This is a genomic window from Streptomyces sp. NPDC111507, from assembly GCF_055638955.1.
Genome location: NZ_JBVKBU010000001.1, coordinates 1046749 through 1104419, shown reverse-complemented (window position 1 = coordinate 1104419; position 57671 = coordinate 1046749). Strand labels below are relative to the sequence as shown.

Annotated in this window: 46 protein-coding genes, 2 tRNA genes and 1 pseudogene (1 of these 49 running past the window's edge); 35 read left to right on the top strand and 14 right to left on the bottom strand. The window is 68.5% G+C overall.

Annotated elements, in window-relative coordinates:
- From ACZ7M2_RS04945 to ACZ7M2_RS04925, 5 genes are all read left to right on the top strand, one after another.
- Positions 1 to 507, top strand: partial view of an alkaline phosphatase D family protein gene (locus ACZ7M2_RS04945; RefSeq protein ID WP_471594144.1) — the end only. 1044 nt of this gene lie to the left of the window's left edge; only the last 507 of its 1551 coding nucleotides appear in the window; its start codon lies off the left edge, out of view; the stop codon is at positions 505 to 507.
- Between the two features lie 143 nt (positions 508 to 650).
- Positions 651 to 1886: a hypothetical protein gene (locus ACZ7M2_RS04940; RefSeq protein ID WP_471594143.1), complete on the top strand. Its 1236-nt coding sequence runs from the start codon at positions 651 to 653 to the stop codon at positions 1884 to 1886.
- A gap of 193 nt (positions 1887 to 2079) precedes the next feature.
- Positions 2080 to 3579, top strand: coding sequence for a D-ribitol-5-phosphate cytidylyltransferase (locus tag ACZ7M2_RS04935; RefSeq protein ID WP_403688303.1), 1500 nt, complete (start codon positions 2080 to 2082; stop codon positions 3577 to 3579).
- A 174-nt stretch (positions 3580 to 3753) separates the two neighbouring features.
- Positions 3754 to 5856, top strand: coding sequence for a hypothetical protein (locus tag ACZ7M2_RS04930; RefSeq protein ID WP_471594142.1), 2103 nt, complete (start codon positions 3754 to 3756; stop codon positions 5854 to 5856).
- A gap of 229 nt (positions 5857 to 6085) precedes the next feature.
- Complete coding sequence (locus ACZ7M2_RS04925) at positions 6086 to 7291, top strand: glycosyltransferase family 2 protein (RefSeq protein ID WP_471594141.1); 1206 nt, start codon at positions 6086 to 6088, stop codon at positions 7289 to 7291.
- A 188-nt stretch (positions 7292 to 7479) separates the two neighbouring features.
- On the opposite strand, the gene ACZ7M2_RS04920 is transcribed toward ACZ7M2_RS04925, so the two are convergent.
- Positions 7480 to 8877, bottom strand: coding sequence for a polysaccharide pyruvyl transferase family protein (locus ACZ7M2_RS04920; RefSeq protein ID WP_471594140.1), 1398 nt, complete (start codon positions 8875 to 8877; stop codon positions 7480 to 7482).
- 281 nt (positions 8878 to 9158) lie between these two features.
- On the opposite strand from ACZ7M2_RS04920, the gene proB reads away from it, so the two are divergent.
- The 5 genes from proB to ACZ7M2_RS04895 all read left to right on the top strand — a co-directional run bounded on the left by proB (position 9159) and on the right by ACZ7M2_RS04895 (position 14222).
- Positions 9159 to 10265 carry a glutamate 5-kinase gene (proB, locus tag ACZ7M2_RS04915; protein WP_403688639.1) on the top strand — a complete coding sequence of 369 codons (1107 nt, stop codon included), beginning with the start codon at positions 9159 to 9161 and terminating at the stop codon, positions 10263 to 10265.
- Positions 10266 to 10460: 195 nt separating this feature from the next.
- The gene (locus ACZ7M2_RS04910) at positions 10461 to 10949 is read left to right on the top strand and encodes a hypothetical protein (protein WP_471594139.1); all 489 of its coding nucleotides are present in this window, start codon (positions 10461 to 10463) and stop codon (positions 10947 to 10949) included.
- Between the two features lie 61 nt (positions 10950 to 11010).
- A complete protein-coding gene (locus tag ACZ7M2_RS04905; RefSeq protein WP_471594138.1) occupies positions 11011 to 12297 on the top strand; it encodes a glutamate-5-semialdehyde dehydrogenase in 1287 nt (428 codons plus the stop codon).
- Between the two features lie 89 nt (positions 12298 to 12386).
- Positions 12387 to 13010 carry an SCO2584 family spore wall biosynthesis protein gene (locus ACZ7M2_RS04900; protein ID WP_471594137.1) on the top strand — a complete coding sequence of 208 codons (624 nt, stop codon included), beginning with the start codon at positions 12387 to 12389 and terminating at the stop codon, positions 13008 to 13010.
- 144 nt (positions 13011 to 13154) lie between these two features.
- The gene (locus ACZ7M2_RS04895) at positions 13155 to 14222 is read left to right on the top strand and encodes an SCO2583 family membrane protein (RefSeq protein WP_471594136.1); all 1068 of its coding nucleotides are present in this window, start codon (positions 13155 to 13157) and stop codon (positions 14220 to 14222) included.
- A 127-nt stretch (positions 14223 to 14349) separates the two neighbouring features.
- On the opposite strand, the gene ACZ7M2_RS04890 is transcribed toward ACZ7M2_RS04895, so the two are convergent.
- Complete coding sequence (locus ACZ7M2_RS04890) at positions 14350 to 15528, bottom strand: M48 family metallopeptidase (RefSeq protein ID WP_471594135.1); 1179 nt, start codon at positions 15526 to 15528, stop codon at positions 14350 to 14352.
- 103 nt (positions 15529 to 15631) lie between these two features.
- On the opposite strand from ACZ7M2_RS04890, the gene ACZ7M2_RS04885 reads away from it, so the two are divergent.
- From ACZ7M2_RS04885 to ACZ7M2_RS04855, 7 genes are all read left to right on the top strand, one after another.
- Complete coding sequence (locus tag ACZ7M2_RS04885) at positions 15632 to 15790, top strand: hypothetical protein (protein WP_095854716.1); 159 nt, start codon at positions 15632 to 15634, stop codon at positions 15788 to 15790.
- 192 nt (positions 15791 to 15982) lie between these two features.
- Positions 15983 to 16144, top strand: a complete 162-nt coding sequence (locus tag ACZ7M2_RS04880) for a hypothetical protein (protein ID WP_095854717.1) — start codon at positions 15983 to 15985, stop codon at positions 16142 to 16144.
- A gap of 247 nt (positions 16145 to 16391) precedes the next feature.
- Positions 16392 to 16958 carry a nicotinate-nucleotide adenylyltransferase gene (gene nadD / locus ACZ7M2_RS04875; protein ID WP_248297702.1) on the top strand — a complete coding sequence of 189 codons (567 nt, stop codon included), beginning with the start codon at positions 16392 to 16394 and terminating at the stop codon, positions 16956 to 16958.
- Positions 16959 to 16983: 25 nt separating this feature from the next.
- Positions 16984 to 18783, top strand: a complete 1800-nt coding sequence (locus ACZ7M2_RS04870; RefSeq protein ID WP_471594134.1) for an LCP family protein — start codon at positions 16984 to 16986, stop codon at positions 18781 to 18783.
- 172 nt (positions 18784 to 18955) lie between these two features.
- Positions 18956 to 19399: a ribosome silencing factor gene (gene rsfS / locus ACZ7M2_RS04865; protein ID WP_075032719.1), complete on the top strand. Its 444-nt coding sequence runs from the start codon at positions 18956 to 18958 to the stop codon at positions 19397 to 19399.
- A 116-nt stretch (positions 19400 to 19515) separates the two neighbouring features.
- On the top strand, positions 19516 to 20133 hold the full coding sequence (locus ACZ7M2_RS04860) for a histidine phosphatase family protein (RefSeq protein WP_352046253.1): 618 nt from the start codon (positions 19516 to 19518) through the stop codon (positions 20131 to 20133).
- Between the two features lie 107 nt (positions 20134 to 20240).
- A tRNA-Ala gene (locus ACZ7M2_RS04855) sits at positions 20241 to 20313 on the top strand.
- Positions 20314 to 20394: 81 nt separating this feature from the next.
- Here ACZ7M2_RS04855 and ACZ7M2_RS04850 read toward each other — a convergent pair.
- Positions 20395 to 21312 carry a helix-turn-helix transcriptional regulator gene (locus tag ACZ7M2_RS04850; RefSeq protein WP_471594133.1) on the bottom strand — a complete coding sequence of 306 codons (918 nt, stop codon included), beginning with the start codon at positions 21310 to 21312 and terminating at the stop codon, positions 20395 to 20397.
- A gap of 224 nt (positions 21313 to 21536) precedes the next feature.
- On the opposite strand from ACZ7M2_RS04850, the gene ACZ7M2_RS04845 reads away from it, so the two are divergent.
- From ACZ7M2_RS04845 to ACZ7M2_RS04835, 3 genes are all read left to right on the top strand, one after another.
- The gene (locus ACZ7M2_RS04845) at positions 21537 to 22901 is read left to right on the top strand and encodes an MFS transporter (protein ID WP_471594132.1); all 1365 of its coding nucleotides are present in this window, start codon (positions 21537 to 21539) and stop codon (positions 22899 to 22901) included.
- A gap of 69 nt (positions 22902 to 22970) precedes the next feature.
- Entirely contained in the window at positions 22971 to 23144 is a 174-nt protein-coding gene (locus tag ACZ7M2_RS04840) for a hypothetical protein (protein WP_101405208.1), read from the top strand.
- A gap of 3 nt (positions 23145 to 23147) precedes the next feature.
- Positions 23148 to 23381, top strand: coding sequence for a hypothetical protein (locus ACZ7M2_RS04835; protein ID WP_010986886.1), 234 nt, complete (start codon positions 23148 to 23150; stop codon positions 23379 to 23381).
- On the opposite strand, the gene ACZ7M2_RS04830 is transcribed toward ACZ7M2_RS04835, so the two are convergent.
- Positions 23350 to 24582, bottom strand: coding sequence for a glycosyltransferase 87 family protein (locus ACZ7M2_RS04830; protein WP_471594131.1), 1233 nt, complete (start codon positions 24580 to 24582; stop codon positions 23350 to 23352). The genes ACZ7M2_RS04835 and ACZ7M2_RS04830 overlap by 32 nt on opposite strands.
- 147 nt (positions 24583 to 24729) lie before the next feature.
- Here ACZ7M2_RS04830 and ACZ7M2_RS04825 point away from each other — a divergent pair.
- Positions 24730 to 24802, top strand: a tRNA-Ala gene (locus ACZ7M2_RS04825).
- A 50-nt stretch (positions 24803 to 24852) separates the two neighbouring features.
- Here the strand turns inward: ACZ7M2_RS04825 and ACZ7M2_RS04820 are convergent.
- Both ACZ7M2_RS04820 and ACZ7M2_RS04815 read right to left on the bottom strand, forming a co-directional pair.
- Positions 24853 to 26472 (bottom strand): NADH-ubiquinone oxidoreductase-F iron-sulfur binding region domain-containing protein, encoded by a 1620-nt coding sequence (locus ACZ7M2_RS04820; RefSeq protein ID WP_471594130.1) that lies wholly within the window; start codon positions 26470 to 26472, stop codon positions 24853 to 24855.
- Positions 26469 to 27788 carry a cytochrome b/b6 domain-containing protein gene (locus ACZ7M2_RS04815; RefSeq protein WP_471594129.1) on the bottom strand — a complete coding sequence of 440 codons (1320 nt, stop codon included), beginning with the start codon at positions 27786 to 27788 and terminating at the stop codon, positions 26469 to 26471. Before ACZ7M2_RS04815 ends, ACZ7M2_RS04820 begins: the two co-directional genes overlap by 4 nt.
- 416 nt (positions 27789 to 28204) lie before the next feature.
- Between ACZ7M2_RS04815 and leuS the strand changes: the two genes are divergently transcribed.
- The 6 genes from leuS (at position 28205) to ACZ7M2_RS04785 (ending at position 37392) form a co-directional block, all read left to right on the top strand.
- Positions 28205 to 31093 carry a leucine--tRNA ligase gene (gene leuS / locus ACZ7M2_RS04810; RefSeq protein WP_471594128.1) on the top strand — a complete coding sequence of 963 codons (2889 nt, stop codon included), beginning with the start codon at positions 28205 to 28207 and terminating at the stop codon, positions 31091 to 31093.
- 154 nt (positions 31094 to 31247) lie between these two features.
- The gene (locus tag ACZ7M2_RS04805) at positions 31248 to 31979 is read left to right on the top strand and encodes a hypothetical protein (protein WP_471594127.1); all 732 of its coding nucleotides are present in this window, start codon (positions 31248 to 31250) and stop codon (positions 31977 to 31979) included.
- Between the two features lie 69 nt (positions 31980 to 32048).
- Positions 32049 to 32894 (top strand): DegV family protein, encoded by an 846-nt coding sequence (locus ACZ7M2_RS04800; protein ID WP_352046187.1) that lies wholly within the window; start codon positions 32049 to 32051, stop codon positions 32892 to 32894.
- 473 nt (positions 32895 to 33367) lie between these two features.
- Positions 33368 to 34309: a ComEA family DNA-binding protein gene (locus tag ACZ7M2_RS04795; RefSeq protein ID WP_471594126.1), complete on the top strand. Its 942-nt coding sequence runs from the start codon at positions 33368 to 33370 to the stop codon at positions 34307 to 34309.
- Between the two features lie 161 nt (positions 34310 to 34470).
- The gene (locus ACZ7M2_RS04790) at positions 34471 to 36870 is read left to right on the top strand and encodes a ComEC/Rec2 family competence protein (RefSeq protein WP_471594125.1); all 2400 of its coding nucleotides are present in this window, start codon (positions 34471 to 34473) and stop codon (positions 36868 to 36870) included.
- A gap of 276 nt (positions 36871 to 37146) precedes the next feature.
- On the top strand, positions 37147 to 37392 hold the full coding sequence (locus ACZ7M2_RS04785) for a hypothetical protein (protein WP_471594124.1): 246 nt from the start codon (positions 37147 to 37149) through the stop codon (positions 37390 to 37392).
- 63 nt (positions 37393 to 37455) lie between these two features.
- On the opposite strand, the gene ACZ7M2_RS04780 is transcribed toward ACZ7M2_RS04785, so the two are convergent.
- Positions 37456 to 37677, bottom strand: coding sequence for a hypothetical protein (locus ACZ7M2_RS04780; protein WP_471594123.1), 222 nt, complete (start codon positions 37675 to 37677; stop codon positions 37456 to 37458).
- A gap of 430 nt (positions 37678 to 38107) precedes the next feature.
- On the opposite strand from ACZ7M2_RS04780, the gene ACZ7M2_RS04775 reads away from it, so the two are divergent.
- Both ACZ7M2_RS04775 and ACZ7M2_RS04770 read left to right on the top strand, forming a co-directional pair.
- Positions 38108 to 38848: an XRE family transcriptional regulator gene (locus tag ACZ7M2_RS04775; protein ID WP_471594122.1), complete on the top strand. Its 741-nt coding sequence runs from the start codon at positions 38108 to 38110 to the stop codon at positions 38846 to 38848.
- A 1028-nt stretch (positions 38849 to 39876) separates the two neighbouring features.
- Positions 39877 to 40452: a hypothetical protein gene (locus ACZ7M2_RS04770; protein WP_471594121.1), complete on the top strand. Its 576-nt coding sequence runs from the start codon at positions 39877 to 39879 to the stop codon at positions 40450 to 40452.
- 179 nt (positions 40453 to 40631) lie between these two features.
- Here ACZ7M2_RS04770 and ACZ7M2_RS04765 read toward each other — a convergent pair whose 3' ends face one another.
- The 4 genes from ACZ7M2_RS04765 to ACZ7M2_RS04750 all read right to left on the bottom strand — a co-directional run bounded on the left by ACZ7M2_RS04765 (position 40632) and on the right by ACZ7M2_RS04750 (position 46314).
- Entirely contained in the window at positions 40632 to 40799 is a 168-nt protein-coding gene (locus ACZ7M2_RS04765) for a hypothetical protein (RefSeq protein ID WP_471594120.1), read from the bottom strand.
- Between the two features lie 101 nt (positions 40800 to 40900).
- On the bottom strand, positions 40901 to 42307 hold the full coding sequence (locus ACZ7M2_RS04760) for a phage major capsid protein (RefSeq protein WP_471594119.1): 1407 nt from the start codon (positions 42305 to 42307) through the stop codon (positions 40901 to 40903).
- Between the two features lie 97 nt (positions 42308 to 42404).
- Positions 42405 to 42614, bottom strand: coding sequence for a hypothetical protein (locus ACZ7M2_RS04755; protein WP_471594118.1), 210 nt, complete (start codon positions 42612 to 42614; stop codon positions 42405 to 42407).
- 2005 nt (positions 42615 to 44619) lie between these two features.
- On the bottom strand, positions 44620 to 46314 hold the full coding sequence (locus ACZ7M2_RS04750) for a recombinase family protein (RefSeq protein ID WP_471594117.1): 1695 nt from the start codon (positions 46312 to 46314) through the stop codon (positions 44620 to 44622).
- 40 nt (positions 46315 to 46354) lie between these two features.
- Here ACZ7M2_RS04750 and ACZ7M2_RS04745 point away from each other — a divergent pair.
- The 4 genes and pseudogenes from ACZ7M2_RS04745 to holA all read left to right on the top strand — a co-directional run.
- A pseudogene (locus tag ACZ7M2_RS04745) lies at positions 46355 to 46489 on the top strand (ComEC/Rec2 family competence protein); the annotation flags it as partial.
- 4 nt (positions 46490 to 46493) lie between these two features.
- Positions 46494 to 47321, top strand: coding sequence for an arylamine N-acetyltransferase family protein (locus tag ACZ7M2_RS04740; RefSeq protein ID WP_471594116.1), 828 nt, complete (start codon positions 46494 to 46496; stop codon positions 47319 to 47321).
- Between the two features lie 242 nt (positions 47322 to 47563).
- Entirely contained in the window at positions 47564 to 47809 is a 246-nt protein-coding gene (locus ACZ7M2_RS04735; protein WP_060901959.1) for a hypothetical protein, read from the top strand.
- Between the two features lie 73 nt (positions 47810 to 47882).
- Positions 47883 to 48869, top strand: a complete 987-nt coding sequence (gene holA, locus ACZ7M2_RS04730; RefSeq protein WP_266624663.1) for a DNA polymerase III subunit delta — start codon at positions 47883 to 47885, stop codon at positions 48867 to 48869.
- 469 nt (positions 48870 to 49338) lie between these two features.
- On the opposite strand, the gene rpsT is transcribed toward holA, so the two are convergent.
- Complete coding sequence (gene rpsT / locus ACZ7M2_RS04725) at positions 49339 to 49605, bottom strand: 30S ribosomal protein S20 (RefSeq protein ID WP_054231951.1); 267 nt, start codon at positions 49603 to 49605, stop codon at positions 49339 to 49341.
- A 224-nt stretch (positions 49606 to 49829) separates the two neighbouring features.
- On the opposite strand from rpsT, the gene lepA reads away from it, so the two are divergent.
- Together lepA and ACZ7M2_RS04715 are read left to right on the top strand one after the other, a co-directional pair.
- The gene (gene lepA, locus ACZ7M2_RS04720) at positions 49830 to 51698 is read left to right on the top strand and encodes a translation elongation factor 4 (protein WP_352046183.1); all 1869 of its coding nucleotides are present in this window, start codon (positions 49830 to 49832) and stop codon (positions 51696 to 51698) included.
- A 261-nt stretch (positions 51699 to 51959) separates the two neighbouring features.
- Complete coding sequence (locus ACZ7M2_RS04715) at positions 51960 to 53834, top strand: AMP-dependent synthetase/ligase (RefSeq protein WP_471594115.1); 1875 nt, start codon at positions 51960 to 51962, stop codon at positions 53832 to 53834.
- Between the two features lie 79 nt (positions 53835 to 53913).
- Here the strand turns inward: ACZ7M2_RS04715 and ACZ7M2_RS04710 are convergent, their stop codons facing one another.
- Both ACZ7M2_RS04710 and ACZ7M2_RS04705 read right to left on the bottom strand, forming a co-directional pair.
- Positions 53914 to 54498: a response regulator gene (locus ACZ7M2_RS04710; protein WP_471594114.1), complete on the bottom strand. Its 585-nt coding sequence runs from the start codon at positions 54496 to 54498 to the stop codon at positions 53914 to 53916.
- An 11-nt stretch (positions 54499 to 54509) separates the two neighbouring features.
- On the bottom strand, positions 54510 to 57671 hold a 3162-nt coding region (locus tag ACZ7M2_RS04705), incomplete at its 5' end, for a HAMP domain-containing protein (RefSeq protein WP_471594113.1).

Sequence of the window (57671 nt, the reverse complement as noted above, 5' to 3'; positions counted from 1 at the left end):
CACTCACCGACGCGCTGGAACCTGATCGCCTCGCAGATCATGATGGCCGAGACCGATCTGCAGATCGGCCCCGGCAAGCTCTGGTTCTACGACGCCTGGGACGGCTACCAGGCCGAACGCAACGCGCTCATGGGGGAGTTGTCCACCGTGCGCAACCCCGTCGTGCTGACCGGGGACCGACACCTCACCATGATCAGCGACCTCAGGAAGGACTTCGCCGACCCGGAGTCCGCCGTCGTCGGCGCCGAGTTCGTCGGGACCTCCATCTCCAGCGGCGGTGACCAGGACCAGGTGGCCTTCCACACCGAGTGGGACCCGCGGATGCCGGACAACCCGCACTGGAAGTTCATCGACGCCCACCGCGGCTACCACCTCTTCGACATCCGGCGCGACGGCATCGACGCCACCGTCCGCGCCCCGGAGACCGTGCTGCGGCCGGACGCCGCGTCCAGCACGCTGGCCCGGCTGCGGGTCGAGGCGGGGAAGCCGGGCGTGCGTCTGGTCTGAGCAGCGTTGTTCCGGGGCTCACAGATCTCATGGAACTCTCAGCACTCATGGAACTCTCAGAACTCATGGGATTCCTGGGACTCATGTGAGTCCCAGGACATTCTCAGGTAAGGCTCAGGTAAGAGATTTAACCTCCGTTGACCATGGAGACCGACTGTACGCATCACGACTCGGCGGCCCCGGAGGCGGAGACCGGCGAAACCGTCCCGAAGAGCGCCCCCACACCGCTGCCCCCCGGCACCCGGCTGCTGCACATCGGCCCGCACAAGACCGGGACCACGTCGATCCAGAGCGCCCTGTTCGCCGCGAAGGACGCGATGGCCGGGCACGGCGTCGACTTCCCGGCCCACAGCAGGCACCCGATGGAAGCCGCCCTCGCGGTCTGCGCCCGGCCCGGGATGATGGGCGACGCCAAGCCCACCGAGAGGCACTGGCAGCGGCTCGTCGACGCGGTGCACGCCACCGGCAGGCGCACCTCGGTGGTCAGCAGCGAGTTCTTCGCCGATGCGCCCGACGACGAGGCCATCGCCCGGATCGTCGACGACCTCGGCCGGGGCCAGGGCCGGGATCAGGGCCGGGTTCATGTTTTGGTCACCCTGCGGCCGCTGGCGAAGATCATGCCCTCGCAGTGGCAGCAGTACGTGCAGAACGGTCTGCGCATGGGCTACGAGGACTGGCTCGAACACATGCTGCGCAAGGCCCCGTACGAGAAGCCCAATCCGAGCTTCTGGCGCCGTCACCGCCACGACCGGCTCGTCGAACGCTGGGTGCGGGTCGTCGGTGCCGAGAACGTCACCGTCGTGGTGGTCGACGACCGCGACCGCGACGGTCTGATGCGCACCTTCGAATCCCTCCTCGGCCTGCCCGACGGTCTCCTGGTGCCGGTGCCGGACACGGCCAATCGCTCACTCACGTTCGCCGAGACCGAAATGCTGCGGAAACTCAATAGGGAGTTCCGCGGTAATGGGCTGCCCGACGAGGTGTATTCCAGGATGGTGCGTGGCGGCGCCGTCATGCATATGAAGAACGCCTGCCTCCCGGCCCCGGACGACGCGCGGATCACCACGCCCCGCTGGGCGCTGGAGGCGGCCGCCGGTATCGGCGCGGAGATGGCCGGGCGGATCGCCGCCATGGGCGTACGGGTGCTCGGTGACCCGGCGTTGCTGTCCGTCGTACCCAGCGTCGCGAGCGCCGAGGAGACGGGGCCGCCGCGGATCGATCCGGAGGTGGCGGCCCATGCGCTGTACGGGGCGCTCGCCGTGGCGGCCGCGACTCCCGCGTATCCCCCCGAGTCCGTGCGCTCGGTTCACCAGACCCCGTCCAGGGAACTCGTCCGGGTTCTCGGTCACCGGGTCCTCAAGCGTCTGAAGCGGGCGTGAAGAGCGCACGTAAAACGTGTGCAGTTACTCACAGCAAATCCGGACAATACGGTTCGGAATCTCGGAAGATACCTGCCTGCAAGGTGAATAGCCGGTTGCGTGCACATAAGCAGCAGAGGGCGCTCACCTTGCATGGCAGTAACGGAAAGTGGGAGCATCCCAAAGTTCCCTGTCGCCCCAAGGTAGGTCACCTGTGTCTGAGCACTTTGCCAAGCCCCGTACCACCGCAGTGATCCTGGCCGGCGGCACCGGTCAGCGCGTGGGTCTGTCGATTCCGAAGCAACTGCTGAAGATCGCAGGCAAGGCGGTCATCGAACACACGCTGACCACCTTCGAACAGGCCGAGTCGATCGACGACATCATCGTGCTGATGGCTCCCGGCTATGTGCCGGACGTCGAGAAGATCGTCGCGAAGGCGGGGCTGAAGAAGGTCACTCAGGTGATCGAGGGGGGCTCGACGCGGAACGAGACCACCGAGCGCGCGATCGCCGCGCTCGGCGAGGGTCTGGCCGAGGGCGAGGACGCCAACGTCCTCTTCCACGACGCCGTGCGCCCGCTGCTGTCCGAGCGCGTCATAGACGACTGCGTCACGGCCCTGGAGCGTTACCAGGCCGTCGACGTCGCCATCCCCTCCGCGGACACGATCATCGTGACCCGCACCCACGGCGAGGACGGCGAGTTCATCACCGAGATCCCGGACCGCTCCCGGCTGCGCCGCGGCCAGACGCCCCAGGCGTTCAAGCTGTCCACGATCCGCCGCGCCTACGAGGTCGCGGCGGGCGACCCCAACTTCCAGGCCACCGACGACTGCTCGGTCGTGCTCAAGTACCTGCCGGACGTGCCGATCCACGTCGTCGCGGGCGACGAGTACAACATGAAGGTCACTCAGCCCGTCGACGTCTTCATCGCCGACAAGCTCTTCCAGCTGGCCTCCACCGCCGCCCCCGAGCAGGCCGACGAGGCCGCCTACCGCGAGCTGCTCAGCGGCAAGACCGTGGTGGTCTTCGGCGGTTCGTACGGCATCGGCAAGGACATAGCCGAACTCGCCGAGGGCTACGGCGCGAAGACCTACGCGCTCGGCCGCTCGACCACCGGCACCCACGTCGAGAACCCGGAGGAGGTCGACGACGCGCTGTCCACGGCGTACGCCGAGACCGGGCGCATCGACTACGTCATCAACACCGCCGGGGTGCTGCGCATAGGCAAGCTCGCGGAGACGGACAACGCGACGATCGAGGAAGCGCTGAAGGTCAACTATCTGGCCCCGGTGCAGATCGCCCGCTCCGCCTACAAGTACCTCGCCGAGAGCAACGGCCAGCTGCTGCTCTACACCTCCAGCAGCTACACCCGTGGTCGCGCCGAGTACAGCCTCTACTCCTCCACCAAGGCCGCCATGGTGAACCTCACCCAGGCGCTGTCCGACGAGTGGGCGGGCGACGGCATCCGCGTCAACTGCATCAACCCCGAGCGCACCGCGACTCCGATGCGCACCAAGGCCTTCGGCCAGGAGCCCGCGGGCTCGCTGCTCTCCTCCGAGGCGGTCGCGCGTACCTCGCTGGACGTCCTCCTGTCCGAAATGACCGGTCACGTCATCGACGTACGCCAGCAGGACCCGACCGCCGGCGCCGGACGGGCCTCCGGATTCGAAGCGGCGCTGGCCAGCGTGCTGGACCGGCAGGACGGCGTGGCATAATTAACATCCATTAGTTTTCTTGGAATTCAGGCCTCTGAGTCTGCGCGTTTGCCGCGTATTCACAGAGGCCTGAGTCAGTAAAATTCCCGGATTGTCCGCGATCGCCCGCAAGGCCCTTTTCGTTAATCAAGCAGTAACAAAACCGGCATACACCCCCCAAGAGCAGGTTTATCCGTGATATCCACCGCTATACGCGTTGCCCGGGTGGGCAGTGCGGCCGAGTTGGCCGCGGCGGCCCTCATGATGCTGGGCTTCCCCTGCCTGATGCTGGCCGCGCTTCTCCCGAGCGTCGGTGCCTTCGCCGCCGCGGCCGCTGTGACGTACCTGGCGGACCACTATCTGCACCGGCGCGGCAGTTATCTGATCAACCGCCTCAGCAAGGTGCGCGCCGGTCTGTCCATCAGGTTCCTGATCCGACAGCTGCTCCTGGTCCTGCTGCTCGCACGCCTGGACCTGTCCGACAGCATGGTCTTCTACGCGGCGATCGCGTGCTTCCTCGCCTTCTACGGCTTCCAGGCCCCGCACAGCGCGCTGATCACCATGATCCGGCTGCGCCGCAAGATGCCGGTCGCCACCCGCAACGTCGACCTGGCCTCGCGCATCCGCATCCCGGACGCACCGCCGCGCGCCCTGCTCAACCGGGCCGCCGAAAAGATGCTCCACCTCGACCTGCTGGCCGTCGCCGGCGTCCTCGTCACCGGGGCCACCGACACCAACGTGTACGGCTTCGCGGGCATCGGGGTCACGCTGGTGCTGGCGTTCGTCTACGTCGTCACGCTCGTCCCGTACATCCGCGGCAAGAAGACCCCGCCGAACGCGGACACGGTCCTGGCGGCGGTCGACGGCTGGCTGCGCGAGTACCGCCCGGAGACGGTGCTGTACTTCTCGGGCTCCAAGGACTCGGCGTACCAGGTCAACATGTGGCTGGAGACGATGGAGCAGCTGGACACCCGGCCGCTGATCATCCTGCGCGAGCGCGCCATCCTGGAGCGCATGGCGCCCACCACGGTGCCGGTCATCTGCGTGCCCGGAGGGGTGCACCTGATGAACATGGACCTGTCCACGGTGCGTGTCGCGCTGTACGCGGCGAACGTCGGCAAGAACATCCACATGCTGCGCGTCCCGACCATGAAGCACGTCTTCATCGGCCACGGCGACAGCGACAAGCTGGCCAGCGTCAACCCGTTCAGCAAGGCGTACGACGAGGTGTGGACCGCCGGTCGCGCGGGACGCGACCGCTACGCCATCGCCGACGTCGGTGTCCGCGACGACGACATAGCGGAGGTCGGCCGCCCGCAGCTCGCCCCGATCCAGACCTGGCGGGGCGTGCCCGAGGGGCGTATCCCCACGGTCCTGTACGCCCCCACCTGGGAGGGCTGGGACGACAACCCGGGCAACACCTCGATCCTGCTGGCGGGCGCCAACATCGTGCGCGCGCTGCTGAAGGCCGAGCAGCCCGTCCGCGTCCTCTACAAGCCGCACCCGTTCACCGGCACCCGCAGCCCGCAGGCCAAGACCGCGCACGAGAAGATCGTCGCGCTGGTCGAGAAGGCGGCCGCCGAGCGCGCCGCCGACCCGCGCTTCGCCGTCGACGCGGCGGCCCAGTCCGCGGCCAAGGCGGAGCTGGCCCGCATCGGGGCCCGCATCGAGAAGCTGACCGGTGTCACCGAGAGCGGCGACGAGGCCGAGGCCACCCGCGACGGCATGGTCGACACGGCCGCGCACGCCGAGGTCGCCCGGCTGCGCACCGAGTGGAACGACGCCTACTGGCGCTCGTTCGGCAGCTGGGAGCACCGGGTCATCACGGGCGCCGAGCCGCGCCTGTACGACTGTTTCAACGTCTCCGACGCGATGGTCTCCGACATCTCGTCCGTGGTCTCCGACTTCATCGCGAGCGGCAAGCCGTACGCGGTCACGGACTCCGCGGAGCTGGGCGTCGAGGAGTTCAAGCGGCAGAACACCGCGGTGCGTGCCGCCGTGATCCTGTCGAACTCGGCGAGCGAGCTGGGCGAACTGCTCGCCGAGGTCACCGATCCGTCCGGGGACGCGCTCGCCGCCGACCGCCGGGAGCTGAAGGAGTACCTGCTCGGCCCCGACGAGCCGGCGTCGATCGACCAGTTCAACGCCGCGGTGCGCGACCTCGCGAAGAAGTCCCGGGCGCGCAACCTCGGTCAGGAGACCGGTGCGTCGGCCGCCGCCGTGGAGCTCGCGAACGGAGTTCCCGGGCAGCGCAAGGCTTCGGCGGACGAGACGGGCGGCGCGGCCGTCAAGGGCTGATCCCTCTCGCCGAGCAGTCATCTCGCCGAGCAGTCGCCTCTCCGAGCAGTCAGTGACAGGGTCCGGCCCCGAGGAGCATCCTCGGGGCCGGACCCTGTCCCGTTCCCCGTAAACCTGTGAACCGCATCACATTTGGGGTCCGGTGAGGCAACCTCTTAGTACTTTCAACCGTCTTTGAGGTAGCCCTTTAGGTGATACGGGGGAAATGTTCGGATGACAATGGAGAAACGTGACCGTGACGCAGCCTGATGTGAGCGTGATCATCGGGGCGTACGAGGCCATGCCCTACCTGGTCAAGTGCCTGGAGTCGGTCGAGGCCCAGACGCTCGACCCCGCTCGTATCGAGGTCATCGCCGTCGACGACGGGTCGAAGGACGGCACCGGCGAGTACCTCGAGGAGTTCGCCAAGCGTGCGGCCATGGCCGTCACGGTGATCCGGCAGGCCAACTCCGGCGGCCCCAGCGGCCCGCGCAACGTCGGCCTCGACAAGGCCCGCGGCCGGTTCGTCTTCTTCCTCGACGCCGACGACTATTTCGGCCCCGAGGCCCTGGAGCGCATGGTCGCCATGGCCGACGAGCACAGCACGGACGTCGTGCTCGGCAAGGTCATCGGCGTCAACCGCAACGCCCCCAAGTCGATGTGGGGCAAGAACCAGCCCCGTACGGACGTCTTCTCCTCGCAGATCAAGTTCACGCTCAGCGCGCAGAAGCTCTTCCGGCGCGAGCTGCTCACCCGGCACGACATGCACTTCGACGAGTCGCTGAAGACCGGCGAGGACGCCCTCTTCACCATGGAGGCCTACCTCCGCGCCGACGGCGTCTCCGTGGTCGCCGACTACGACTGCTACTACCTCGTCGGCCGCGACGACGGAAAGCACGTCACCAAGAGCGGCAGCTACACCCTGCGCTTCGACTCCGCCCGCGCCCTGATGGGCCTGATCGCCGAGCACGTGCCCGCGGGCAAGCGCCGCGACGGCCTGATGGTCCGCCCCTTCCTCGTCACGCTGCTGCCGCAGTTCGGCCCCGTCTTCCTCAGAGACGACGAGGAGGTCAGACAGAACAAGCTCGTGCTGGCCAAGCCACTGATCGACGCGTACTGGACCGAGGGGGTCGCGAACCGCCTCAAGGTCAACGAGCGGCTCAGGGTGAACCTCGCCGGTCAGGGCCGGGGCGACCTGCTGGTGGACGTCCTGGACTTCATCAAGAAGAAGAAGGCGCCCACCCTCCACGTGGATCCGCGCAGCCGCAAGGCCTACCTCGCCTACCCGCACTTCCGGGACAAGGCGGCGCCGCTCCCGGACGGCTGGTTCGTCCCGACCTCCCGCGAGACGGTCACCATCGAGAGCTTCAAGTTCGCCCCCGCCGCCCACTTCCCGGGCATGCGCACCGCCCGCAAGATGGCGCGCAAGATCCTCGGACCGCGCCGCGCGGGCTGACGAAGAGGCCCGTTCCGCGGCCCGGAGGGCTACGGAACGGGCGCTCGGTGAATCACCTGGCCACCAAGACGGCCGATGAGGGCTGCTCAGGGCCGGTGAAGGCCTGAAGGCCGGTGAAGGCTGAAGGCGCCCCCGACTGCGGAGCAGCCAGTGACGGCTACTGGCGCCCCGCCTGTAGCCGGGGACAGCTACTGGCGCCCCGCCTGCAGAGCCTTCCGCAGCGGGCGCCCCACCGCTCGCCGGGCGATGCGGTAGACGGAGCGCTGCGGCGCCGCCGCGGCCGCCGGCTTCACGGCGGTCTTGCGGGCCTTGTCGAGTTCGCGCTTGAGCTTCGCGTTGTCCGTGGACAGTTCGCCGATACGGGTCTGGAGCCAGCCGAACCGGCTGGTCAGCGAGGCGACGTCGGAGTCGTTCCAGGGGCGGATGCCGGCCGGGAAGGCGAGCGAGCGCAGCCGCTTCTCGTGCGCCGCGCCCCCGTCGCCGTGCGTGAACGTGTTCTCCAGGCCGTTGCGCTCCAGGAAGCCCATGAAGCGGTCGAAGCGCTCCTGGTGGCCGCCGGTGAGCGAGCCGAAGTCCGCCTCCGCGTACAGCTCGGCCGGGTCGAGGTCCTGCGGCAGCGCGTTGATCCTGCGGTGCGGGATGCCGAAGTAGCGGCACAGTTCGAGGGTGCGAGAGTCGCCGCACAGCACGGTCGCGGGCGTACCCGCCAGCAGCGCCGCGATATTGCCGTGGATGCGGGAGCCGAACGAGAAGTCGAAGTCCCGCAGGTCGTCGATCCAGGTCACGGGGTCGATGTACACACGGACCTTGTCCTCGCGGTACATCGGGTGATCGGGGTGCGTGGGCATCGCGGTGACGGAACCGTTCGGATCCGACAGGTCGCGCCAGTGCAGCTGGCGGCCGTCGCTGAGGTTCTGTCCGACGAACCGCAGGTGAGGGTAGCGGGCGTGCGCCCGGCGGATGACGCCGTCCAGGCCCTGGGACTTCACCGCACTGTGCGAGCCGTTGATCGCGACCCGGGACTCGGGACCGAGCGCGGGCGCGTTCTTGCGTACGTCGAGCTCCCTGCCGTACATGAACATCGACGGGCAGCCGATGACCTCGACGTCGCGGAAGCCCATGTCCTTCAGGTATCGCTCGGTGAACTCACCGCGCACCCCGATGGACGCGCTGCGCTCGAGCACGGCGGCGACGAACTCCCGGACAGCCGGTTCCATGGGCTTCAGCCTGGCCGGGTTGTAGTCCAGACCGCTCTGCGCGCCGATACCCGGCACGACCACCGGGATCCGCAACTTGCTGATCAGCTGCGTCAGCCGCCTGAGCTGGGGCTCGAACGAGGGCCGGAACGCGTTGGCCAGCGGAACGACGAAGGCGTCGTACTCCTCGTTGATGCGGCCCGCGGCGGCGACGTTGGTACGGATGCCGTTCGACACGACCTCGGCGCGAGGCGTCTCGAGGATCTTGTGCGCGGCGTCGCTGAAGATCAGGTTTCCCGCGTTGGTGGCGATGACGTCCTGGTGGAGGGCCTGCTCCACAGGGACGACGTCGTACGGGCTTTTCCCTGATCTCAGGAGTATGCGCTTCACCGGATGAACATTAGATGCCACGTTGGTCAACTTATCTTTGCGCCATCTTTAAGTTCTATGAGGAACCCGCACAACCTTTTTTGCATACGCGGGACGTGAGCGAGCGGCTACGCCCCGGTGATCACGAGGGGGCGGGCGCCGTCCGCAGGCTGGACCGACGGGCGCCGCCCCCGCCCGTTCGCGTAGATTGCCGGGCGGGACCGACGCGAGGGGACACACCGCAGGTGGCAGGGCAGGTGACTGGGCACATGGCAGGCCAGGTGGCAGGGGCGAGGCAGGCCGTGGCCGGGGCCCACAGGATTGTCGTCAAGGTGGGTTCCTCGTCGCTGACCACGGCCGCGGGCGGACTCGACGCCGACCGTGTCGACGCGCTCGTCGACGTCCTCGCCAAGCACCGCAGCGGCGGCGAGAAGGAGATCGTCCTCGTCTCGTCCGGCGCCATCGCGGCCGGCCTCGCCCCACTCGGGCTGCGCCGTCGCCCCAAGGACCTGGCCCGGCAGCAGGCCGCCGCCAGCGTCGGCCAGGGCCTCCTGGTCGCCCGGTACACAGCCTCCTGCGCCCGCCATGGCGTCCGCGTCGGTCAGGTGCTCCTCACCTCCGACGACACCAGCCGGCGCGCCCACCACCGCAACGCCGCCCGCACCCTCGACAAGCTCCTCGCGATGGGCGCCCTGCCGGTCGTCAACGAGAACGACACCGTCGCCACGGACGAGATCCGCTTCGGCGACAACGACCGGCTCGCCGCGCTCGTCGCCCACCTCGTACGGGCCGACCTGCTTGTCCTGCTCTCCGACGTGGACGGCGTGTACGACGGTGACCCCAGCAAGCCCGGCACCTCGCGGATAGCGGAGGTCCGCGGACCCGGGGACCTCGCTCACGTCGACATCGGCACCGCGGGCAAGGCGGGCGTCGGCACCGGCGGCATGGTCACCAAGGTCGAGGCGGCCAGGATCGCGGCAGCCGCGGGCATCCCCGTGGTGCTCACCTCCGCCGTGCACGCCGCCGAGGCCCTCGCGGGCGGCGACACCGGCACGTACTTCCACCCCACCGGCAAACGCTCCGCCGACCGACTGCTGTGGCTGCAGCACGCCTCGACCCCGCAGGGCGCGCTCGTCCTGGACGACGGGGCCGTGCGCGCGGTCGTCGACCGGCGCACCTCGCTGCTGCCGGCGGGTATCGCGGCCGTCGAGGGCGACTTCACCGCGGGCGACCCCGTCGAGCTGCGCGACAGCACGGGGCGGGCGGTCGCACGGGGCCTGGTGAACTTCGACGCCAAGGAGATTCCCCAGCTCATCGGGCGCTCGACCCGCGAGCTGGCCCGCGAGCTGGGCCCGGAGTACGAACGCGAGGTCGTACACAGGGACGACCTCGTGCTCCTGCATCCGTAAGACGCCTGTTCCGCACCACCTCTGAAACAGCTGTCCAGTACACCCGTAAAAGGCCGATTCCGAGGCCCCCGCCGGGGGACGTTGTGTAAAAGTGCCACACGGCGGCTCCCCACCTGCTCAACTTTGTTGCGGGGAGACCCCGATGCAGCCCGATGCAGTACGACGATTGCGGACCATTGCGAAAAGGAGGCCGTCGTGAGACGAGTGCGCCCTGGGGCGGCGGCGTCCCGCGGCGGTGCCGCCTCCCGGGCGGGTGGTCCGGCTTCCCGCGCGACGGGCGAGGAACGGGCCCTGACGAGCGTCGCGGCCGGCGACACCTACGCGGGCGAGAGGCCGGCCGACCAGCCCCGGCTGTGGCACGTCACGCTGAGCGTCTCGGGTGGCGAGGCCCCGCTGAAGGAGGTCAGGCGTGCCCTCGAACAGCTGGCCCACGACCACCCGTTCCTGCTGACCAGCCGCTACGCCAACGACCACGCGGAGATCCGCTACTGGGAAGAGGCCCGCGACCTGCACGACGCGGCGGCCGTCGCCCTGCGCCTGTGGGGCGAACACCGCCAGACCGCCAAGCTCCCGCCCTGGGAGATCGTCGGCCTTGAGGTCATCGACCGCGAGACGTACCACCAACGGATCGCGGAGGGGTATGGGCCACTTCCGGCCACTCCGGTCGGAGTCCATCCCTTTTGACCCTGTCTCGGGGTGTGGGACAGCCGCGGGACGGGTCCGTCCGGCGCACTACCCTTCCGATATGACCACGCTCTCGCCGTACGACTCGATGTCCCCGGTCACCCAGGCCGCCTACCGCGCCAAGGCCGCCGCCGCCGATCTCGCACCCCTGCCGCGGGCCGAGAAGGACGACGCGCTGCTCGCGATCGCGGACGCGCTGGAGGTCCGTACGAGCGAGATCGTCGCGGCCAACGCCAAGGACATCGCGCGCGCCCGCGAGGCCGGCACCAGCGAGACCGTCATCGACCGGCTCACGCTCACGCCCGAGCGTGTGCGCGCCATCGCCTCGGACGTGCGGGACGTCGTCTCGCTGCCCGACCCGGTCGGCGAGGTCGTGCGCGGCTCGACCCTCCCGAACGGCATCGACCTGCGCCAGGTCCGCGTCCCGCTCGGCGTCGTCGGGATCATCTACGAGGCCCGCCCGAACGTCACGGTCGACGCCGCCGCCCTCTGCCTGAAGTCCGGCAACGCCGTCCTGCTGCGCGGCTCCTCCTCGGCCTTCGAGTCGAACACCGCTCTGGTCCGAGTGCTGCGCGACGCCGTGGGCGGCGCCGGACTGCCCGCCGACGCCATCCAGCTGGTGCCCGGCGAGGGCCGAGAGTCTGTCCGCGAGCTGATGCGAGCCCGCGGTCTGGTCGACGTCCTCATCCCGCGCGGCGGGGCCTCGCTGATCCGCACGGTCGTCCAGGAGTCCACCGTCCCCGTCATCGAGACCGGCACGGGCAACTGCCATGTGTACGTCGACGCCAACGCCGACCTCGACATGGCGATCGACATCCTGATCAACTCCAAGGCGCAGCGGCCCAGCGTCTGCAACTCCGCCGAGACGCTCCTCGTGCACCAGGACATCGCCCCCGCGTTCCTGCCGCGCGCCCTGGACGCCCTCGCGGACGCCGGAGTCACCGTGCACGCCGACGAGCGAGTCCTCGCCTACGCCAAGGACTCCAAGGCCACCGTCGTCGAGGCCACGCCCGAGGACTGGGAGACCGAGTACCTCTCGTACGACATCGCCGCCGCCGTCGTCGACTCGCTCGACCGGGCCGTCGAACACATCCGGCTGTGGACCTCCGGCCACACCGAGGCCATCGTCACCACCTCGCAGCAGGCCGCCCGCCGCTTCACCCAGCTGGTGGACTCCACCACGGTCGCCGTGAACGCCTCGACCCGCTTCACCGACGGCGGCCAGTTCGGCTTCGGTGCCGAGATCGGCATCTCCACGCAGAAGCTGCACGCGCGGGGACCGATGGGGCTGCCGGAGCTGACGAGCACCAAGTACATCGTCACGGGCGACGGACACATCCGGCGCTGAGCCCGCGCCCCGCGTGAGCCGCGTCTCGTCAGGCGGATGAATTTCCATACCGTCTGCCCAAAATGACCCCCCAGGTCTACTCTGGATCCGTGCCGGAGGACGTGGGGGGCACGCCGTTCCCTGACGGCTGGGAGCCCGACGACGACCGCGACCGCGGGGGTGCGGACGAAGAGTTCGCCTCCGTGGTCTTCGACGAGGACTTCGTACGTGCGGCGGTGATCCATGAGCCGACCGCCGTCGAACGCCTCCTAGCAGCCGCGCAGGCCCGCGCGGAGGCCTCAGAGGCCGAGGCGCGCCGGACACACTCCCGGGGTGCCCGCGGCGACGACGAGCGCTATGAGGACGGGTTCGGGCCCGACGGCCCTGGCGATTTCGACCATGACCCGGACCTGGACGACCTCGACGACACCGAGATCCTCGAAGGCCGCTACGGAGTGCCGGGCTCGTACGGCAGATACGGCAGGGCCTACGGAAAACAGGCCCGCTGGCACCGCCCTGTCGCCTGGGTGCTCGCCCTCGTGATGGGCGTCGGCATGGTCGCCCTGGCCTTCACGGCGGTCTACCGGGGGGCCTCCTCGGGCCGCCAGGACCAGGTCCCGCCGCCCGCCTCCACGGGCCTCGAACAAGGCCAGGACAAGGTCACCGGCACCGGCCCCTCCGCTTCGGCCGAGTACTCCCATTCGGCCGTGTCCGCGGTTCCCCGAACGCCCTGACACCCATGGCGCCCGCGCCGTCCCTGACTGCCCTTCGAACATTCTGACGATCGCGATGGTCCGTGGCGATCCTGGTGAGAACCTGTCAGAAGTTGTCGTGTACCACGGCGTTTACCTGAGCCCCCGGAGACCTACCCTGAAGGTATGGGCGGGCCTGGAGACCCACCTGAGGGGACACCCGAGGGCGCTCCCGCTGGTGGAGAGGACGAATACCGATCCGTCGTCTTCGACGAGTCGTTCGTCCGCGCTGCCCGCCTCCAGGAGTTCTCCGCGCAGGAACGGATGGCCGACCACGCCCCGGCCGTACGCCGCCGCCCCACCCTCCAGCGAGGTCTGCCCCGGCAGGCGCTGATCCTGGTCCTGCTGATCGCCGTCGCCTTCGGCACCGCGATCTACATGGGCGTGCGGCACCCGTACCAGACCCCGGCCGCCCAGCCCCCCGAACCGCTGCGGATGACCGTCATACCCCTCGCGCCCCAGACCGCCGTACCGGGGGCCACGAGCGCCGAGGCGCTGTACGCGCACAGCCCGGCCGCCCAGTTCGCCGTCGGCGCCGACGGCATCGCGCTGCCCGCCTACCGGCGCACCGCGCACTTCTCCGACAGTCAGGTCGTGGCCGCCCTGACCACCGCCAAGGACTACCTGGTCAAGTCCTCGCTCGACCCGGAGGTGCTCACGGGGGTCACCAACCGGCCGGTGCGGATCCTGCTCGCCCCCCAGCAGCTCGACCAGTTCGACCAGAGCTTCGACCACCCGGCCGCCGACGGTCGGCACGCGCCCACCGGCTGGCTGGTCCGCTTCGACCCCACCCGCGCCCAGCTCGCCGACTCCAGGATCAGGGTGCAGGGCACCCTTCAGGCCGCCGAGTTCGACTCCAGCACCCTTGAGGTCGTCGCCGATCACACCTTCGTGTACGCCCTGAAGCCGGCCGGCTCGGACGCCAACGCGAAGGCCTCGCTGTTCACCGTCCGGCGCGAGCTGCAGTTCCGCTTCGACCGCGACGACCTGCGCATGCACCAGGCCGAGGTGGTCGTCTCCTACGTCCAGGCCGGACCGCTCGCGTGCTCCGAGGACTCGGTGAGCCATCTGCATCCGCTGCTCGCGGGCCAGACGGCGAAGGCGGGCGGCCCGGCCGGCACCGACCCGTACGCGACGGGCAGCGCGACGGCGCTGTGCGGCTCACTGGCGACGAGCTCGCAGCCGAGTGTCTGACGGTCGAAGGCCTGGCGGTTGATGCTCTGGCGGCCGATGCTCTGGCGGCCGACGGAGGGTCTGACAGCCGCAGGTCCGACGCTCAGAGTTCTGACCGTGACCGTCGCGTTCCCGGCTCCCGTACGTGTCAGTCGTCGTCCTCCGGGGTGCTGTCCCGGGGCGGCTGGTCCTTCGGCGAGGTCCGGTCCTCGGGGGCGGTCCGGTCGTTCGGGGCAGTCTGGTCCTTAGGGGTGCTCTGGTCCTTCGAGGTGCCGCCGGCGAAGCCTCCGAACCCGCGCCGCACCCGCCCGCCGAGGTCGCCCGCGCCCCCCGCGATGTCGCTGACCAGCTTCATCAGCGGGTCCTTGGAGTTCTTGACGTCCGTGGCGTAGCTCGCCGCCGACTGCCGGAAGGAGTCCGAGACCGAGGTCTCCTTGTCCTCGGTGCGCCGCGGATAGTGACCGTCCATGATCCGCTGGTAGTCGCGGGACTCCGCCCACTTCTTCAGCTCGGCGGCGCGCACCGTGGTGAAGGGGTGGGTGCGGGGGAGGGTGTTGAGGATCTTGAGCACGGAGTCGCGCAGGTCGCCCCCGGCCTCGTACTCCTCGGCCTGCTCGAGGAACGCGTCCACGTTCATCTCGTGCAGGTGATTTCCGCCCGCGAGCTTCATCAGGCCGCGCATCGAGGCCTTCAGGTCCTGCCCGACGAGGAGCCCCGCCCGGTCGGCCGACAGCTCCGACTTGCGGAACCACTCGCGCAGGGCGGTCACGATCGCCATGATCGCGATGTTTCCCAGCGGGATCCAGGCCACCCGGAGCGCCAGATTGGTCAGGAAGAGCAGGATCGTGCGGTAGACGGCGTGCCCGGAGAGCGCGTGGCCGACCTCGTGCCCGACGACGGCCCGCATCTCCTCCTCGTCCAGCAGCTCGACGAGCCCGGTCGTCACGACGATGATCGGCTCGTCCAGGCCGATGCACATCGCGTTCGGCTGCGGGTCCTGGGCGACGTACATCGGCGGGACCTTCTCCAGGTCCAGGATGTGGCAGGCGTCCCGCAGCATCGTGTTGAGGTGCGCGAACTGGGCGTCCGAGACGCGCACCGAGTCGGACAGGAACAGCAGCCGCAGGCTGCGCTCGGGCAGCAGGCCGCTCAGGGCCTTGAAGACCGTGTCGAAGCCGCTGAGCTTGCGCAGGGCCACGAGGGCCGAGCGGTCCGCGGGGTGCTCGTAGGTGCGCGAGGAGATCCCCTCGAAGCGCCTGCGCTGCCTGCTCGGCACGTTCTCGTGCCCGTTCTCCTGCCCGTTCTGGTGGTGGCCGTTGTCGGACATGTGTTCCCCCATGTGCGTCTGAGTGCCCTTTGTGCCCCCAAGGCACGGCCCAGCCTAGGCGGAGATAACGTGGACGGGCAGTACAGAGAAGGAGTCCATCACCATGGAGCACATCCCCGCAGCCGCCTGGCTCACCGAGGCCGCGAACGCGGCAGACAAGCAAGGCCCGGGCAATCTGCTCCGTGTCGTGCTGATCGTGATGATCGTCGGGGTGGGCCTGACCGCCTGGTTCCTGCTGCGCGGGTACAAGCGGGACGACTGACGCGGGGACAGACAGGACGGTTGGCGCGGGACCGCTGAGGCGGGGACAAGCCGGACGGCCGAGGCTGTGTCGGCCGGGGAGGCCGGAGCAACCGGCGTCCCCAACGGCGGAGTCGGCGTGATCGCGACCGAGGCCCCCGCATACGATGGACCGACGTCTTTATCCCGCCCACACCGGATAGGTCCTGCCGAGATGAGCTTCCACAGCACCGCTGCACAGTTGGTCACCGTTGCCGCCGAGGGCGAGCAGGGGGGCAACCACGAGAGCCTGAACCCGTTCCTGACCGGCGGTGGCGCGCTGTTCGTGCTGCTCCTGCTGCTGTGGATCACCACGCGTTTCAACCGCGACCGCTGAGCCTTTTCGGCCGTTCGGAGCCGTCCCGGGGACCCCTGTCGGGCGGAGCCCGTCGACCGGGCCGGTAGGGTCTGCACGCATGGGAGAGCAGGACATGCCTACCGGTCCGGCGAGTGACACGGAGAGCGGCGCCGTCGGCGGCGCCGCGGGTGACGCGCTCGGCGGCCCGGTGAGAGGCAGGGCGAGCCGGCTGACGACCGGCCCTGGGAACGGCCCCTCGAATCCGGGCAAGCGCCGCCTCGGCGTCATGGGCGGAACGTTCGACCCGATCCACCACGGGCACCTCGTGGCGGCCAGCGAGGTCGCCGCGCAGTTCCACCTCGACGAGGTGGTGTTCGTGCCGACCGGGCAGCCGTGGCAGAAGTCCGACCGGAAGGTCTCACCGGCCGAGGACCGCTATCTGATGACGGTCATCGCCACCGCCGAGAACCCGCAGTTCTCGGTGAGCCGCATCGACATCGACCGCGGCGGCCCGACCTACACCACGGACACCCTTCGAGATCTGCGCGCCCTCAACCCCGACACCGATCTTTTCTTCATCACCGGTGCCGATGCGCTTGGCCAGATCCTCACTTGGCGGTACGCGGAAGAGCTGTTCTCCCTCGCGCACTTCATCGGAGTCACCCGGCCCGGTCATACCCTGACCGACCCGGGCCTGCCGGAGGGCGGCGTCTCGCTGGTCGAGGTTCCCGCGCTGGCCATCTCCTCCACAGACTGCCGTGCGAGAGTCGCCAAGGGCGACCCCGTCTGGTACCTGGTGCCGGACGGTGTGGTGCGCTACATCGACAAGCGTGAGCTGTACCGCGGCGAGTGAGGCGAGTGAGCCGAGAGGGGCACCGGTGAACGACCGATACGACGGATACGCGGGCGGCGACCAGTACGAGCTCGTCGGCTACGACGAGTTCGGGCAGCCTGTGTACCGGCAGGTGGCGTCCCAGCAGCCCCAACAGGGCTACGACCCGTACGCGCAGCCACAGCAGCCACAGCAGCAGCACCAGGGCTACGGCTACGACCCCTACGCGACCGGCGCGGGGGGCTATGACACCGGTCAGCAGCAGCCCGTGTCCTCGTACGACACCGGTCAGCAGACCGCGGTCCCCGCCTACGACCCGTACGGAGCCGGTGCGTCCGGTGCCGCCGGGACGACGCCGTCGTACGACCCCTATGGGCAGACGGTGCACACGGGGCAGGCCGGCCAGGCCGGGCAGACGGGGCGGGCTGGGCAGGCCGGTCAGTCCCGGAGCGGGACCGGCGCCGCGGGCACGAGCACCGGGCAGCAGCCCCGGGTCGCCGAGCAGACCGCGTACATCCCGCAGCAGGCGCGCCCCGCGGAGGAGAAGGAGCCCCGGGCCGACCGGGACTACCGCACCGAGCAGTTCGCCTTCGTCGAGGAGCAGGAAGCCGAGCCCGAAGACGTCATCGACTGGCTCAACTTCACCGAGAACCGTACCGAGCGCCGCGAGGAGGCCAAGCGCCGCGCCCGCAGCAGGGTCGTCGCCCTGGTCGTGGTGCTCGCCCTGGTCGCGGTCGGCGGCGTCGGCTACCTCTGGTACGCGGGGAAGCTGCCCGGCACCTCCTCCGGCGGCAAGTCCGCCGCGACGACGGCCACGGGTGCCCAGAACCGTGATGTGATCGTCGTTCACCTGCACAACACGAAGGGCGGTGGCACCTCTACGGCGCTGCTCGTCGACAACACCACCACCAAGCAGGGCACCACCGTCCTGCTGCCCAACTCCCTTGCCCTGACGGATGACAGCGGCTCGACGACCACGCTCGCCAAGTCCGTCGGCGACGACGGCTCCTCCGGGACCCGGGACGCGATCGACACGGTGCTCGGGACCAACATCCAGGGCACCTGGCGCCTCGACACCCCCTACCTCAACAACCTGGTCGACCTCGTCGGCAGCATCGACCTCACCACCAACGCCGATGTGCCGGACCCCGACGCGAAGAAGAAGGGCGAGGCGCCCCTCGTGAAGAAGGGCGAGAACCAGACCCTCAGCGGCAAGATGGCCGTCGCCTACGCCACCTACCGGGCCTCCGGCGAAGCCCAGAACGCGCAGTTGGAGCGGTTCGGACAGGTCATGCAGGGCGTGCTGCGCAAGCTGTCCTCGGACAAACAGGCCGCGACCACCACCGTGCAGACCCTGGCGCAGATCCTCGACCCCTCCCTGACCGACCAGGACCTCGGCGCCTTCCTCGCCAAGCTCGCCGACCTCGCCAAGGGCGGCGACTACAAAACAGCGCTGCTGCCCGTGCAGCAGGACGGCACCCTGAGCGAGAGCGCCACCAACAGCGTGGTCAAGGACGTCCTCGGTGGCACCGCCAAGAGTCCCGACGCCGGTGCCGCCGTCCGTGTCGGCATCAAGAACGCCACCGGGAACAAGGACGCCACCGAGAAGTCCCGCGTCGTCCTGGTCAACGGCGGCTACACCTTCCTGGACTCCGGCACCGCCGCCACCGCCCAGAGCGTGTCCCAGATCACGTACACCGATGCCGCCAGGAAGAACGACGCCATCGAGGTCGCGAAGACCCTCGGCCTGCCCACCAGCACCGTGAAGAAGGGCAGTGGCTCGTCCAACGCGGACGTCTCGGTGGTCCTCGGCCAGGACTACAAGGTGACCACCTCCACCGGGTGATCACGGTGACCACTCCACTGGGCGATCACGAGGAGTGGTCGCGGGTGACCCTCCGGAGCGGTCGGCGCCACGCCCCGGGGCCCCCGGGGCGTGGCCACGGAAACGCGTGGGGCGCCGTCGGCGGTCCGTGAGACCCTTGAGTCATTACTGACCGCCGACGGAAAGCCGCGTAGTGACCGCCACGGACCGCTCCATCGAGCTCATCACCACCGCCGCGCAGGCGGCCGCAGACAAGCTCGCGCACGACATCATCGCCTACGACGTCAGCGACGTTCTCTCGATCACCGACGCCTTCCTGCTGGCGTCCGCCCCCAACGACCGCCAGGTCAAGTCGATCGTCGACGAGATCGAAGAGCGGCTGAACAAGGAGCTCGGCGCCAAGCCGGTGCGCCGCGAGGGCGACCGCGAGGCCCGCTGGGTACTGCTCGACTACGTCGACATCGTGGTGCACGTGCAGCACAGCGAGGAGCGTGTCTTCTACGCTCTGGAGCGGCTGTGGAAGGACTGCCCCGAGCTTGACCTGCCCGCCGACGCCAAGGCCACCCGCGGCAAGGCCGCCGAGCACGCCAAGCTGCAGGCCGAGGAGGACTCCGTCGAATTCGGGGAGCTGCGGTGACCGCGGCGGGCGCCGAGGCGGCCAGGACGTCCGCCACGGGTGACGCCCAGGCGGGGCGGCAGCCGACCGTCGCGGGCGTCGAGGCCGGGGAGAAGCCGGGCCGCGGTCGCCGCGTCATCCTGTGGCGGCACGGCCAGACCTCCTGGAACGTGGATCGCCGCTTCCAGGGCACCACGGACGTCGAGCTCACCGAGACGGGCATCGGCCAGGCCCGCCGCGCCGCCCGGCTGCTCGCCTCGCTGAAGCCCGATGTGATCGTCGCCTCGGACCTCCAGCGCGCCGCGAACACGGCCGCCGAACTGTCCACGCTCACCGGCATCGACGTCATCCACGACGAGGGCCTGCGCGAGACCTACGCGGGCGTCTGGCAGGGGCTGACGCACGAGGAGATCATCGCCCAGTACGGCGACGAGTACGCCGCCTGGAAGCGTGGTGAGCCGGTGCGCCGCGGCGGCGGCGAACTGGAGACCGAGGTCGCCGACCGCGCCGCCCCCGTGGTGCTGAGCCACGCCGACAAGCTTCCCGAGGACGGCACCCTCGTGGTCGTCAGCCACGGCGGCACCATCCGCACCACCATCGGGCGCCTGCTCGGCCTGGAGTCCCGGCACTGGGAGAGCCTGGGTGGCCTCTCCAACTGCTGCTGGTCCGTCCTCGGAGAGGGCGCGCGGGGCTGGCGGCTGCTCGAGCACAACGCCGGCACACTGCCGGAGCCGGTGCTCGGCGACGACGACTGAGCGGCCCCCTGTCCGGTCCCGTGGGCCAGGAGGGACCGGATTTCACTTTCTGGCAGGTCGCAGGCTAAAGTTCTTGTTGTTCGCCCCGCCGGGCGGGAAGAACACAAGGGGCTATAGCTCAGTTGGTAGAGCGCCTGCATGGCATGCAGGAGGTCAGGAGTTCAATTCTCCTTAGCTCCACAGATCAACTCTCTTGAGTTGTCAAAGATCAGCACAGATCAGTGATGAGAATCCCGTTCCCTTCGAGGGGCGGGATTTTTTTCATGTCCCCCAGGTTGTCGGTGACATGGGCGACATCGGTCCCAGGGATGCCGTGGCGGCCGCGAGTGACGGTGGCCACAACCGCTCCCGCCGCTCGCGCAGAACCGCCAGCCCCTTGTGCGCCTTCTCGTCGTCCGGGGTGTAGGCGACGATCCGGCACTCCGGCATCCCGTCGATGGACAGCGACACCGAGGTCATCCGCAGTTCGCCCACCGCCTCATGGCGGAACGTCTTCACACGCGGTCCCGGCGGGAGGACGTCTCCGCCCGCCCACAACTCGGCGAAGCGCGGGCTGGCGGCCGACAGCTTGCGTATGTAGTCCTCCCAGGCGGGCTCGCCGACATGTCTGCCGTACGCGGAGCGCAGCGTCGCCACCATCAACGGCAGTTCGCTGTCCAGGAACACCACGGGGCAGCCGGGCTCGGGCACGGTGAAGAGAGTCCACAGCACGTTGGGAACGCCGATGCCGAGCGTCTGCGGCACGAAGAACAGGTCGCGGTAAGGGGGGTTGGCGGCCAGGATGTCGTACCGCGAGTTGTAGACCGCCGCTGGGTGCGGATCGAGGGCGTCGATGATGCCCTGGATCTCCGCGCTCACGGTCTGTGCGGGGAGCTCCGGCTCGGACTCGTAGGGCACTTCGGCCAAGTGGTACAGATGCTCCCGCTCGGTCTGGTCCAGGCGCAGGGTGCGCGCCACCGCGTCCAGGACCTGAGGAGAGGCGTTGATGGGGCGGCCTTGCTCCAGCCATGTGTACCAGGTCACACCGACCCCGGAGAGCTGTGCGACCTCTTCGCGGCGCAGACCCGGCGTGCGGCGCCGCAAGCCCGGGGGCATCCCGACGTCGGCGGGTGTCACCCGCGCCCGCCGGCCGCGCAGAAAGCCGGCCAGCTCCGGCCTGCGACGCTGTGTCGTGTTCATCGGCTTCACTTCCCCCGTCTTCCATCGTCCGCGCCGAACCCGTCCGCTGCCAGGTGCTGTCAGTACCAGCATCGGCGGGCTCTCGGCACCCGTATCCGGCCGCCGCCAGGCTCGGAGCCATGACGACGACAACCCCCGCGGGCCCAGGTCCCGCAGCGGATTCAAGTCCTGCGACCAGTAAAGCCCCCGGCACTGACAATCGCCCCGGACGGCTGCTCGCGGTCGTGCTCGCAGCCCAGTTCATGGCACTGCTCGACGTTTTCATCGTGAACGTCGCCGTGCCCACGATCGGTTCCGAACTCCACGCGTCCGGCGCCGGAATGCAGTTGGTGGTCGCCGGATACTCCATCGCGTACGCCGTACTGCTGATCACCGGCGCGCGCCTCGGCGACCTGCTCGGCCACCGCCGCGTCCACCTCGCCGGGCTCGCGCTGTTCACCGCGGCCTCGCTGGCGTGCGGACTCGCCGGGGGAACCGGGGAGTTGATCGCGTTCCGGCTGGTGCAGGGCGCCGGCGCGGCCGTGATGATCCCGCAGGTGCTCAGCCTGATCCAGCGCCACTTCACGGGCGAGGCCCGGGCCCGTGCCCTCGGCGCGTACTCCGCCGTCGTCGCGACGGGAGCCGCGGCCGGACAGGTGCTGGGCGGCGTCCTGGTCAGCGCCGACCTGTTCGGCACCGGCTGGCGGCCGGTGTTCCTGGTCAACGTGCCCGTGGGCCTCGTGCTCCTGGCCGTCGGCCACCGGGTCCTGCCCCGGGACGCCTCGGGAACCGTGGAGCGCTCACGCGGCCTCGACCTGCCGGGCCTCGTCCTGCTCGGCGCCGCCGTGTCGCTGCTCACCGTGCCGCTCGTGCTCGGTCAGGAGGAGGGCTGGCCGCTGTGGTCCTGGCTGTCGCTCGGCGCGGCCGTGGTCCTCTTCACCCTTTTCTGTCTGTACGAGTCCCGGCTCGCCCGGCGGGGTGGTGCGCCGCTGATTTCACCCCGGGTGCTGCGCCACCCCGGCATGGGTCTCGCGGTCTTCCGCCTGCTCGCGGTGATGGCGGTCAACGCGGGTTTCCTGTTCGCTCTGACCCTGCACGTTCAGGGCGGCCTCGGGTACAGCGCGCTGCGCGCCGGACTCACCTTCGCGCCGACCGCGGTGGTCTTCGGCCTGGTCGGTCTGACCTGGCGCGACTGGCCGGCCGCTCTGCAGGCTGTCCTGATCCCGGCCGGCTTCGCCATCGCCGCCGTTTCTGTGGCCTGCGTCGGAGCCGTGCTGAAGGGCGGGGGCGACGGTGGTTTCTGGCTGTATGTGGCGTTCGCGGGCATGGGGACCGGTCTCGCACTGGGCTTCAGCCCCACGCTGACCAGGGCTCTGGCCACGGTGCGGCCCGAGGATGCGGCGGACGCCAGTGGACTGCTCGCGACGGTCGCCCAGCTCGGTCAGCTGATCGGTGTCGCGGCCTTCGGCACACTCTTCTTGAACCGACTTGAGTCACTTGGGGCTCCGGGGGCGTATACCTCTGCGGACGCGCTCCTCATGTGCACGTATGCGCTGGCCGCGACGGCCACGTCGGGCGCTGTGTCCGGACTGGTACGAAGGCGTCGCTGACCGTATTGCTCCGGCCGTGGCAGAATCAAACGGCCGGAAGGGGGCGCGGCCCGACGGGAGGGAGAAGCGATGCCTGCGAGCATCCTCGAGGAGGTCGACGATCTCCTCGATGTGGCACAGACACGTAGAAGAGCCACTCTCCTCGATTGTCCTTCCTGCGGATCGGTCCACGTCGCCCAGGTCCTCGGCGACAACGGCGGGATCTCCTACGTGTGCACGGCCTGCGGCCACAGCTGGAGCTGATCGATGGGTGCACACAGGCGGAAGTGCGATTGGTGCGGCAGTGGCACGCCGATCGTCCGCGACATGGAGCCGGTCAACCACGACTACCAGTACTGGTGCGAGGAGTGCGCGCGGGCGCTGATCATAAAAGGCGACCCGATCGAGACGTACCGCGAGCTGGAGGGCGAGCCGATCTACGGCCGGCTCCTCGACGAGCACTGCACGCTCAAACGGTTCTATTCGTTCGCCACAGCCTGACTCCGACCAGGGTCAGGAAGACGAGACCGGCTCCTTCGTAGAGGGCCGACAACGTCAACTGGGCGCCCGTCTGGCGCAGTTCGAGCCGTCCCGGGCCGTGTGGCACCCACCACAGCGCGTACGAGCAGAAGACCAGTGCCGTACCGGCGGCGCTCACCAATGCCGTACCGACGGCCGTCACCTGTGCCGAGCCGACGGCGGCCGTCCGGCCGCGCGTGCCGAGGATCAGCACCATCGGCACGCACCACACCCAGTGGTGCGACCACGACACCGGACTGATCAGCAGCGCCGTGACCGCGCAGGCGGCCACGGCCCAGGCGCGCCGCCCGCGCAGCTCCGCCGCCACGGCGACCCCGAGGCCCAGGGAGCCCGCCACGGCCGCCGAGGCGACCCACCAGAGGCCCGGCTGAGTGGTGTGCAGCAGCCGGGCCAGTACCCCGCGCAGCGACTGGTTCGCGGTGTCCTCCACGAGGCCGACCCGACCCGTCTCGAAGACCATGCGGCTCCAGAAGCGCCATGAGTCGTAGGGCAGGGCGGAGGCCGCCAGCAGGGTTGCTCCGGCGAACGCGACGGCCGCTCCGCGCGCGTGCCGCAGCCAGGGGCCTCCAGGGCCCCGCCGTGCGTGTGCCACGACACCGGCGACCAGCAGGAACGCCGCGAAGAGCGCCGGTGTCAGCTTGATCGCCGCCGCGAGCCCGATGCCCACTCCGGCCCACCGGTGCCAGGGCCGCCGCGTCAGGTCCCACAGCACCAGCACGCCGAGCAGCAGATTGATCTGCCCGTACCGCACGGTCGTCCACACGGGCTCGCACCACACCGCCACCGCGGACACCCACCAGACGCCCTCCACGCGCGCGTGGTCGACGAGCCGTAGCGAGAGGGCCACGAACACCACAAGAAGGGCCAGATTTCCGGCCGTCGCCAGGGTCCGCATGGTCGACGTGTCCAGCAGCGTCAGCGGCGTGAACAGCAGCGCCGCGAACGGCGGGTAGGTGGTCGGCAGATGGGCCTCGGTCGTACGCAGCGCGTAGAGGTCGCCGCCCGCGCGGACGGTCTCGCCCTCCGCCCGGTACACCATCAGGTCGATCATCGACACGTGCGCGGCCCGCTGTGCCCACCAGAAGGCTACGAAGGACAACAGGCACGCCCCCACGGCGACGGGCGCACGGCGGCGGACACGGGGGAGCGCGATCACGGTCACGAAGGCCGACACTATCCCTCATGTCCGCATTGTCCGCACGGCACGGAATCGATTTGGTGGTCCACGGGGAGGACCGTGTAATGTTGGCGTCGCCGCCGGGGAAACCGGGCGACACGGTCGATATGCGGCTTCGCCGCATGGCCACGAGGGGCTATAGCTCAGTTGGTAGAGCGCCTGCATGGCATGCAGGAGGTCAGGAGTTCAATTCTCCTTAGCTCCACACATATTGAAGGCGGGTCACCCGGTCAGGGTGACCCGCCTTCGTCGTGTTCAGCGGCCGCTGCCGAGCGCCCGACGACCACGGCGCTGGGAGAGGACCGGAAGGTTGTTGCGTGCCGGGGCGGAGGCGCGGGTGTCCTCCTCGATGCGCAGGGCGAGCGCCGGGCAGCGGCGTACGGCCCGCAGCGCCTTCGCCTCCGCGTACCGGGGGACCTGGGCCTGCGCGACGGTGGGGAAGCCGTCGGCGCCCAGTTCGAAGACCTCGGGAAGGATGTCCGCGCACAGGCCGTGACCGCGGCACAGTGTCCAGTCGACGTAGATCTTCTGGCGGCTTGGGCCGGCCTCCTCGACCGCTTGGCCGCCAGGGATGCCGGTGGGCAGCTGACCGCCCTCGAAGAGCGGCAGAACGCCCTCCACGGGCCTTCCGCAGCCATTGCCGAGGACATGGGCGGCCAGGTCGTCCGTGAACGCCTTGATGGTCGACTCGATGAACATCGCCGAGCCGTCGGGGTGCGAGCAGGCGCCGCGTCTTTTCACGGCCTTGGCGACCTGCTTCACGGCCTCCAGGGCGGCCGGTCCGCCGCCGTTGAGGATGTCCTCCAGGCCGCGCGCCGCGGCGGGCAGGCCGAGGTAGCAGGGACCGCACTGTCCCGCGCTCTCCTCCGCCAGCCACTGGGCCACCCGGAGGGACTCGCCCAGCGGGCACGTCTCCTGGGTGATCGGGAGGATCGCGCCGGCGCCGAGCGCGCCGCCCACCGCGTCCAGGGAGTTGCGCGAGACGATCGCCTCGTTGACCGTCGAGGCGTCCAGCCACTTGCCGTGGTAGCCGCCGGTCAGCACGCCCTGCGGCATCGGCGGGGCGCCGGCCAGCTGGAGCACGTAGCGCAGCGGCACGCCGGTGGGGACCTCGATCACCATGGGGCGGGCGACCGCCCCGGAGATGGTGAGCATGACGGTGCCGGGCTCGTCGTAGAGACCGGTGTTGCGGTAGCGGTCGGGGCCGATACGGGCGGCGATGGCCAGCTGCGCGTATGTCTCGGCGTTCGACAGCAGGGTGGGCGCGCCGCCGACACCGCTCTGCGACGCGCTGATCTTGCGGCCCGGCGGGATGGCTGGGCCGCCGTCGATGGAGCGGATGAGCGAAGCGGCCGCTCCGGTCACCATGCGCACGGGATTGCGCTGCACGCGCGCGCGGAGCGGCGATCCGCGCCGGTCGCTGAGGCCGCGCTCGGCCAGCGCGGCCTCCATGGACCGCTGGGTCGACTCACGGGTCACCCCGATGACCAGGGTGCGGGCGCCCATGGCCTCCGCGGCGAGCAGGGCGCCGTCCAGGATGAGGTGCGGGGCACGGTTGATGAGCACCGTGTCCTTGCGGCAGGCGGGTTCGTCCTCACTTCCATTGACGACCACGACGGGTCGGATGCCCTTGCTGATGGCCGACTCGGCGACCGAGCGCAGTTTCTTGGCGAAGGGGAAGCCCGCGCCGCCGCGGCCCTTCAGGCCGATCGCCTCGGCGAGGCCCGCGAGCTGTTCACCGCCCATCGGCTCGAGCGGCCCGTGCACCTTGAGGTGCATGGGCAGATCGAGCCGTTCAACCAGGTCGAAGCCCGACGTGAGCTGCGGAAGCCCGACGACGCGGACCTCCGGGACGTCGGGCAGGGCCTCGTTCACTTAAAGCCTCCGGAAGGGGCGTTCCATGGTTCACCGGAGCCAGGAGCGTCGAAGGCGCCCGGCAGTACGTCAGTCGTGGGACCGCTGTCGTACGTGTCGTTGGTGTTGTACGTACCGAAGGCAGGATTCGTCTCACCGTTGTTGTACACATCACTCGTGCCGTACCCACCGGTGGCCGAATTGTCATAGACGGGGATGTTGTATCCCGTGTCGGCGAGCGGGTCGTACGCGGAGCGGGGCGCCTCGCCGACCGGCGGCGGCGAGGGGATGGGCCAACTGCCCGACGTGCTGCCGCCGGCGTCGGCGCGGGGGAACGTCTCCGTCGGCTGCATGTCCATGGGCATCTGGACGCGCTCGGTCGGGGCCGCGCCGGCGGGGTAAGCGCCGGGCGTGCCCGAGACGGCCCGGTAGGCGGCCGCGAAACCGGACGTCGCGTCCGCGGCAGCGGCTGGGTCGACCGGGGTCTGGTACAGCGACTGCTCGGGGGACGGCGTGCGCTGCGGGGGTACGAAGGGGGCGCCCGCGGACTGCTGCGCCGGGCGCGGGGCAAAGCCCGACAGGGAGTTCTCCGACAGGGCGGCACGGGATGCCGTCAGGTCCTCGCGGGTCATGCGGCCACCGGCGCCGCCGCCCTCGCCGAGGATCGCCAGGATCCGGTCGGCGACCTTGCGCTTGAAGGGGTGGGGAGCCGCACGCAGGGCGAGGGCCCCACCGACCGCGACCAGGCACAACTCGTACGACACCATGAAGAACGGCTTCGCCGCCCGTCCCGCGAAGAGACCATGGATCAGCGCCGCGCACAGGGCCGGGTACGCCAGCATGTGCATCGCGCGCCAGCGTGCCGCGACCGGTGCCGGGGCCGCGAACTGGTTGCGCAGTGCGCCGGTGATGCCTACGAAGATCATGAGCAGCCCGGCCAGAGAGCCGAGGCCGATGAGTCCTGCGCTGCCCTTGACGCCCAGGCTGAAGGGGATCAGCGCGGCGATCAGGACGGTGTGGTCCAGCGCCAGTTTGATGGTGATGTGCACCAAGAGGAACGCGATCGAGCCGACGGCCGTCACCCGGTGGATGCCCTGTGCCACGATCCGCTGACGCGTGTTGAGGATGAGCCGGTCCTGGGCGATGAGGCCCCAGATGACGGAGCACGTGAGGGAGACGAGCGACAGGACGCCCGCGCCGAAGTTGAGGAAGTCCTGGACTTGGTTGCCTCCGGCCAGCACGACCACGGGTATGAGCAGCAGGACGGCAGCCGTCGCCACCCCGTAGGCCGAGCGGCCCGGTCGGGGAAGCGTGCTGCCACTGCGACGAGGGTTCATAGGGGGTTACTCCCAACGGTTCGGGGAAGCGGTCCCGAAGCCGAACTCTAAGTCGAGCCATACCGATGGGTACGAGGTTTGAGTTATTGCGTTGTTATCAAAGGGCGGCCAGGTTCTTGTGTTGTCCCGTAGCGTCCCCTTACGCGAAGTAATATTTGAATATTGTTCAGTTTTTTTGGCGTGATTGTGATGAGCGGCACGGCGTGTCTGCCCCGTCCGAAGCTCGTCGCGGCGCGCGCGGGGGCTGCGGTACCCTGACGCCATGCGTGCCGTACGCCTTCTGCTTAGCGAGCCGCGCTGATCAGTCCCGACCACTGACGACCCGTGGTCGGCATCGGCGCGGCGTCCCCTCCTGTGCGAGGGGATTTTTCATTTCTAAGCCGCCGGCAGAGACGATCGATGGAGCTTTGAGGATCATGAGCGAGACGAACCCCGCTGCCGCCTCCGAGGTGGCAGCGCCGCACCGCTACACGGCCGCGATGGCCGCTGAGATCGAGGCACGCTGGCAGGACTTCTGGGACGCCGAGGGCACGTACGAGGCGCCGAACCCCAGCGGTGACCTGGCGGGCGACCCCGAGCTGGCCGCCAAGCCCAAGAAGTTCATCATGGACATGTTCCCGTACCCCTCGGGGGCGGGTCTGCACGTCGGCCACCCCCTGGGCTACATCGCCACCGATGTATTCGCCCGGTTCCAGCGCATGACGGGCCACAACGTCCTGCACACCCTGGGCTTCGACGCCTTCGGTCTGCCCGCCGAGCAGTACGCCGTGCAGACGGGCACCCACCCGCGGGTGTCCACCGAGGCCAACATCGAGAACATGAAGGCCCAGCTGCGCGCGCTGGGCCTGGGTCACGACAAGCGCCGGTCGTTCGCCACGATCGACCCGGAGTACTACAAGTGGACGCAGTGGATCTTCCTGCAGATCTTCAACTCCTGGTACGACGACGAGGCGGACAAGGCCCGTCCGATCTCCGCGCTGATCGCCCAGTTCGAGAGCGGCGAGCGCGCCGTACCGGGCGTTGACGGCACCACGCGCGCGTGGAACGAGCTGACCGCCGACGAGCGCGCCGACGTCCTGAGCGAGTACCGACTGGCGTACGCCTCCGACGCGCCCGTCAACTGGTGCCCCGGGCTGGGCACGGTGCTGGCCAACGAGGAGGTCACCGCCGACGGCCGCTCCGAGCGCGGGAACTTCCCCGTCTTCAAAGCCAAGCTGCGCCAGTGGAACATGCGCATCACGGCGTACGCCGACCGGCTGCTGGACGACCTGGAGGCGCTGGACTGGCCCGAGGCGATCAAGCTGCAGCAGCGCAACTGGATCGGCCGCTCCGAGGGCGCCCGCGTCGACTTCCCGATCGACGGCGAAGCCATCACGATCTTCACCACGCGCCCGGACACCCTGTTCGGCGCCACCTACATGGTGCTGGCGCCCGAGCACCCGCTGGTCGACAAGTTCGTCCCCGAAGCCTGGCCCGAGGGCACCCACGAGGTGTGGACCGGCGGTCACGCCACGCCCGCCGAGGCCGTCGCCGCCTACCGTGTGCAGGCCGCCTCGAAGTCCGACGTCGAACGGCAGGCCGAGGCCAAGGACAAGACCGGTGTCTTCACCGGCGCCTACGCGACCAACCCCGTCAACGGCGAGCAGGTCCCGGTCTTCATCGCCGACTACGTCCTGATGGGTTACGGCACCGGCGCGATCATGGCCGTCCCGGCGGGCGACCAGCGCGACTTCGAGTTCGCGCGCGCCTTCGAACTGCCGATCCGCTGCATCGTCGAGCCGACGGACGGCCGTGGCACCGACACGTCCGCGTGGGAGAACGCCTTCGGGTCGTACGACGCGAGGATCATCAACTCCTCCAACGACGACATCTCGCTGGACGGCCTGGGTGTGGCCGAGGCGAAGGAGCGCATCACCGAGTGGCTGGCACGCAAGGGCATCGGTGAGGGCACCGTCAACTTCCGTCTGCGCGACTGGCTGTTCAGCCGCCAGCGCTACTGGGGCGAGCCCTTCCCGATCGTCTACGACGAGGACGGCGTCGCGCACGCGCTGCCCGAGTCGATGCTGCCCCTGGAGCTGCCGGAGGTCGAGGACTACTCGCCGCGCACCTTCGACCCGGACGACGCGAACACCTCCCCCGAGACGCCGCTGTCCCGCAACGAGGACTGGGTCAACGTCACCCTGGACCTGGGTGACGGCCGCGGCCCGCAGAAGTACCGCCGCGAGACCAACACCATGCCCAACTGGGCCGGTTCCTGCTGGTACGAGCTGCGCTACCTGGACCCGCACAACGACCAGAAGCTGGTCGACCCGGCCATCGAGCAGTACTGGATGGGCCCGCGCGAGGGCCAGCCGCACGGTGGCGTCGACCTGTACGTCGGCGGCGCCGAGCACGCCGTGCTGCACCTGCTGTACGCGCGCTTCTGGTCGAAGGTGCTGTACGACCTGGGGTACGTCTCCTCGGTCGAGCCGTTCCACAAGCTGTTCAACCAGGGCATGATCCAGGCCTTCGTGTACCGCGACAGCCGTGGCATCGCGGTGCCGGCCGCCGAGGTGGAGGAGCGCGACGGCGCGTACTACTACCAGGGCGAGAAGGTCTCCCGGCTGCTGGGCAAGATGGGTAAGTCCCTGAAGAACGCGGTCACTCCGGACGAGATCTGTGCCGAGTACGGCGCGGACACCCTGCGCCTGTACGAGATGGCGATGGGCCCCCTGGACGTGTCGCGGCCGTGGGACACGCGCGCGGTGGTAGGCCAGTACCGGCTGCTGCAGCGGCTGTGGCGCAACGTCGTCGACGAGACCACGGGCGAGGTCACGGTCGTCGACACCCCGGCCGACGAGGACACCCTGCGGGCGCTGCACAAGGCGATCGACGGCGTGCGCCAGGACCTGGAGGGCCTGCGCTTCAACACCGCCATCGCCAAGGTCACCGAGCTGAACAACCACCTGACCAAGACCGGCGGCCCCGTGTCGCGCACGGTCGCCGAGCCCCTGGTGCTGCTGGTCGCGCCGCTGGCCCCGCACATCGCCGAGGAGCTGTGGCGCAAGCTGGGCCACACCGACTCGGTCGTCCACCAGGGCTTCCCGGTGGCCGACCCGGCGTACGTCGTGGACGAGGCCGTGACCTGCGTCGTGCAGATCAAGGGCAAGGTCAAGGCGCGCCTGGAGGTCTCCCCGTCGATCTCCGACGCGGAGCTGGAGAAGATCGCGCTGGCCGACGAGAAGGTCGTCGCCGCGCTGGACGGCGCGGGTATCCGCAAGGTGATCGTGCGGGCGCCGAAGCTGGTGAACATCGTCACGGCGTAGCCGCTTGCCCCGGTCCGGCACGGATGGGTGGCTTGGCTAGGGGTAGTCCCCTACGGGCAGGTTCGGGGTTCTTCCGGAACTCCGGACCTGCCCGTTGCGTTTACCGTTGAAGAGCGACGCGGCGGTTGCCGCGACCGTCCGGAGGAGGAGCGTGGTGGAAGCCGTGATCACAGTAATCGCCCTGCTCTTCCTGCTGTTCGTGGTGCTGGGCGCATACGCCACCGTGAAGGTGATCGGCGCCGCCAAGCGCGGTGTGGACCGCACGATCTCCCAGGCCCGCCGCACGGTCGAGGACACCACCCTGCGTGCCAAGACCTTCGCTCAGCCGGGCCCGGCGGGGGAGATCGCCCAGCTGAGGCTGACGCTGCGCACCTCGATGCGGGCCACGCAGGACGCGCTGCACTCGGGCGTGGCCGAGGACGAGTCCCTGAAGGAGTCCCTGGGGCTGTTCGAGCGGCTCAGCGTGCACGGGCGCGAGCTGGACGACGAGCTGAGGCGCCTGGAGAGCGAACCCGACAAGAGGACGCTCTCCACGCGGCTGCCCGAGCTGCGTGAGCGCACCGAACGGATCACGCAGTCCGCGGACTCCCTGCGCTGGGCCGCGCGCGACCGGGCCCGCCGGTTCGCCGCCGACGACCTGGATTCGCTGAGTGAGCAGATCGACGTGGAGGCGGGCGCCCTGCGGCACTGGACGACCGAGCCGGGACCCACCGCCTCCTGGCCCGAGGCACCGGCACCGGACACGGCCACTTCCAGCGGCCAGACCTGGCCGGAGCCCCCACGCTCCCGCCCGGCCGACGAGCCGCCGCGCTCCGCGATCACTCCGCCGGTACAGCGGCCCATCTACCCCTGGCAGAAGAAACCCCGTCCCGAGAGCACGACTTGACCCGACCTAGACCGCAGGTGAAAGGGGCCGGGCTGCCGTCCGCGCTCCCCGGCAGGTAACCTCCAGCTCATGTCCCGCCATGTCGCGATCGTCACCGATTCCACGGCCTACTTGCCGCCCCGGACGATGGAGCGCCACGGCATCACCGCGGTGCCCCTGACCGTGGTTCTCGGTGATCAGGCGCTCGAAGAGGGCACCGAGATCTCGGCCCGCTCCCTGGCGCAGGCACTTCAGAAGCGGCGCTCCGTCACCACGTCCCGCCCTAGCCCCGAGGTTTTCGCCGCGGCCTACCGCAAGGTCGCCGAGTCGGGCGCGACCGACATCGTCTCGCTCCACCTGTCCGCCGAGTTCTCCGGGACTTACGACGCCGCCGTCCTCGCGGCCCGTGAGGCTCCGGTCCCCGTGCGGGTGGTGGACACCGGGATGGTCGCGATGGCCCTCGGGTTCTGTGCACTGGCCGCGGCCGAGTCCGCGGAGGCGGGGGGCTCCGCCGACGAGGCGGTCACGGCCGCGGAGAAGCGGGCCGCCGGCACCTACGCGTACTTCTACGTCGACACGCTCGACTATCTGCGCCGTGGCGGCCGGATCGGCGCCGCGCAGGCGCTGTTGGGCTCTGCGCTCGCAGTGAAGCCGCTGCTCCAGCTCGACGGAGGGCGGATCGAACTCCTGGAGAAGGTACGGACGGCGTCCAAGGCGATCGCCCGGCTCGAGGAGATCGTGGCCGAACGCGCGGGCAGTGCCCAGGTCGACATCGCCGTCCACCACCTCGCCGCCCCCGAGCGGGCGTCCGCTCTCGCGGACCGATTGCGGGCGAGGGTGCCGGGCGTGGTCGATCTGCATGTGAGCGAGGTCGGTGCGGTGATCGGCGCGCACACGGGCCCCGGGCTGCTGGGAGCGGTCGTCTCGCCTCGATGAGGCTGAGGAGCCCGGTGGCGGCGGGGTGGGAGCGCCTGCGTCTGGTGGGACTGCTGCGTGTACTGCGTGCGCTGCGTCTGCTGGGCCTGCTGGGCCTGGTGTGACTCGTGTGGGTGACGGAGTTATCCACAACTGGGTAGTTTTCCCCGGGATTTGAGCAAGATCATCGCGAGGGTCGCGAGTTGCCCGATCCTCGACGCATGGCACTTCGATCACGCTCACGCACCGCCACACCGACCAGCGGCCCGGGCCGCGGCCCCGTCTCCGACGGCCGCACCCGCCATCGCCGCCATCGCTCGCCCAGCCGCGCAGGCACAGGTGTGGGTACAGACGCAGGTACACGTACAGGTACGGATACAGGCGCCCGCGCCCGACGCCGCGATGCCTCGGCCGAGGCGCTCCGTCTGCGCGCGCAGGCACTCTTCTCCGAAAGGCCCGGCACACGAGGGGAGTTGGGGGACGGGCCGCCGGGCGTGGACCGGGATGTCGGAGGCCCAAGGGGGAGCACCTCGGCAGGGGGCGGGGTCGCCGTCGTTCGGGGAAGTGGCGGCTCTTCGCCCACCGGGGTCCTGGACCATGACGAACCGAGCCCAAGCTCAGGTGCGCGTGCGAGCGCGAGCGACCATGCCGAGCATGGCGCTCCCGTGCCTGAGGCAACGGCGGCATGGCGAGAGCGGGCCGGGCTTGCCGTGCGGGAGCGGATGCCGCTGTGGCTGCAGTCGAGGTGCGGTCTGGAGCGCAGGAGTGTGACCGCACTCGGTGTGCTGCTCGTTGTCGCCGTGGTCTTCGCCGTGCAGCAGTTCTGGGGTGGCCGGACGCAGTCGGTGCGGGCTCCCGAGGTCGTGCGGGCAGTGGCGCCGTACGGCGGGCGGAGCGGCGCGATGGAGCAGAAGTCGGCGGACCCGGGAGGCGCGGCCGGGGCGCCGCCGAGCCCGGCCGGTTCGGCCGGTTCGTCTGGGACCGTGATCGTGGTGGACGTCAGCGGCAAGGTGCGCAGTCCCGGGCTGCAGCGACTGCCGGCCGGCTCGCGGGTCGAGGACGCGCTGCGGGCCGCGGGTGGGGTGCGACCGGGTGCGAACACCGAGGGGCTCAACCGGGCCCGCCTCCTGGTGGATGGCGAACAGGTCCTGGTGGGCGTCCCCGTCGCCGTGACTGGACCGGGCATGGGTGGCGGCTCCAGTGCCACGGGGATCGGCGGATCCGTTTCAGGAGCGGCTCCTTCGGCTCCCGTCTCCCTCAACACGGCCACCGTGGACCAGCTCGACACCCTGCCGGGCGTCGGTCCCGTTCTCGCCCAGCACATCATCGACTACCGCACCCAACACGGCGGCTTCCGTTCCGTCGACGAGCTGCGTGAGGTCAATGGCATCGGCGACCGCCGGTTCTCCGATCTGCAGAAACTCGTACGGCCGTGAGCGGGCCCACCGGGCCCTCGGCGGCTTCCGCGACCTCGTCGCCCTCTTCGACCCCTTCGCTTCCTTCATCTCCGCCACCTCTTCCGCCTCCTTCACCCCACGCGGCCTTCGCGCCGACGGATGCCACGCGGAGCACCCGGCACTCCCGGAGCCGCCGAGCCGTGCACGCCGCCTCGGGGAAGCGGCTCGGTGCCGCCCACCCCCGGGAGGAAGGGCCGACGGATTTGCGGCTCGTGCCGCCCGCGCTCGCGGTCTGGGTGACGGCGGCGGTGACCGTGGGCGCACCGCCCGGACGGGTCACGGCCGTGGTGGTGGGCTGCCTGGTCCTGGCAGGCGCGTTGTTGGCGTCGGGGCGGACCAAGGCGCGCAGGTTGACGGAGTGCGGCGCACGACCATCCCGTGCGTGGTCGCGGGTCTCCGTCGCCGCCTCGCTGCTCTGTGTCGCGGCGGCCGCCGCCTCCGCGGGACTGCACGGGGCGGATGCACGCCGCGGCCCGATCCCGGCCCTGGCACGGCAGTACGCCCAGGTGACCGCCGAGGTGGAGATCACCTCCGACCCACGGCTCACCCGGCCTCGGATCAAGGGAGATCACGCGGCTCCCACGGCTGTGCTGCTCGACGCGGAGGTCCGGCGGGTGACGCGGGCGGGCGGCGACGGGGCCGTGGTGGCGACACGTACGCCGGTGCTGATGATCGTCGACGCGAGTTCGCCGAGGGGCTCGCCCCGGCTGCCCGGCGGGCGCTCGCCCTGGCTGTCACTGCTGCCGTCCACACGGTTGCGGGTGGCCGCGCGGCTCGCCCCCGCGCTGTCGGGCGGGGACCGGATCGCGGCCGTGCTGCGCGTGCGGGGGAGCGGGCCGCCGGAGGTGGTGGGGCAGCCGTCCGGGCCGCAGCGGTTCGCCGGCCGGTTGCGCGAGGGCCTGCGGCAGGCGACCGACGGTCTGGAGGCGGACGCGCGGGCGCTGCTGCCGGGGCTGGTCGTGGGGGACACCTCACGGGTCACGCCGGAGCTGGACGAGGCGTTCAAGGCGACGGATCTCACACACCTGCTGGCGGTCAGCGGCGGCAACTTTACGATCTTGCTCGCCCTGTTCGTCGGACCACCAGGCCTCGCCCAGCGCGCCGAGCGGCGTGGTCTCGCGCCGCGGCTCGGTATTCCGCTGCGGGCGACCGCCCTGCTCGGTGGCGCGGTCACGCTCGGCTTCGTGATCGTGTGCCGGCCGGACCCGAGCGTGCTGCGGGCCGCGGCGTGCGGATCGATCGCGCTGCTCGCCCTCGCGACCGGCCGCCGCAGATCGCTGATCCCAGCCCTGGCCACGGCCGTACTGCTGCTGGTGCTGTACGACCCCTGGCTGTCACGGAGTTACGGCTTCCTGCTCTCCGTGCTGGCGACCGCCGCCCTGCTCACGCTCGCCCCGCGGTGGAGTGCGGCGCTCCAGAGACGCCGGATGCCGCCGCGCCTGGCCGAGGCACTGGCCGCCGCGGGCGCCGCACAGGCCTTGTGCGCGCCGGTCGTCGCGGTTCTGTCGGCCCGGGTGAGCCTGGTGGCGGTGCCGTGCAATCTGCTCGCGGAGTTCGCCGTCGCGCCGGCCACGGTGCTGGGGTTCGCGACGCTGGTGACGGCGCCGGTGGTGCTGCCCGTGGCCAAGGGGCTCGCGTGGTGCGCGAGTTGGCCGGGCCGGTGGATCGCCGACATCGCACGGACCGGAGCCGCGCTGCCCGGCGGGGGAGTGGACTGGCCCGCGAGTTGGCCGGGGGCGCTGCTGCTCGCCCTGGTCACGGCGGTCGTCGTGTTCGCCGGCCGACGGCTCCTGAAGCACCCTTGGCTGACCGGTGTCTGTGTCGTGGTGTTCCTGCTGGTCGTGGTGCAGCCGGCGCCGCTCACCAGAGTGATCACGGGATGGCCGCCGCCCGGCTGGCGGTTCGCGATGTGCGACGTGGGACAGGGCGACGCGACGGTGCTCGCGGCGGGCGAAGGCACCGCGGTGGTGGTGGACGCGGGCCCCGATCCGGCGCTGGTCGACCGCTGTCTGAGCACGCTCGGCATCACCCGGATCCCGCTCGTCGTGTTGACGCACTTCCACGCCGACCATGTGGCGGGGCTGCCGGGGGTGCTGCGCGGGCGGGCGGTGGGGGCGATCGAGACGACGGGTTTCGCGGAGCCGCCCGACCAGGTCGAGTTCGTACGGAGGGAGGCGGCCGCTCGCCACATCTCGGTGACGTCAGCCGTGGCGGGTGAACGGCGGCGCATCGGCAGTCTCGACTGGCAGGTGCTGTGGCCGCCACCGAGCCCGGCGCCCACCCCGGACGGGCCGAACGACGCCAGCGTCGCCCTCGTCGTACGGTCGGCGGGGCTGCGGCTGCTGTTGCTCGGCGACCTCGAACCGCCGGCGCAGCAGGCGCTGCTGCGATCGCCGGCGGCCGGGGAGCTTACGGCCGTGGACGTGCTCAAGGTCGCCCACCATGGCTCGGCCTACCAGGACCCGGAGCTCATACGGAGGGTGGCCCCGCGGCTGGCCCTGATCTCGTGCGGCAGGGACAACCCGAAGACTCTGGACTAGTAGTTCTAGCACGTCTGCCCTGGTCAGCGCATCAACGCAGTGGCAGAAGTGCGGCCCAAATAGGGGCAGTTACGTGTCCGTGGAAGGGCATCGCCACGTAACCTGATCACGTAAAAAAAGTGCCCCGGCGGGAAGGGTGAAGGCTTCCGCACCGGGGCTTACCGACTGATTGGAGTCGGCATGACTGAGCCTATCGGGACTGAGACCCATGAGCTCTTGCGCCGCCTACCGTGGACCGGCCCCGGGGGCATGGCTGAGTACGGAGCGCCCGGGGAAGTGGACCAGATTGCCGACCGCACCGAAGCACACATCATCAGCATGGCGCGTAACGATGCCGCCTACGCGCTGGCCATGGCGGAGCGCCCGGAAGTCTCGCGCGCTGAACTCTGCTCACTGATCGGAAAGTTGGCAGGGGCCGTGAAGGACGTTGCCAGCGTGGCAGAACTGCGCGGAGAACGGCTCAACGCTCCGGTAGCAAGGGCCCTTGAAGAAGCCTTGCGCGAGGCTCTTCGCCAGCGCTAAGCAGCAGGAAGCCCCGTAGCGGCTCCGGGAGGTTCCCAGGGTCACTACGGGGCTTCCTGCTGCTCAGCGTCCGGGGTAGTCCGGATCGTCCTCGGCCGTCAGCAGGGGCGTGGACCCCTCCGACCAGTGGTTGACCCAACCGCAGAGCCCACAGGCATAGCGAGCGTTCACGCCGTGCACCTCGGCACCGCAGTCATGGCACATAGTGGCCGTGATCTCTTTGCGTGCCAGAGCCTCCGTCGTATCAATGACGGGCATGGTTTCCGGCTGCTGTTTCTGCGCCATGCGTACACGGTACCGGCACGGTCGGGACGAAGCCCGAGCCCCAGCCACAGTTTCCGCAGGCCCAATTTCCAGTCGCTCCCTGCTGGCAGGCGGCGCCACAGTTGGGACATGCCATCGCTCAGTCCTCCATGAGTGTCATCGTGCGTCGCTGGTCTGTCTTCAACCGCACGGCGTACGGTTGTCCGTTCGCGTCGTTCAGTGAGTCTTTGCAGTGGATGCACACTCCCGTCTCGTCATCCCAGATGACCAAGACACGGCAGGATGCGCACACCCTTTGCGTCGGACCCGTTTCGGTGTCCATGCCCTGATCCTGGCCCCACAGCGAGGACGAATCAGCGCCCGTGCAGGGACAGTTGGGCCCTCCGGGCGCTACCTTGGAAAAGGCCCAAACGTCTCGGGGGAAGCCTTGAACACTGCCCTACGATCAGCTATGGACGCCGCGAACCAGTCGCCCCGGAAGTTGGCGGCGCGCATCGGGGTAACTGGCAAGACGATCGAGAGATGGCTTGCGGACGAAGAGCTTGTGCCGCACGCCCGGAACAGGCAAGACGCCGCAGAGGCGTTGGGAGTCGATGAAGAAATGCTCTGGCCCAAGGTCGTAAAGGACCGCATTAAGACGGGCGGGGATCTAGAGATCGTCCACTCGTACCCGTACCGGTCGGCATGCCCGTCAACGGTTTGGGCCGAGCTGATCAAGAACACCCGCGAGGATTTGTTCCTTGCCGGATATACGAATTACTTCTTCTGGACACAGTTTCCCGCATTCGCTGAAACTCTGCGGAGCAAGGCGCAAAACGGCTGCCGCATCCGCTTCCTGCTTGGGAACCCGGACGGCGAGACCACACGACAGCGCGAGGTGATCGAGGATGTGGCGCTGAGCGTTTCTACGCGTATCCGAATCACACTTGGCGAACTGTCCAAGCTTGGGCCGCTAGAGGGGCTGGAAGTCCGTTACAGCGCGCCGGAGGATGCGACTAACCATGTGAGCCTGTCGGTCTTCCGGTTTGATTCCGAGGCGCTTGTGACTCCGCACCTTGCCCGGTTGGTTGGGCATGACTCGCCGCTCTTGCATCTACGGAAGCAGGACGAACGCGGGATGTTCTCGCGGTTCGCGGAGCATGCGGAGGAACTATGGGAGCGGGGCCAACGGCTACCGACAGACGGCGCATAGAAATCCACAGAATCCCTGTTGCGACTCCGGGGACACCCCGATGAAAAGAAAGAGCCCCGTACCGGCCACCAGTCAGGTAGCTAGTGCGGGGCTCATGTCATGCGGCCATTGCCAGGTATCGACGGCCGGTCCGTGCGGACACTCCGAAATGCTGGGCGATAGCCGCTCCGGTCACTCGCTGGCCAGCAGCGGATAGGGCGGCGATAGCGGAACGGACGGCGTCCGGGGTCGGCCGGTCGTCGTCGGCGACGCTCTCGGCCACGTCCGGCGCGCTGTTCTGGAAGTCTTCCCATAGGTCATTCGGTATTACCGGCCCAGGGAGGCCCTCAGCGGCTCTCTGCGGCACGTTGACCGGCTCACCGGCCGTCGCGTCCGTCGAGGTGGCCGTAAGGGGCTCAGAAGTCGCTCTAGGGGCCGCAGCGAGGTGCAAGAGGTGTGCGACAACGACGGGCGGAACGGCGGACGTAGCGGCCACCAGGAAAGCGGAGGACCCCATATAGCCGGACGCGATTAGGTGGGCAGTCACCTGAGCGGCGAGGGCGAGCGAGAGCGCCATTCCAGCGCCGACGAGAGCGGACGTCCGGCCGGACATGCCCTTAGGTCGAGTGGCAGCCATGACGGCCGCGACGGCGGCGTAAACGGACAATGACACCGGCATAAGCCAAGCAATGTCCGACGACCATCCCGCGCGGACAGCTAGGGCGTATTCGCCGGGGGCGGACATGGCCAGCGCGGCCAGCAGAACAACGGGGCGGCCAACAACGGCGGCCGCGCGGGCATAAAGGGGAAGGGTCAAGTTCATTTCTGACGTCCCGTCAGTTATTGTCCAAATTAAAATTCCGCTTCGGCCGGCTGCAAGATTTCGGAATTCTCCGCGAGGGTCATTTGCGTCGCGCGGCGATAAAGAAGCTCACGCTCGGTCCGCCTTCGGCGACGGCGTGAATCGTGTCGGCTGGCACTCAGAGAGATGGCTAGTGGCTGGCGCACGCACCCTTGACTGACGCGTTGCCCGCCCCGACCATGGCGGCATGGATTCAGGAATTGCAGCTGTACTTGGGGCACTTGCCGGGTCGGTTGCGACAATCGGCGCAGCGCTGGCTACCGGCTGGGCAGCACGAGAACAGGCGCATGTGGCGGCACGGGCGGAGCACCTTCGGCAGCGACGTGACACGCGGCAGGTCATCTACGAAGAGTTTATTAGCGCAGCACATGCGCACGCGGACCTAACCAAGCTCCTACTGGCGCCTACTCCAGAAGACTTTCACGACCTAGAGCGTCTGCGCATCCTTCCGCCAGGAATGGATCTAGCGGCAGTCATTAGCGAATCTAAGTCGCTCACTGAGAACATTACGAAGATATCGACCCGAGTCCGGCTCGCTGGCCCTAAAGAAGTAAGTGCGGCAGCGGCTATCCTTGAAGATAAGTCTAGTGATGTCTGGGTTTCGCTTTCTCTAATGGTCGTGCCCGCGAACTATCCAGGTGCGCCAAGCCTGTCGGAACAGTGGAACGAAGCCGCTATGCGTTTTGTAGAATTCAGCGAGGCCACGGATAGCTTTTCCGAATGCGCCCGGATAGCGCTGGACAACGACGGAACCAAGAATTAGTCGGCTTCGCCATGAAAACGTCGATCCCCATTCCGGTCTGGGTAGACCCCCCGCCTCGAATTTCGCAGAAGTGTGTCCCTGGCTGGGGGCTGGGTCCCTGGGGTGCACTCGCTTGGAGATAGAACCGCCCCCCCCTTGCAGACGTGACGGCCGGGCACCTACTCAGGTGAGTAGGTGACTCAGTCGGTGCCGTGCTCCTGCTCGACGACCGGCGGCATTCGCGGCGGACGCTGCGGAATGTGCGGCACCTTGCCATTGCGGCGACTCTGCGCCCGCAGGATGGAATTCCGCATAACGGCATACGCGGCGTCGTTCTTACCGATGTAACGCCCCATCTTCTTTCCCATTTGCTCTATCTCCTGTGGATAACGCGGCGAGGGCACCCGAGAGAATTCCTGAGTGCCCTCACCACAAATGCACCGACCTAAGTCAGGTAGCGGGTCAGCCCTTACAGCGTGTTCGTGATCGTGAAGCCGGAACCGCTCAGGACCGAAACAGCGCCGGGATACCGCGCAGCGGTAAACGCCATGTACTCGTATGCCCGCGCCAACAGCGAAAGATTTTGCGCGAAGGTCTGCGGGAACACTTCGAACTTAGGGACGGACTCCCAAAGGCGAATCTCAGAACTGCGGAACACGATCGCGCGGTCTTCGTTCGTGCCAGCACCAAGGTTCAGAGGGATTCCGCCGTCGATGTACACATCGAGACCGCAGAAACGGCCAATCGGACCTTCGGTCGCGAGCTTCGGAGCCAGCACACCCATGCTGTTAGTCGGCCCATTGTCAGCGGGCACTAGCAGCGGACGGCCGGTCGAATCGCGCTGCGCCATGAGCCAGACTGCGCGACGGGGCGCGAGTACCAGCGCATCAGGTGCCTCGAAAGTGGACGCGAACACCTGGCCAATAGCCTTAAGTACGGCGGTCTGGAATGTAATTCCGTCCGTGCCGGTCCAGCTAACCGCACCAGCGCCCGCAAGGTTCAGAAGGCCCGTCGCATTACCGCCGGAACCCGAACCGTTGATCACCTGCGCATTCACCTTAGTCGCAAGGTCCGCCGCAAGGTCGCCGAGGATAACGGTGTCGATGTTCAACGGCGACTGCTCGGCGAGCTGCAAGGAAACCGTCTGAGCGCCCGCAAGGGTCAGTACCGGTGCCGCGATAGACGTGGTGGTCATATCGACGTTCGTAACAGCGGTGTTTTGGGCGCCCTGTAGTCCGGTAGCCGTGCCCGTGGCGACCTTAGGCAGGTTGATTACGTCAGTACCCGCCGGAAGCCGGTCGTTAATCGTCAGATCGGCCGTGACCCGCTTCGCGCGAGCTAGGCGAATCCACTCGGTTTCCATCCACAGTGGCGGCACGAACTCACCGGCGTTGCCGTTCGTGGTCGACAGCGCGCGGCCTTCCTGGCTACGGGCGTCGGCCACCTGGCGGGAATTGCGCTCCATACGCTCGCGAGCCTCAGGGCTGTTGTTCTTGGCAACCGCGTACGCGTCGAGGAAGAACGAAGTCTCCTTGGAATCCCGGCGGTACACCTGGGGCTCAGAGGTGACATAGGCAGCGCCGGACATAGTGGAACGCTTCTCGCCGATTCCCGAGCCGGCCTCCGCCGTAGCGCCCTTGACAGCGCCGGAATACTTGCGCGCGTTGATAGCGGCGGACTCGTCGGCGGCTATCTGCGCTTCGAGCTCTGCAATTCGCTCGTTGTACTCCCGAACCTCGGTTTCGAGAGTATCGAATCGGAACTTCTCGCTGGCAGTGAGCGAGCGACGTTCGCGCTTTGCAGTCTCGGTAATGTTGTTTAGGCGTCGGACGGCGTCAAGCTTGTTTGCCTTAACGCCAGCAAGGAGAGAGTGCATGCTTTGCCTTTCTTCGGGCATGACTAAGGCCGCTCAGCGGGATTGCTGGCGGCCTGTTGGTTTCTGAATTCAGTTGTGAGGCGGAAAGCGTCGAAGCTCAGCGGTATTCGAGTTCGCCCCTGGTTCCGAAGCGCTCTCGCTCGGCGAGTTCGTCGGAGTAGGCCTTTTTGTCGAGGGCGAGCTTCCGGAATCCGGTTCCCGCTTCGAGTAGGTCAGCAATAACCGACAGCATTGGATGCGGGGCGCCGTCCACTTCGACCCCATCGCGCTCGACGACGGCGAAAGCGCGACTGAGCAGTCCGTCCATGCGGTCGCGAACGCGGGGCGTCTGTGAGTAGCGGTCTCGGCTCGCGGAAGCCGTCTCTAGGGGCTCGCGAAATACAGGGCGGCGAGAGTCCATCTCTTGTCTTCCTTTGTCTGGGCATGAAAAAAGGCCCCGACCGGCAGACATGAAGGCGGCATGTCGGCCAGTCGGGGCCATGTGCGGCGACGGGATCAGGGCACAGGAGTAGGCCGGAATCCGAAGTCGCCGAAGTCTTGAGAACGCCCCCGCCAGGGCGTCGCGCTGTCGTAGACACCTACTCACGTGAGTAGGTGGACGGTCACGCAGAAACGTTTCGTCTCTGTATGAACTAGAGCGGAAGGGTCTTCTCGTCGGCCTTCCGTCGGCGGAAGTCGGCGACCTTGCAGCGGGGCGAGCAGTATTTCCGGGGTCGCCCCTTACCGGTCCACCCGGCCGACTCGCCACAATGCACGCACTGAGCGCTCAGGCGTGCCTCGTGTGCTTCTTCGGCTAGCTCTAGTAGGTCTTCCTGTAGGTTCACGCAATCGTGTCCGGCTTCGTCGTAAGCGCAGTATTTTTGCCGGGCACGGTCGGGCCAGAAACCAGCGCCGCAGAGTTCGCACGTGCGCTGTTCCGGTGCCGGTCGCTTGCTGGCACGGTAGGCGGCCTGTCGACAGGCTGCGGAGCAGTAGCGTTCTTGTCGGCCGTACAGCGTGCGGTCGCACTTAACACATCGCGTCGTGTGGACCGCGTAGGCGTAATGGCCCATGGGTATTTACCAATCTCGGTGGTAGGTGGCTGTCTTCTACGGGGCGTCAGCGGGTCGGGTGACGGAGGTGACGTTCGATACCCATTTTCCGGTATCCCTTAGAGATCTCTATAGCTAAACAAAACTCAATCACTCTTATCCGAGATTGGTTACAGCAGCAGAGAGCTGCCCGCCCCGCTGTCGCTTAGCGGCGTACGCCGCCCGGTCCCGACAGCGACGGGAGCAATAGCGCGCGGGTCGGCCGACGCCGCTGTATTCGACGACGTTTTCGCAGCTAGACGCTTCGCAGCGCTGCCCGTGCTGCGCCGCCTCGGCGATGCCTAGGGCTCGCGCTATCAGCGCGTGCGCTGCAATCCGCGCGTCTGTCCCTTCCCCGATTGCCGCATGTGCGGCCGACTCAGCGTCTCGAAGTGCGGCCAGTAGGTCAGTGCTCATGCTCGATTCCTTCCGTCGGAATGCGTTATATCTCTGATGGCTATACGTCGTAATTCGCCGAAACGGCCGGCTCGCCCGTCGTAATACGTTGAAATTGATCCGTGAAAAAGCCCCGCCTTACGACGGGGCGATCTCGCGAAGCCGTTACGCGGCGTACTGGAGTCCCTTTATGCGAGCCGCACGGCCCGCGTCCTGTTCGACGTAGTGAACGAGGAGCATCATTCGCCGCGCTTGCAGCTCTAGCCGGTTCCCCATGTTTGCGCGGAAGGCGCGAACAAGTCGCCCGCGGTGGCTGTCCTCGCCGGACCAGCCGTTAATGCGCTTCCAGAATGTGTCAGCGCTCAGGCTCTCGGTAAGCATGCTCTCTCCCTAGCGGCCGGAAAGTGTGCGTGTTCCGGGGTCTGTAGGTACTAGAGCGGAAGGGTTTTTTCGTTTCATCTGACGGAGCGTCAGATTCGTGGACATTCGTCGGTGACGGCGACGGCGACCGGCCGACCGGTTCAAGGGCTTTTTGTTGGATCTGGCTTACCGTCAGGTTGTGAGGGAACGTAGGCGAGGGCGACCGACTCGACGACCCACCGGCTCGACCTCGATGACCGGCTCGACGGCGACCGGCGAAGCCCCGTAGTGACCCGTTCCCGCCTCGCTGGTCTGCCGGTACCAGCGCGGCGCTGTGGACGGCTTTAGCGGGCGCCTACAGCCCTCGCCGGTCGGCTGTCGACAACCCCGGCCGTAGCGGCTCAGCGGCCGTCTGAGGGCATGAAAAAGCCCCGGCCGGTCACAAGGACTAGCCGGGGCCGTAAGGGCCTCAGGCGGGCGTCTAGGTCATTCCGCATGCTCCTCGGTGGCAAGCGCGCTCAATTCGGCGGCAGCGTCCGCGAAGAACTGCTCTCGCAGTGCGAAGCTGACGCGCGACTCATCGAGCCTGCGCCATCCTCCCCGCGTTCCTCGCCTCACGGTCAAGAATGCGCCCGCCTCGACCAGCATTTCGCGCTTGCCGGTTACGTCAGTCTGCCTCCAATCGTCGGCGAACGTGCGGGCAAGCTGAATCACTTCGGTGCGCGCTTCGATTGTCTCGCGGCTCATGAGTTCCGTGATGCGCTTGTCCAGTGCGTCTCGCCGCTTCTCCCAAATGGCGAGCGTCACAGGGTTCGTCTGTGTGCCTTCGGACTTCATGTGTGCTTCGTACTCCGCTGCCGTCGCGTTTACCTCCGGCTGAGGATCGTATCCGGGAATGTGCTTTTTCTGAGTGAGCCTCAGTGCGCCGACCTGTCGCAGAAACTCGCGCTCTGCGTACTCTTCGGCCCATTCGCGTTTGATGATCGCGGGAGACTGGCACTTGTGGCCCCTGGTGTGCGAACCGCACTTGTACGTCTCGGTTTTGCTAGTGCTCTTGCTGGTACTGGAGGGCCGGTGAAGGTACATGCGTTCCCCGCACCCTGCGCAGTTAATGACCCGGAGCAAAAGCGCCACGGTGTCGACCCGGTCCGGCTTCTTGTTGTCCACGGAGTGTTCTGCGAGAGCGGCGCCTACGGCGTCGAATTCCTCGCGGGTCAGAATCGGCTCAGCGGTAGCCATGACGGGCTTACCCTCGCTGTCGCGTACGGGCTTGTTGTCCTGCGTCTTCCAGCCCAATAGGCGCTCAGAAGTCAGAAGTTCTTTGATGCTGCCGTGCCGCCATGCGAAGCGCCCACGCACCACGGTCTCACCAGCCCTGCCGCCGGTCTTCCCGCCGGTTTCCCGTCCCTTCTTGAGACTCCAGTGGTCGCGCGGTGAAGGAATTTCGTCGTCATTCAGGCCGCGTGCGATTGCTGCGAGGCTCTTGCCGGGAACGTTCTTGCTCGGGTCGCCCATGAGTTCCCGGATGATTCGCTCAATGACGGTAACGGCGTCCGGGTCTTGAACCAGGGTCCAGCCGCCGTCTTCCAGCGGGGCGGGCATGTATCCGTAGGGTGGACGGGAACCACGCCAGCGAAGGGGCATCACGCGCATTGCCGCCTGAGCGCTAGTGACGCGTTCCCGGATTGCCTGAGCCTCCATCTGTGCCGCGAAGGCGAACAGCGTCACCATGAGCTGAGCCATGGGATTGAGCGCGTCCCGAAAGTCCAGCACCAGCCGCCCGCCCGGTCCCTCGGCGAACGCGATCATTTTCCGGTGTTCGCGCGCCCACTTCGCCAATTCGTGCATGTCATCCATGGACCGAACGGCGCGATCGAATCGCCAGAAGACCAGCGCGTCAAAGTCATCCGGTCGGCGAAGCCAAGAGCCCAATTCCGGGCGCTCAAAGGGCGTGGTCTTGCTTGCGCTGACACCTAGGTCAACGGCTTCTCTGTCGGCAAGGTCAATTCCCAATGATGCGGCGGCGCCCCGGTTGGCTTCCCGCTGCCGTTCCGGTGAGGTTGTCTCGTCCGTGAGGACGGACAGACGGAGGGCAGAGACGCCCCTGAGTTGTGCTGTGTCCATGCCCTTGTTGGAGCGCAAGGGTTCCTCTGCCGCGCTGACCTGCGGTTTTGCTGTCATGGTGGGCCGCTCCCAGAACTACTAGTCGGGAGCCTTCGGAAACCCGTACGGGCATCCCGCGCCCAGCACGGTCGCGGCGCTGCGAGCCGGGGGCGCCGTGGTGCTGCGGACGGACAAGGACGGGGCGCTGGCCGTCGTCGGTGGGGACGGAGGGCTGAGCGTGGCGAGAGACTGAGGGTATGAATTCCGCACAGGCCGATGCCTACCTCCGCCGGATCGGCGCCCATCACCCCGCGTGGCCCACGTCAGGTGTGCTGCGTGACCTGCACCTGCGCCATCTCAAGGCGGTGCCGTTCGAGAACCTGTCGATCCATCTGGGTGAGGAGATCGTGCTGGAGGAGAAGCGACTGCTGGACAAGGTGGTGGGCGGGCGCCGGGGTGGCTTCTGCTACGAACTGAACGGGGCGTTCGGGGCGTTGCTCGGGGCGCTGGGCTTCGACGTCACGCTGCTCGCGGGGCGGGTGTACGGGGAGGAGGGGCGGCTCGGGATCCCGTACGACCATCTCGCGTTGCGGGTGCGGACGGTGGACGGGGGCGACTGGCTGGCGGACGTCGGGTTCGGGGCGCACAGTCACTATCCGCTGGCTTTCGGGGCGAGGACCGAACAGGTGGACCCGGGGGGCACGTTCAGGGTGCTCGAGGCGGGTCCGGACGCGGCGGGCGTGCGGGGCGTCGGCGGGCGGCGGGAGGCCGAGGACCTGGACGTCATCCGGGACGGCGGCCCGCAGTACCGCCTGGAGGTGCGGCCGCGGGTGCTGGGGGACTTCGCCGCCGGAGCCTGGTGGAACAGCACTTCGCCGAAGTCGCATTTCACGCGGTCGCTGGTCTGTTCGCGGGTGACGGAGGACGGAGGGCGGATCACGCTCAGCGGTCGGAACCTGACGGCGACGGCGCCGGACGGGACGAAGGAGGTGGGGGAACTGGCAACGGACGAGGAGGTGCTGGCGCTCTACCGGGAGCGCTTCGGGATCGAGCTGGACCGGGTGCCGGAGGTGCGGAAGGGCTGATTCCCGCGTGCCGGTGGAGCGGTCGGGGGCGGAGCGGTCACATGGGGTTACTTGTGCGTGGGTCCCAGTACGCGGTACGCGCGTGGTCCCAGTAGGTGCGTGTTGCCAGTGCATGTGCCGGATTCCTGTGATGGGGTCTTGAGTTCGTTGATCGGTTTCACCGTGCGGCACATCGGGCTGCGGATTGATCAGGAGAGCCGACCCCGGCGTCGGTCGTGTGCGGCGTGGCGGAAAATGTTCTCGTGAGTGATGTGAGACATGTGCTGGTGCTGCCCGACCGCGATGCCGCGGAAGAGGCGGCGGAGGTGATCGGTGACCGGTTCGGGCTCGACGAGGAGCCGCAGCTCGTCAGGGACGCGCTGGCCGGTGAGGACGATGCCGAGGACGCGCAGTGGCTACTGGTCCTGACGGATCCCGGGGAGCGGCTCGATTCGAAGGAGCTGGACGAGTTCGCGGGGGAGTGGGACGGCTGGCGCGAGGAGCCGTAGCGCTCAGCCGGGGCTGGGCGCGCGGGTTCCCGTGCGGGACGCGTTGTCAGTGGCGCGTGGGATGCTTTCGGTGATGGCCAAGAAGACCGCTCAAGACGACCCTCTCGCCCCCGTCACACTTGCCGTGGGCCAGGAGGACCTCCTGCTCGACCGTGCCGTGCAGGAGGTGGTGGCCGCCGCCAGGGCCGCCGACGCCGACACGGACGTACGGGACCTCACTCCGGACCAGCTGCAGCCCGGCACGCTGGCCGAGCTCACGAGTCCCTCGCTCTTCTCCGAGCGCAAGGTCGTGGTCGTGCGCAATGCGCAGGATCTGTCGGCCGACACGGTCAAGGACGTGAAGGCGTACCTGGACGCACCGGCCGAGGAGATCACCCTCGTGCTGCTGCACGCCGGTGGGGCCAAGGGCAAGGGGCTCCTCGACGCCGCGCGCAAGGTGGGGGCGCGGGAGGTTGCGTGCCCCAAGATGACGAAGCCCGCGGACCGGCTGGCGTTCGTGCGCGGCGAGTTCCGGGCGCTCGGGAGATCGGCCACGCCCGAGGCGTGCCAGGCGCTGGTCGACTCGATCGGGAGTGATCTGCGGGAGCTGGCGTCCGCGGTGTCGCAGCTGACCGCGGATGTCGAGGGGACAATCGACGAGGCCATTGTCGGGCGGTACTACACCGGGCGGGCCGAGGCGTCGAGCTTCACCGTGGCCGACCGGGCCGTGGAGGGGCGGGCCGCGGAGGCGTTGGAGGCGTTGCGGTGGTCTTTGTCGACCGGGGTCGCGCCCGTCCTGATCACCAGCGCGCTGGCTCAGGGGGTGCGGGCGATCGGGAAGCTGTCCTCCGCGCGAGGGGGCCGGCCGGCCGATCTTGCCCGTGAGCTGGGGATGCCGCCGTGGAAGATCGATCGGGTGCGGCAGCAGATGCGGGGGTGGACGCCGGACGGGGTCGCGGTTGCCCTGCGGGCGGTCGCCGATGCCGATGCCGGGGTCAAGGGCGGGGGAGACGATCCCGAGTACGCGCTGGAGAAGGCGGTCGTGGCGATTGCTCGGGCGGCTCGGTCTCGGCGGGGCTAGTTCCCGGCGGGGCTGGTTCTCGGCGAGGCTGGTTCCCGTCGGGGCTGAGTCTGGGTTCCTCGCCCCCGCCACCATCCGCCCCTACCTTGTCCCATCCCGTACCTGAGGGCTCCGCCCTCAGACCCCGCCCTCAGACCCCGGGTGAGGTTCGTTGGCTGTGGGTGGGTGGGGCGCTCGCGCAGTTCCCCGCGCCCCTGGAGCGAGGCTCCGCTTCGATTCCCTGTCCACCCCCCTGTCCGCTTCCCCGTCCGCAGCCCTGACAGGACGCTCGCCCCACGCCAAAGGCCCCGTCCGTCTCCTGGGGAAGGAGGGGAACGGGGCCTTCGGATCACGATGGTGGATCCACGCCCGCGTGGCGAACGCAGGCCGCGCGTGGGTCCGGGGGTGCCGGTCAGGAGCGGAAGAGAGGGCCCGCTGGGTCCTTTCCGGCGGTCAAGTCAGGGGTTGAGCCCGCTAGGGCCCAGCCGACTCAGCCCTTGAGGGAAGAGACCTTCGAAGCAAGCGCCGACTTCTTGTTGGCGGCCTGGTTCTTGTGGATGACGCCCTTCGAGACGGCCTTGTCGAGCTGGCGCGACGCAGCGCGCGTGTACTCGGTGGCCTTCTCGACGTCACCCGCGGCAGCAGCCTCGCGGGCCTTGCGGATCGCGGTCTTCAGGGAGGACTTGACCGACTTGTTGCGCAGCCGAGCCTTCTCGTTGGTCTTGATCCGCTTGATCTGGGACTTGATGTTCGCCACGAATGAGCCTTTACAGGTTCAGGCGCGCGAGACAGCACGTCTCGCTCGCCGTTTGATTTCCTTGGGGTGTGCCTCCTGCAGAGAGGGCACGAGACACAGCCACCCAGGCTACCAGTAGCCGCACGACCGGCCCAAACCGGTCGCAGCTCCCCACCCGTGGGACCATGGAGCCTACGTATCGATCCGACCCGAGGCGACAGGCGCCTCAAGAGACAGGACCCTGCGTGCCCGCGACCCCTAACAATGTGCCCGAGCCGAGCCGTACCGCCCCGGCTCTGATTCGCAATTTCTGCATCATCGCGCACATCGACCACGGCAAGTCCACGCTCGCCGACCGCATGCTCCAGCTGACCGGGGTGGTCGAGCAGCGGCAGATGCGTGCTCAGTACCTCGACCGCATGGACATCGAGCGCGAGCGTGGCATCACGATCAAGTCCCAGGCGGTCCGGCTGCCCTGGGCCCCGACGGAGGATCCGGGCAACACCCACATCCTCAACATGATCGACACCCCCGGGCACGTGGACTTCACGTACGAGGTGTCCCGGTCGCTGGCCGCCTGCGAGGGGACCGTCCTCCTCGTCGACGCCGCCCAGGGCATCGAGGCGCAGACCCTCGCCAACCTCTACCTGGCGATGGAGAACGACCTCAAGATCATCCCCGTACTCAACAAGATCGACCTGCCGGCCGCCCAGCCGGAGAAGTTCTCCGAGGAGCTCGCCAACCTCATCGGCTGCGACCCCGAGGACGTACTGAAGGTCTCCGCCAAGACCGGTGTCGGCGTCGAGGCGCTGCTGGACAAGGTCGTGGCCGAGATTCCGGCTCCGGTCGGTGTCCAGGACGCGCCCGCGCGCGCCATGATCTTCGACTCCGTGTACGACTCCTACCGGGGCGTCGTGACGTACGTACGAGTCATCGACGGACAGCTCAACAAGCGTGAGCGGATCCGGATGATGTCCACGGGGGCTACGCACGAGCTTCTGGAGATCGGGACCAATTCGCCGGAGATGCTGCCCGCGGACGGGCTGGGTGTCGGTGAGGTGGGCTACCTCATCACCGGCGTGAAGGACGTCCGGCAGTCCAAGGTCGGTGACACCATCACCACCCTGCACAAGGGTGCGACCGAGGCGCTCGGCGGGTACAAGGACCCCAAGCCCATGGTCTTCTCGGGGCTCTATCCGCTGGACGGGTCCGACTATCCCGAGCTGCGCGACGCCCTCGACAAGCTGCAGCTCAACGACGCCGCGCTCGTCTACGAGCCCGAGACCTCCGCCGCGCTCGGCTTCGGTTTCCGCGTCGGTTTCCTCGGGCTGCTGCACCTCGACGTGATCCGTGAGCGGCTCGAGCGTGAGTTCGGGCTCGACCTGATCGCGACCGCGCCGAACGTGGTCTACCGGGTCGTCATGGAGGACCGCAGCGAGCACATCGTCACCAACCCGAGCGAGTTCCCCGAGGGCAAGATCGACGAGGTGTACGAGCCCGTCGTGCGGGCCACGATCCTTGCGCCCTCCGAGTTCATCGGCTCGATCATGGAGCTGTGCCAGACCCGGCGCGGCACCCTGCTCGGCATGGACTACCTGTCCGAGGACCGGGTCGAGATCCGGTACACGCTGCCGCTCGCCGAGATCGTCTTCGACTTCTTCGACCAGCTGAAGTCGAAGACCCGGGGTTACGCCTCGCTCGACTACGAGCCCACCGGTGAGCAGACCTCCAGTCTGGTCAAGGTCGACATCCTGCTGCACGGCGACAAGGTGGACGCCTTCTCGGCGATCACCCACAAGGACGCGGCGTACGCGTACGGTGTGCGGCTCGTCGCGAAGCTGCGTGAGCTGATCCCGAGGCAGGCCTTCGAGGTGCCCATCCAGGCCGCCATCGGGTCGCGCGTCATCGCGCGCGAGACCATCCGCGCCATCCGCAAGGACGTCCTCGCCAAGTGCTACGGCGGTGACATCTCCCGTAAGCGGAAGCTGCTGGAGAAGCAGAAGGAAGGCAAGAAGCGGATGAAGATGGTGGGCTCTGTGGAGGTTCCGCAAGAGGCCTTCATCGCGGTGCTGTCCAGCGACGACAGCGGCGGCTCGGCGAAGGGCAAGAAGTAGCCACCTGTTACCCCCGGAAACTCGGGCACAATGCGGGCTCGTCGCGCTTCGGTGTGGCGAGCCCGTACGCGTGCGTAGGGTCGCTCTCTGTAGGAAGTGACAGGCCGCCGCCTCTTACGCACCGGCCGGACGCGCCTTACTCTGATCTCTGCTCGATGGTTACTCGCGAGTTAAACAACAGCCGAACCAGCCAGCCGCACAGCAACAGTCAGCAGTCGGTCGAGCCAGACGCACGCACTGTCGCGGGCCCCGGAGGATGTCGTGAGCGACACACAGACCCTGATCGAGAACCGTCCGCCGTCCGTGGCGGCCCTCTTCCTGGAGCGCGTGGCAGCCACGCCCGACGCCGAGGCCTACCGCTACCCGGTCCCCCCCGCCTCAGGTGAGGGCCCGGACGAGTGGAAGTCGCTGAGCTGGGCGCAGGCCGCTGAGCGGGTCTACGCCATCGCGGCCGGACTGATCGAACTGGGCGTACAGCCGGAGCAGCGCGTCGCGCTCGCCTCCTCCACTCGGGTCGAGTGGATCCTCGCCGACCTCGGCATCCTGTGCGCGGGCGCGGCCACGACGACGATCTACCCGCAGACGAACGCCGAGGAGTCGGCGTTCATCCTCTCCGACTCCGACAGCAAGGTCCTGATCGCGGAGAACGCGGCCCAGCTCGCCAAGGCCCGGGAGAAGCGCGCCGAGCTGCCCGCACTCGGCCACATCGTCGTCATCGACCCGGCGGGCGTCGAGACCGGCGACGGGGTGCTCACCCTCGCCGAACTGGAGACGCGCGGTGCCGCGTATCTGGAGAAGAACCCCGAGCTGATCCAGGAGCGCGTCGGCGCGATCACCGCCGACCAGCTCGCCACCCTCATCTACACCTCCGGTACCACCGGCCGTCCCAAGGGTGTGCGTCTCCCGCACGACAACTGGTCGTACATGGCGAAGGCCATCGCCTCGACCGGGCTGCTCGGCCCCGACGACGTGCAGTACCTGTGGCTGCCGCTCGCCCACGTCTTCGGCAAGGTGCTCATCTCCGGCCAGATCGAGGTCGGGCACGTCACCGCCGTCGACGGCCGGGTCGACAAGATCATCGAGAATCTGCCGATCGTGCAGCCGACGTACATGGCGGCCGTCCCGCGCATCTTCGAGAAGGTCTACAACGGGGTCGCGGCCAAGGCACGGGCCGGCGGCGGCGCCAAGTACAAGATCTTCCTGTGGGCCGCCGAGGTGTCCCGCGAGTACGCGAAGGCCAGCCAGGACAACTTCCGCCGCACCGGCACCGCCGCCGTGCCCTTCGGCCTGGGTGCCAAGCACAAGGTCGCGGACGCGCTCGTCTTCGCCAAGATCCGCGAGGCCTTCGGCGGCCGGCTGCGCGCCTGCGTCTCCGGCTCCGCCGCGCTCGCCCCCGAGATCGGCTACTTCTTCGCGGGCGCCGGCATCCACATCCTCGAGGGGTACGGCCTCACGGAGTCCTCCGCCGCCTCCTTCGTGAACCCCGGCGAGGCGTACCGCACCGGCACGGTCGGCAAGCCGCTGCCCGGCACGGAGGTGCGCATCGCGGACGACGGCGAGATCCTGCTGCGCGGCCCCGGCATCATGGAGGGCTACCACGGGCTGCCCGAGAAGACCGCCGAGGTCCTCGAATCCGACGGCTGGTTCCACACCGGCGACATCGGCGAGCTGTCGCCCGACGGGTACCTCCGGATCACCGACCGCAAGAAGGACCTCATCAAGACCTCGGGCGGCAAGTACATCGCGCCCGCCGAGGTCGAGGGCCAGTTCAAGGCCGTCTGCCCGTACGTCTCCAACATCCTCGTGCACGGCGCCGACCGGAACTTCTGCACCGCCCTCATCGCCCTGGACGAACCGTCCATCCTGGAGTGGGCGAAGGAGAACGGGCTGGAGGGCAAGTCGTACGCCGATGTCGTCGCGGCGCCTGCCACGGTCGCCCTCGTCGAGGGGTACGTCAAGGAACTCAACGAGGGGCTCCAGCGGTGGCAGACCATCAAGAAGTTCCGGTTGCTGCCGCGGGATCTCGATGTGGAGCACGGGGAGATCACGCCGAGTCTGAAGTTGAAGCGGCCGGTTGTGGAGCGGGAGTACAAGGGGCTCATCGAGGAGATGTACGCGGGTAGCCGGGAGGCGTGAGGTTGCCTTTCGGCCTGCGGGTCGGTGGGGGCTGGGCGTGCCCACGCGGCGGAGCCGCGGAGGGCACAGCCTCGCGTCCCTAAAGGACGCGGTTGCCGCTCAGCCCCGCTACCAGACTCTGCAGTTCTCGGACCTGCCTCCGTAGGTCGGAAAGGTCCGGGGGGTCTTCGGACGACAAGCGCTTCTCCAGGGCCGCAAGCCGTGTGCTGATCTGGGCCGCGTAAGTGTGTTCCTGGGTCAGCAGGCGTTCCAGCTGCTGGTTCTTGCGGTGGAGATCCAGGAAGACCGTGACCTTGGCGCGCAGGACCCAGGGGTCGAAAGGCTTGGTCAGATAGTCGGCGGCGCCGGTGGCGTAGCCGCGGAAGGCGTAGCCCGCGTCGGCGTCGGTGCCGGTCAGGAAGATGATCGGGACGTCCTTGGTCTGGTCGAGCCGCTTGATGTTGGCGGCTGTCTCGAAGCCGTCCATGCCGGGCATGCGGATGTCGAGGAGGACGACGGCGAAGCGTTGCCTGAGCAGCGCCTTCATCGCCTCCTCGCCCGAACGCGCACGTACGAGCGGCTCGTTGAGGGACCCCAGGACGGCCTCCAGCGCGATCAGGTTGTCCTCCATGTCGTCGACCAGGAGGATGCTGGCGCGCTCGTAGGTCGTTTCCTCAGCGCTCATGGTGACTGTCCTCATTCGGTCGTCGGCGGGGCCGCGGCCTCCTCGGACGATGTGCTCGGCCCCGGAACAACGGATTCTTCGGAGTCGTCCTGCTCCGTGTCGCGCGTGTTCTCCGGGTCGAGGAGGGCGCAGACGACCGTGAGCAGCTGATCGACGTCCACCGGCTTGGGTACGTAGTCGTTGGCACCGCGCACGATGGATTTCTCGCGGTCTCCCGGCATCGCCTTCGCGGTGAGGGCGACGATCGGCAGGCCCGTCCAGCGGGGGGTGCGGCGGATGGCGGAGATCGTCTCGTAGCCGTCCATCTCCGGCATCATGATGTCCATCAGGATGAGTTCCACGTCGGGGTTGCGCTCCAGGGTCTCGATGCCCTCGCGGCCGTTCTCCGCGTACAGGACGGGCATGCCGACGCGGCCCAGGACATGGGTGAGCGCGAAGACGTTGCGGATGTCGTCGTCCACGATCAGCACCCGTCGCCCCGGCAGGACCTGACCCGCCCGGCCGGCCTTCCACGCCTCCAGTTTGGTGGGGGTGGGCCAGGAGTCGTCGGTGTCGTGGGAGGTGTACGGCTCGGTGGACAGCTGCTCGGGCACGAGCGGCCGGTGGTCCTCCGGGGCGGCGCCGGTCGCCGTGTGCCCGGGGCTGATGACGGGGACGTACAGCGTGAAGGTGGAGCCTTTGCCGGGGGCGCTCTCCGCGATGATGCGGCCGCCGAGCAGTCCGGCGATCTCCCGGCTGATGGACAGGCCGAGGCCGGTGCCGCCGTACTTGCGGTTGGTGGTGCCGTCGGCCTGCTGGAACGCCTCGAAGATCACGGGGAGCTTCTCCGCGGCGATTCCGATGCCGGTGTCGGAGACGGCGAAGGCGATCACGTCGTCGCTGTTCTCCCGGGTGAAGGCGTGGTCTGGGTCCTTGAGGCGGTTGACGCGCAGTTCGACCCGGCCGGTCGCGGTGAACTTGATCGCGTTGGAGAGCAGGTTGCGCAGGATCTGCTGGAGCCGCTGCTCGTCCGAGTACATCTCCCGCGGTACGTCCTCCCCGACCTTCACCTCGAAGGCGAGACCCCGGTCGAGGGTGAGCGGGCGGAACGTGGCGTGGACGTAGTCGAGGAGTTTGATCAGGGGGAGCTTCTTCGGGCGTACGTCCATACGGCCCGCCTCGATCTTCGACAGGTCGAGGATGTCGTTGATGAGCTGGAGGAGGTCCGATCCCGAGCGGTGGATCGTCGTCGCGAACTGCACCTCCTGGTCGGAGAGATGACCGTCCGGGTTGTCCGACAGCAGCCGGGCCAGGATCAGCAGCGAGTTCAGCGGGGTCCGCAGCTCGTGCGACATGTTCGCCAGGAACTCCGACTTGTACTGCGAGCTTGTCGCCAAGAGCGCTGCCTTTTCCTCCAGTTCGGCGTTCGAGCGTTGCAGCTCCGCCTGCTGCGACTGGAGTTCGTCCGAGCGGTCCTGGAGCTGGATGGCGAGGCGCTGGGACTCGCCGAGCAGGGACTCCGTACGGGAGTTGGCGATGATCGTGTTGATGGCCACGCCGATGGTGTTCACGAACTGGTCGAAGAAGGCCAGGTGGACGTCGGAGAAGCGGGAGAAGGAGGCCAGCTCGATCACGCCGAGGAGTTTGTCCTCGAAGAGGATCGGGATGATGACGACGCTGGCGGGGGCGGCTTCCCCCAGACCGCTGTTGATCTTGATGTAGTCCGGTGGGGCCTCCTCGACGAGGATCCGCTTCTTCTCGCGGGCCGCCTGCCGGACCAGGCCGTGCACCGGCATGCCGCCCGTGTCGACCGTGGCGCCCTGCGCCGAGCCGTATCCGGCGATGAAGGCGAGTCCCTTGGTGGGGACGGCGGTGTGGAGGGAGGCCCCGTCCTCCTCCGGGTCGGCCAGGAAGAAGGCGCCGTACTGCGCGTTCACCAGCGGGGTCAGCTCGCGCAGGATCAGGTCGGCGACCTCCATCAGGTCGCGGTGACCCTGCATCAGCGCGGCCAGGCGGGCGAGGTTCGACTCCAGCCAGTCCTTCGCGCGGGTCGTCTCGCGGAGGTTGGCCACCATCAGGTTGATGTTGTCCTTCAGCTCGGCGACCTCCCCCTGCGTCTCCACGGTGATGGAGCGGGACATGTCGCCCTGGGCCACCGCGGAGGCCACCTCGGCGATCGCGCGGACCTGGGTGGTGAGGTTGGAGGCGAGTTCGTTGACATTGGTCGTGAGGCGCTTCCAGGTGCCGTACACGCCCTCGACCCGTGCCTGACCGCCGAGCTGGCCCTCCGAGCCCACCTCGCGGGCCACCCGGGTCACCTCGGAGGAGAAGGAGGAGAGCGTGTCGACCATCGTGTTGATGGTCGTCTTCAGTTCGAGGATCTCGCCGCGGGCGTCCACGTCGATCTTCTTCGACAGGTCGCCCTGCGCCACGGCCGTCGCGACCTGCGCGATGTTCCGCACCTGCGAAGTCAGGTTGTCGGCCATGTAGTTGACGTTGTCGGTCAGATCCCGCCAGACGCCGGAGACGCCGAGAACCTGGGCCCGTCCGCCGAGCCGCCCGTCGGTGCCGACCTCGCGGGCCACCCGGGTCACCTCGTCGGCGAAGGCCCGCAGCTGCTCCACCATCGTGTTGACGGTGTCCTTCAGCTCCAGGATCTCGCCGCGGGCGTCGACCGTGATCTTCTTCGACAGGTCGCCGTTGGCGACAGCCGTCGTCACCTGGGCGATGTTGCGGACCTGGGAGGTCAGGTTCAGGGCCATGAAGTTGACGTTGTCGGTGAGGTCCTTCCAGACGCCGGAGACGCCTCTGACCTGGGCCTGGCCGCCGAGGTTGCCTTCGGTGCCGACCTCGCGGGCGACGCGGGTGACCTCGTCGGCGAAGGCGGAGAGCTGGTCGACCATGGTGTTGATGGTCGACTTGAGTTCGAGGATCTCGCCCTTCGCCTCGACCGTGATCTTCTTGCCGAGGTCGCCCTGCGCGACGGCCGTGGAGACGAGGGCGATGTTGCGGACCTGCGAGGTCAGGTTGTCCGCCATGAAGTTGACGTTGTCGGTGAGGTCCTTCCAGACGCCGGAGACGCCTCTGACCTGGGCCCGCCCGCCGAGGTTGCCTTCGGTGCCGACCTCGCGGGCGACGCGGGTGACCTCGTCGGCGAAGGCGGAGAGCTGGTCGACCATGGTGTTGATGGTCGA

Coding starts and splice junctions, on each gene's coding strand:
- nadD (WP_248297702.1), top strand. CDS start 16,392: ATGGGCGGAACGTTCGACCCGATCCACCACGGGCACCTCGTGGCGGCC.
- ACZ7M2_RS04940 (WP_471594143.1), top strand. CDS start 651: ATGGAGACCGACTGTACGCATCACGACTCGGCGGCCCCGGAGGCGGAG.
- ACZ7M2_RS04815 (WP_471594129.1), bottom strand. CDS start 27,788: ATGAACCCTCGTCGCAGTGGCAGCACGCTTCCCCGACCGGGCCGCTCG.
- ACZ7M2_RS04710 (WP_471594114.1), bottom strand. CDS start 54,498: ATGAGCGCTGAGGAAACGACCTACGAGCGCGCCAGCATCCTCCTGGTC.
- ACZ7M2_RS04740 (WP_471594116.1), top strand. CDS start 46,494: ATGAATTCCGCACAGGCCGATGCCTACCTCCGCCGGATCGGCGCCCAT.
- ACZ7M2_RS04755 (WP_471594118.1), bottom strand. CDS start 42,614: ATGGACGGACTGCTCAGTCGCGCTTTCGCCGTCGTCGAGCGCGATGGG.
- ACZ7M2_RS04775 (WP_471594122.1), top strand. CDS start 38,108: ATGGACGCCGCGAACCAGTCGCCCCGGAAGTTGGCGGCGCGCATCGGG.
- ACZ7M2_RS04800 (WP_352046187.1), top strand. CDS start 32,049: ATGTCCCGCCATGTCGCGATCGTCACCGATTCCACGGCCTACTTGCCG.
- ACZ7M2_RS04760 (WP_471594119.1), bottom strand. CDS start 42,307: ATGCACTCTCTCCTTGCTGGCGTTAAGGCAAACAAGCTTGACGCCGTC.
- ACZ7M2_RS04770 (WP_471594121.1), top strand. CDS start 39,877: ATGGATTCAGGAATTGCAGCTGTACTTGGGGCACTTGCCGGGTCGGTT.
- ACZ7M2_RS04885 (WP_095854716.1), top strand. CDS start 15,632: ATGGAGCACATCCCCGCAGCCGCCTGGCTCACCGAGGCCGCGAACGCG.
- leuS (WP_471594128.1), top strand. CDS start 28,205: ATGAGCGAGACGAACCCCGCTGCCGCCTCCGAGGTGGCAGCGCCGCAC.
- ACZ7M2_RS04840 (WP_101405208.1), top strand. CDS start 22,971: ATGCCTGCGAGCATCCTCGAGGAGGTCGACGATCTCCTCGATGTGGCA.
- ACZ7M2_RS04905 (WP_471594138.1), top strand. CDS start 11,011: ATGACCACGCTCTCGCCGTACGACTCGATGTCCCCGGTCACCCAGGCC.
- ACZ7M2_RS04880 (WP_095854717.1), top strand. CDS start 15,983: ATGAGCTTCCACAGCACCGCTGCACAGTTGGTCACCGTTGCCGCCGAG.
- ACZ7M2_RS04895 (WP_471594136.1), top strand. CDS start 13,155: ATGGGCGGGCCTGGAGACCCACCTGAGGGGACACCCGAGGGCGCTCCC.
- ACZ7M2_RS04765 (WP_471594120.1), bottom strand. CDS start 40,799: ATGGGAAAGAAGATGGGGCGTTACATCGGTAAGAACGACGCCGCGTAT.
- ACZ7M2_RS04780 (WP_471594123.1), bottom strand. CDS start 37,677: ATGGCGCAGAAACAGCAGCCGGAAACCATGCCCGTCATTGATACGACG.
- holA (WP_266624663.1), top strand. CDS start 47,883: ATGGCCAAGAAGACCGCTCAAGACGACCCTCTCGCCCCCGTCACACTT.
- ACZ7M2_RS04750 (WP_471594117.1), bottom strand. CDS start 46,314: ATGACAGCAAAACCGCAGGTCAGCGCGGCAGAGGAACCCTTGCGCTCC.
- ACZ7M2_RS04850 (WP_471594133.1), bottom strand. CDS start 21,312: ATGAACACGACACAGCGTCGCAGGCCGGAGCTGGCCGGCTTTCTGCGC.
- ACZ7M2_RS04890 (WP_471594135.1), bottom strand. CDS start 15,528: ATGTCCGACAACGGCCACCACCAGAACGGGCAGGAGAACGGGCACGAG.
- ACZ7M2_RS04835 (WP_010986886.1), top strand. CDS start 23,148: ATGGGTGCACACAGGCGGAAGTGCGATTGGTGCGGCAGTGGCACGCCG.